The sequence below is a fragment of the Bartonella sp. AS69XJJH genome (assembly GCF_042195585.1).
In the GTDB taxonomy this organism is placed as follows: domain Bacteria; phylum Pseudomonadota; class Alphaproteobacteria; order Rhizobiales; family Rhizobiaceae; genus Bartonella.
On sequence record NZ_JBHIOO010000006.1, the window covers coordinates 57,672 to 115,342 of the forward strand.

Sequence of the window (57,671 nt, forward strand, 5' to 3'; positions counted from 1 at the left end):
AACGAATCGTGGCATTGGGAGCATAATGCGACTTTAACATCCCTGGAGCTTCAATCGCCGCCCTTTGATCTATCCGTTTTAAAGACTTCCCCACAACTTTTTCAATTTTATCAGCCGCCAGCCCCCCTGGACGTAAAAGATAAATATTTTTACCACAAATCTTAATAATTGTTGATTCAAGCCCTATTTTAGCAGGTCCTCCGTCCAATATCAAAGGAACAGATTCTCCCAAAGATGCAAAAACAGCCTCAGCTGAAGTCGGGCTAAGACGCCCCGATTGATTCGCACTAGGAGCAGCAAGTGGGCGGCCAAAATGTTGTACCACTTCTGCAAAACGACTGTCTGGAAAACGAACAGCCAAGGTATTCAAACCAGAGGTTGTTAAAGGATGGATATTATGCTGTTCCTTTAAAGGCAAAACCAATGTCAAAGGCCCTGGCCAAAATTCCTCCATTAATTGGCGTGAAAGAAAGTCAATTTTAACATAACGTTCCGCCATTTCGATGCCGCTGACATGTGCAATAAGAGGATTAATTTGCGGACGACCCTTTGTAGAATAAATAGAAGAAATTGCCCTCCCATTGGTTGCATCGCCCGCTAATCCATAAACAGTTTCCGTTGGTAACGCTACTAACTTCCCTTGTTTAAGAAGCACTATTGCCTCTCTTATTGAAGCACTATTGAGTGGTAGAATCGTCATGACACATCATTTCTATAACACTCTTTTAGTGGTGCAAAACTATAACGATGTAACCCTATAACTGGTCCATATTTATCAAGAGCTGTGCGATGCGCTAGCGTTGCATAACCTACATGCTTCTCTAAACCATACCCTTTATAAACTTGTCCTGCACATTCCATCATCCGGTCACGCGTTACTTTTGCAATAATAGATGCGGCTGCAATTGAAAGCGAACGCTGATCGCCCTTAATCAACGCCATTGCAGGACAGGACAACTCAGAAGGAATATCACGTCCATCAACAAGGACATAGTGGGCTGGAATGGCTAATCCTATAATACAGCGACGCATTGCTTCTAAAGTTGCTTTTCTAATATTAGATTGATCAATTGTACGAGCACAAAGACTAGCGACTGAAACCGCTAATGCACTTTGCAAAATTTCATGATAAAATCTATTTCGTTGGAGAAAAGAAAGTTTTTTTGAATCATTTAACCCATTAGGAATATGATCTTTGTCCAAGATAACTGCTGCCGTTACCACAGGTCCAGCGAGAGGTCCCCGTCCTACTTCATCAACACCTGCTATATGAACAAAACCCTGTTTTTGCAAATCCAATTCGCACGAAAAATTTGGCTGAAGCGGAAAATTAAACATCTTTGACAAATCACAAATACAACAAACATACATCTATTTCTGTTATTTCTGTAACCTGATCATTTTTTGCAAGCATTACAGTTTTAAATGGCTCTTTAAGCATGCTGCTAATTCTTGCACAAAAGATAAAAAAATACATTTCTTTGGTTACTCTCTTTCATTGTGTATAATAAAACCATGACGAAATAAAAGCTTTTATATTTATTTATCAAATGTTTCCTAAAGTCATGATAGGTTTTACAAACCAATTTGGGTGCATTGATTTGATAAAAAGAGCTGCTTGTTGCGCCGTTTGTTTATTTTTAAAAATACCAAAGCAAGTTGCTCCCGTTCCAGACATACGGGAAAAAAGAGCCCCAGATTCATCTAATATAGATAACACTTCAGCTAACTGAGGTGCTATTTTTAATGCAGCAGAAAAAAGATCATTACGCGTTTCTTGTAAAGCTTCAACCAATGAATCAACACTCTTTAAAGCGTCTGTATTAATTTTTAAAGAAGGATTATGACGCTTCTCTAACGCTTTAAAAACAGTTTGTGTTGAAATCTCTTGTCCATGATTAACCAATACTATTGCAAGAGAACAGGCTCCTTTTAGTTGTATCATCTCTTGACCAATTCCTTTGACCAAAAGCGGTTGCTGATATTCTAATGCACAAAGGCACATGGGAACATCAGCACCAAGAACTAAGCTCATTTTTGCTAATTTCTCAAAAGGGCAATCAAGATTCCACTGTTGACGCAACATGCTTATAACCCCAGCTGCATCACCTGAGCCACCACCAATGCCTGAAGCAACAGGTAATGTTTTTACAAGCCGAAAAAAAGCAGGTTGAGCACATTCCGGAAAAGTCTTATGCATAAAATCCCGTGCGCGAATAACCAAATTGTCTAAATGAGAAACAAGTCCTTTTGCAAACGGCCCCGTCAAAACAAACTGATTATTTTCACAAGGTGCATAGTGTAGACAATCGCCGTTAAGACTAAAATAAACCAAACTTTCTATTAAATGATACCCATCAGCACGTTGCCCCACAACATGTAGAGCTAAATTCAATTTAATAGGTGTAAATAAATAGGAATGTCTTTGGAACGAAGCTTGTACATTTGATATCATATGACGTAATATTCACCTGCATAGGGTTCTTTTACAAATTTCCCCCTTTTATCCATACGTTTAGCACAAGCTCTATAAACAGCTTGAGATATTCTTAATCGTTTTCTAAACAAAAATAAATATAAAGAGTTCTCATACAAAATAAACGACATGCTCTCATTCGTATCATTTCAAGCCCTTTTTTTCTAGCATCTGTTTTTAGATAAAAATCTCTCTGGCTTGAATGACCCTTTCCATCACAAACCATAACGCTGCCAAAGTGCTCGCTCTTCTGCTGCCATCAATGCACTATCAACGACTGTATAAATCGTCTGTGCCGTTACTCCTGAAGGCGTTTTAGGTCCTAAAAAACTTTTTGGAGGCATAATAAGCCGAAGTTTTGCATCATTACCAAAGCGCTCCTTAATAACAGAACGTACATCATTCAATCCATCAACCAGACCAAGCTCAACGCTTTGTTTTCCACTCCAAAACATTCCTGTAAAGAGATTCGAATCATCTGATAATTTTTCAGCACGCCGTTCTTTAACCAAATCGATAAAAGTTTGATGCACTTCAAGTTGGAGAGACTTCAAATGCTCAATATCCGCCTTTTTTTCTGGCTGAAATGGATCTAATGTAACTTTGTTCTTCCCTGCTGTGTATACACGCCGTTCGATACCAATTTTTTTCAAAAGTTCCGGAAAACCAAAGGAAGCTGAAACCACTCCAATGGAACCAACAATTGAAGAAGGATCTGCAAAAATTTCATCCCCCGCACAAGCAATCATATAACCACCAGATGCTGCAATATCTTCAATAAACACAAGCACCTTTTTATTTTTTTCTTCTGCCAAGTCACGAATACGCTTGAAGATAAAACGCGATTGTACAGGTGAACCACCAGGAGAATTAATAATAAGTGCAACAGCCGGTGACTTTTTGTGTGCGAAAGCTTTCTCTAAAAGATTTGCACACCTACTAAGGGAAAGGGTGCGAGATATAGATGCTGATGAATCCATAATTGCTCCTTGAAGGCGCACCACAGGAATTTCAAGTTTATCGGAAGAAAAACGGCGTAGAATAAAACTTTTAATAACATCCATCAAAACAAAATCTCCTTATAGATTTAAGAACAATTAAATAGGCAAGGACAACAAAAAGGAAGAACGCGATAATATCCAAAAGCGCCAATCAATCCCCACATTACAAGCAGAAATATAACTTCACCCAAGGTCAAACCTCCCTAATAACAAAGTTTGGACTTTAAATAATAAACTAAAAAATACAAGATATTATTAGAAAAGTTCCCACAAGCTTATATATCCATTATTAATTGCATCAACCCGTGGTGAAAAAGTATGGTCATTACCTTCGTGTATAACCAATGCCGGTAAAATAGATAAAGCTGCTCTGCTTCCTCGTTTTGCGTAAAATAAAAGACGTATTGCTGCTGTTTTCGCACGGGCATGCACAGGAATTATACAAATACCACCAAAACGCCCTTCTAAAGCACGCAAAATATCTGTCAGCGATTGTGGACGCGCAATGAGACCTAAGTATCCACCTGGCTTAACAATGGCTGCTGCACTCCGCAACCAATTATCGAACATCGCTTCAGACATAACATGTGCTTCAGATTTTTGCTTATCAGGTGTCTTGCGATCAGTAGGATTATTAAAAGGTGGATTCATAATCGCAAAATCAAAGCTATTATCTATCAAACCTGCTTTTATACGGGCATTCCCTTTAAAGGTAACATCTGCTTCTAGCAAACAAATTCGGCTAGCAAATTGTTTATTTTGTTTTAGCATAAGCGTTTTTTGAGCGTAAGATACCATAAAAGCTGAACGTTCAACTAAGGTAACATGAACTTTCAGACAACGCGAAGCAACAGCCAGCCCTGCAGCTCCAGCTCCTGCACCTAAATCAACAACCTTGCCCTTTAAATCACTTGGAACCAAACTAGCTAATAACATCGCATCCATTCCAGAACGATGACCATATTTATGAGGTTGAACCAAATAAAATTTTCCGCGGTGAAAACTGTCAATGGTTTCACCACTCTGATTCGCTGCTTTATCCATTTAAAAGCCTAATGTTTACCTTTATAAACTGCATTTTTGCCATTCAGCTGCTATTTTAAATTTTTTTATTATGTCATAATAACGAGATTACACTCGCTAAAGAACATTTCTTGCCAATAACATTCCAAGCTTACACTTCAAAGTGCCATCAAAAGCTTGAGTCAAAACCAAACCCCCTTTATGCTAATGAATAAAGTAATTTTTATATATGTCCATTGCAATACTCTAGGAGTAAACACATTGAGTGCAGCTATCAAACCAAAACAAATAAGAAATAATCAAATTTCTCTTCAATCTCTTGTCAATCTTACTCAAAAAGATATGGAGCGCGTAAATCAATTTATTCTCTCTATGGCAAAATCAGAGGTTGAGATGATTCCTGAAATTTCTAACCATCTTATTTCATCAGGTGGAAAGCGATTACGCCCAATGATTACGCTCGCTTCTGCTCATATGTTCGGTTATCAAAGTGACGGGCATATAAAACTCGCAACAGCTGTTGAATTTATGCATACAGCAACATTACTACACGATGATGTGATTGACGAAAGTAATTTACGACGTGGAAAATCTACAGCACGGATGATTTGGGGAAACCAAGCAAGTGTACTTGTTGGTGATTTCCTGTTGGGGCAAGCTTTTAAAATGATGGTTGATGTCGGTTCCATAGAAGCGCTCTCTGTCCTAGCGAATGCTGCTGCAATTATTGCTGAAGGAGAAGTTATGCAACTTTCTGCTGCAAAAAATATCAAAACCAGCCCTTCAGACTATCTCAAAATCATCAATGCAAAAACAGCCGCACTTTTTTCAGCGGCCGCTGAAGTAGGACCGATTGTTGCTGGCTATGGACATAAAGAGCGCTCTTCATTACGTGAATATGGGTCATCTTTAGGTTTAGCTTTCCAATTGATTGATGACGCACTTGACTATAGTGGTAGTGCTCAAAACTTAGGAAAAAATATAGGGGATGATTTTAGAGAAGGAAAAATAACAATGCCTGTTATTATCGCATATGAACGTGGGAATATGGTAGAAAAAAAATTCTGGAAACAAGCACTTGAAGATGGCAATAACAATAATGAAGCCTTCGCATACGCGCAACACTTAATAGAAAAATATGATAGTATCACAGATACAATAGAACAAGCACGCATCTATGGGAAACATGCAATTGATGCTCTTGTTTCCATGAACAAAAATCTTGCTTACAATGCTCTCGTTGAGACTGTTGAATTTTGTATTGCGCGCGTAAACTGAATTCTTTGCAAAAATCGCAGTATTTCTCAACAACGTAATGAGATATGATCTATAAACAACACCATCGATTGATTATCTTGAAAAGGATTAGCTCCATGTGCTCTGCAACGGTATCCCGACTTTTTACCCTCTTTATCGTGGGTATCATGCTGATGCCATTCCCCACCTACAGTAAAATAAGTGCAGCAATTCATACAAGCTCATTTACAGGTGCTTATTTAGCTGGAAGGGTTGCAAATCATGAAAATAAAACAGAACTTGCTATCAATTACTTTAAACAAGCGCTCGTTTATCAACCTGATAACATTGAAACACAAAAAGAGCTCCTTGAAGCTATGCTCTCGATCGGAAACTTTAAAGAAGCTGTCCAACAAGCCCAAAAACTCAAAGAGCAAGATGTTATAACTCCCTTTGTTTCCTTAACTTTGTCAGTAGAAAGTCTCATCAAAAAAGACTATAAGAATGCCAAGATTCTTCTGCAATTAAAAGAACTTCCTGCATCCAATAATCCAATACCTGAACTCATCGGTGCTTGGATTACATTTGGATCTGGACAAAAATCTCAGGCAATCGCTGATCTTAAAAAACTCAAAGGTCCTGTCTGGTATGACCTTTTTATATCTTATCATCTAGCACTTATGAGCGACCTTGCAGAACGGCCAAAGGATGCAAAAAAATATTTCATTAAAGCACTGAGTAACAAACAGGGAACTCTTATTGCTCCTAATACTTATGAACGTATTATCATAGCCTATGCCTCATTCCAATTGCGCCATAATATGCGCAACCAAGCTCTTCAAACAATTCAACATGGCGAACAAATGTTGTCAGATCGAGAAGTCTTTAAAAACTTTCGAGAAAAAATTGAAAAGAATACTTTCTTAGAGAGAGTTATTAAAACACCTCAACAAGGAGCAGCCGAAGTATTATATAATTTTGGAACAGCCCTCAACCACAAAAACTCAGGGCGAATTGCACGCATTTTTAAGCAATTATCTTTTGCCTTATACCCTCAAAATGACGCAACACTGTTTCAGCTCGCACACATTTCTGCTAAATTGAATGATCCTCATCAAGCAATTAAACTTTATCGCGCTTTATCCCCTAAATCTCCTTATTATAGAGATGGACAACTTCATCTTGCATTCCTTCTTGCCAATAACAACAATTACAAAGAAGCAATAAAATTACTCACATTGTTAAATAAAAAATTTCCTAATGATCGTAATATTTTGATAACGCTCGTTGCTTTTTATATGCAGGACAATAAATTTCTTGAGGCCATTAAAACTCTAGACACCGCTATCACAAAGATAAAAAACTTTCAGCAAGATGATTGGAAACTCTTTTATCAGCGTGGTATTGCTTTTGAACGTTTAAAGCAATGGCCAAAGGCAGAAACTGACTTGCGAAAATCACTTGAATTTTTCCCAAACCAACCGCAGGTTCTTAATTATCTAGCCTATTCCCTTGTGGAACGTGGTGAGAAGCTTGAAGAATCGCTCCGTATGCTGCAAAAAGCTTCTGCTTTGCAAGCTCACAGCAGTCATATTCTCGATTCTTTAGGGTGGGCTTATTATAAACTAAAAGAATATAATAAAGCAGTGCAAATATTAGAAAATGCTGTCAGATTACAACCTGAGGACCCAACACTGAATGATCATTTAGGGGATGCCTATTGGAAAGTTGGACGTAAACGTGAAGCAATCTTTCAATGGAACCACGCAATTGACGGAAAACCAGAAAATTCTGAACAAATTCAAGAAAAGTTGAAATTTGGTTTGCAATAAACAATGCTTAACCATAAACCACATAAAATAATAGATAGAGAAACTAAAATTACTTTGGTTTTTTTGTTTAGTCCAATATAAAGAGTATAAAGCGTGAAACTGCCTGAACATCTTAACCCTAAACGTTCTTTTCAGGGACTAATTTTAACTTTGCAAAATTATTGGGCACACTATGGATGTGCAATTTTGCAGCCTTACGATATGGAAGTCGGAGCTGGGACTTTTCATCCAGCAACAACATTACGCTCTCTAGGTCCACGTCCTTGGAAAGTTGCTTATGTCCAACCCTCTCGACGCCCAACAGATGGCCGCTATGGTAAGAATCCAAATCGTTTACAACACTATTATCAATTCCAAGTGCTTCTCAAACCCTCTCCGCTCAATCTACAAGAACTTTATATAAAGTCGCTACAAGCTATCGGGCTTGATACAAAACTGCATGATATTCGCTTTGTTGAAGATGATTGGGAAAGTCCCACTCTTGGTGCTTGGGGGCTTGGATGGGAATGCTGGTGTGATGGGATGGAAGTCTCTCAATTTACTTATTTTCAACAAGTTTGCGGCATTGAATGCGCTCCAGTTTCAGGGGAACTCACATACGGTCTTGAGCGTCTCGCGATGTATATCCAAGGGGTTGATAACGTCTATGACCTTAACTTTAATGGTTTGGAGGGAGAAAACAAAATAAGTTATAGAGATATTTTTTTACAGGCAGAACAAGAATACTCATATTACAACTTCGAATTTGCTGATACAAAACTGCTACATCAGCACTTTATCGATGCAGAACGCGAATGCAGCGCACTTCTTGATGCTGGAAAACCAAATAAAGAAAATATATTACATCGCTGTGTTTTTCCTGCCTATGATCAATGTATTAAAGCGAGCCATATCTTTAATCTTTTGCAAGCACGTGGCGTTATTTCTGTAACCGAACGACAAAATTACATTCTTCGCGTTCGTGATCTCGCGCGCCGTTGTGGGGAGGCCTTCTTACTCACAGAAGCTGGACAAATATACACTGGAGAAGCCTAATGTCTGATCTTCTTCTTGAACTTTTCAGTGAAGAAATCCCTGCACGTATGCAACGCAAAGCTGCTGCTGATCTTAAAAAATCTGTTACAGATCAACTTGTGAATGCTGGATTGATCTATGAAGCTGCTCGTGAATATTGGACACCTCGTCGGCTAACATTAGACGTACGCGGACTTTCTACACGCTCAAAAGATATCCATGAAGAACGCAAAGGTCCTAGTATAAAATCACCACAGCATGTAATTGATGGTTTTCTACGTGCAACAAGATTAAACGATATTTCTGAAGCACATATTGGACATGATGATAAAAAAGGTCATTTTTATATTGCTAAAATTGTAAAAAAAGGTCGAGCTGCAGAAGAAATTATTGCCGATATTTTACCGAATATTATCCGAAACTTTCCGTGGCCGAAATCTATGCGTTGGGGAAAAGATTCAGCACAAAATGGTGCTCTGAAGTGGATTCGACCTCTACAAAATATTCTTTGCATCTTCGGACCAGAAATTGGTGAAACACATGTTATTCCGTTTACAATTGGTTCTCTTAAAAGCAATAATTTAACTTATGGTCATCGTTTCTTAAGTGATGGAAAGCCATTTCGAGTGCGTCGCTTTGATGATTATGTTACTCAACTTGAAACCCATAAAGTCATTCTGGATGCCGAGAGACGAAAGAATATTATTTTAGCTGATGCCCAAAATCTCTGCTTTGCCAACGGGTTAGAACTGGTTCAAGACAATTCCCTCCTAGAAGAAGTTGCTGGTCTTGTTGAATGGCCTGTTATTCTGATGGGTGATTTTGACAAATCATTCCTTGATATTCCTCCAGAAATTATTCGCTTGACCATTCGAGCCAATCAAAAATGTTTTGTCACCCGTAAACAAGGAGAAAAAGTAAAACTTTCTCATCATTTTATTCTCGTTTCTAATATTCTTGCAAATGATGAAGGCAAAGAAATTTCAAAAGGAAATAGTAAGGTTGTCCGTGCCCGTCTTTCTGATGCACTTTATTTTTGGCAAACCGATCAGCGTGATTTGCCTGATCTTCAACAATTGGAATCTTCTATAAAAAAATTTGAACTTGATATAAAAAAACCTCTCGATCAAAGAATGGCGCGACTCGATCATTTGAATGTAACTTTTCATGCTAAATTAGGTACGCAAGGTGCAAGAGTAGAACGCATTGCTACACTCGCACAAGAAATTGCACCTTTGATACAAACAGATCCTCTTTTAGCAAAACGTGCAGCAATCCTTGCAAAAGCTGATTTGCAAACAGAAATTGTCGGAGAATTTCCTGAACTACAAGGTGTTATAGGGCAAAAATATGCCCTTCTTCAAGGAGAAGATCCTCGTGTAGCTATAGCAATCGAGGACCATTATAAACCTCAAGGACCAACAGATCGTCTTCCACAAGAACCGCTTGCTATAACTGTTATGCTCGCTGACAAAATTGACATGCTCGTTGGCTTTTGGCTCATCAATGAAAAACCAACGGGCTCAAAAGATCCCTATGCGTTAAGACGAGCAGCATTGGGAATTATTAGGCTTGTCCTTTCGCGAGATTGGAAAATCAATCTTATGCCACTGTTTCAGTTCGCAACGAATCTTTTCTTACAACAAAAAAATAAATATGAAATCTCTCAAAGAGAAAATTCGCAATTACAGAATCTACTTCCAGAAAAAACAGAATATATTTTATCAGACCTGTTATTCTTTTTTCATGATCGTTTGAAAATCTATCTAAAAGAGGAAGGTGCTCGTTACGATGCCCTTGAAGCTGTTTTGAATAAAGATTCTGATGATTTTTTATTGGTTGCACGTCGTGTCGAATCCCTTATCGCTTTTATCAATACCCATGATGGAGTGAACTTTGTAGCCTCTGTAAAACGTACTGCCAATATTCTTGAAAATGAATTTCAAAAAAGCACAACGATAGCCAATGAAATTAATCCTGAGCTCTTTGTCGAGAACGAAGAAAAGCAGCTCTATCATGCAATCTGTGAAGTAGAAAAAAAGGTTCTTACTCCCATCAATGCAACAAATTTATCATTTGCACTCAGTGTGCTAGCGCCACTTGGAAAATTGATTGATATATTCTTTGAAAAAGTATTGGTGAATGATAAAGAACCTGATGTTCGTGCTAACCGTCTTGCTCTTCTCAAACGTACTCACATTGTTACACAATTGGTTGCGGACTTCTCAAAACTTGTCATTTAAAATCAAAGCGCCCTATCAACTGGTAAAAACAATGAATATAAATTTTTCCTTTTTATGATTTTTATTAATTAATATTGAGAAAATTATGCAACCAAGGAGGCAGTTATTTACCTCTCAAATATCATTAATTAAGATATGTTTTCATTTTGACAAATGATTCTTTCTCAAGAGACTCTTTAATAAGCTCATCTGCCTTGTTAGAATCTAATTCCTTTGCAATAAGGATACGTGCTGTAGAAATTGCCAAATCAATAGCCGATGAAGAAACCATGCGTATTGCATCCGCTTCTGCTTGAGCTATTTTTTGCTCTGCCAATTTATTGCGGTTTTTTACATATTCTTCTGCTTTTGTACGAGCCTCAGCAATAATGGATTCAACTTCATGCTTTGCTGCTGCAATAATTTCTTGCGCATCTTTTTCTGCTTCTGCATGTTTGCGTTGATATTCAGCCAATATTTCCTGTGCCTCTTCACGAAGACGCAGAGCCTCATCCAACTCATCTTTAATACGCTTCGCGCGCGCATCAAGATGGTGTATAAGCTTCTGTGGAATTTGGAAATAGACTAAAAGAGCCAAAAAAAGAACTAACCCAACAAATGCCCAAAAAGTATCAGTCATCTTTGTCTTCCTCAATAATCCGCAGTTTTAACAACTGAACGGACAGCCTCTTTGCTGATATCAACGTCAATCAATTTTTTCACAATTTCAAGGGCTACTTCTTCAGCGATAGAACCAACATTTTGCATCGCTCTATCCCGAATTTTTGCTATCTGTTTTTCAGCATCTGCGAGTTTTTTTTCTAAACTCTCTTCAATTTCTTTCCGTTCAAGCTCTGCTTTTTCTTTTAATTCTTCACTAGCTACCTGCGCTATAGCCTGCGCTTTCAAACGCGCTTCTGCTAATTTCCGCTCATAAGTTTCAACAACAATGTCTGCTTCCTGCTTCATGCGCATTGCCTGATCTAAATCAGATGCGATTCGATCTCGTCGTGTTTCAATAACACCACCAATACGTGGTACAATTACACGAGAGATAAAAAGATAAAAAAGTCCGAAAGAAATTGCCAACCAGAAAAAATGCGAACCAAAATGTACAAAATCAAAAGGCGGAAACACACGATTTGCATGCTCTGCCACCTTTTTAATATGTTCTATCGACGTTTCAGTGTTCTGTGCATAAGCGCTTGAAACAAACATCTTCTTTCATCCTTTAAATAGCTTACTAAAGCCCTCTCTAACCGATGATAACTGACTGACATCTCTCTGATTAAGAGCTAAAAGGGTAAATCTTTCCTCATGCAAGAACAGATATACCCCTTTGATGATGATCAAACCCCAAAAAGAAGTAATAAAGCAATGAGCAACGAAAAAATTCCCAAAGCTTCTGTTACAGCAAAACCAAAGACGAGACGCCCAAACTGACTATCTGCTGCTGATGGATTTCGTAATGCACCAGAAAGATAGCTACCAAAAATATTACCAAGCCCTAAAGCTGTTCCAGCCATACCAAAGCAAGCAAGTCCAGCGCCAATATATTTTGCTGCAAGCACCATTTCCATATTATTCTCCTTTAAAGCGAAATTGCATTATTCGACGGAAAACCGCCAGTTCTATTAATGTCCTGGGTGAATTGCATCATTAAGATACATACAAGTTAACACCGTAAAGACGTAAGCCTGAAGAAATGCGACCAAAAACTCAAGAGCAGTAATTGCTACAGTCATAATAAGCGGTAAAACCGCACCACCCACACCTACGAGTCCCACCCCAATCATTGAAACAACAAACCCAGAAAATACTTTAAGCGTAATATGACCAGCAAGCATATTCGCAAAAAGACGAAGAGAAAGGCTAATTGGACGAGAGAGAAAAGAAATAACCTCAATCATTGTCACCAGAGGCAAAACCACAACAGGAACCCCACTGGGAACGAACAGTTTCAAAAAACTGACCCCATGCTTATAAAAGCCATAACCAATCACTGTCAAAATTACCACCATTGCTAACGAAAACGTGATCATGATCTGAGATGTAACCGTATAAAAATAAGGAAAAAGACCAATAAAGTTAGCAACCAAAATAAAAGTAAACAGAGAAAAAACTAAAGGAAAAAACTGCATTCCCTGTACACCAGATGATTCCCGCAGAGTCGATGCTACAAACTCATATGCCATTTCCGAAAGAGACTGCATCCGCGTTGGAACCAATCCACGACTTGATGATGAAATGAAGAGAAAAATAGAAGTTATAACAACCGTGAGAACTGTGAACAATGATACATTTGTAAACGATAAATCCATATTTCCTATGGAAATCTTAATCAGCCTTGAAACCTCAAACTGATGAATAGGATCTGGAGCGTGCGCTGTCACTTCAACCTCATTTATCGGACCTCTCATTGGGCCCTTTATCTTGTTTGTCTTGGCGCAATACGCCTTTTTTTCCTAATTGACTGGAGGGAACATACCCCACAGACCGAAGAATACTCACTATACCAGCAGCAAATCCAAAGAAGAGAAAAAATACCAATCCCCAAGGATACGAACCTGCTAACTTGTCAAACCCCAACCCCAAAACAACACCAACTATAACACTCGCCAGAAACTCACTGGAAAGCTTAATTGCATCTGCCATCCTTCCTTGTGATTTTTCCCGCTTATTCTTATTCTCTCGTTTCTTTAATGCCTGCTTGCGCACTAAAGCTACGCTTAAGTTCCTACTACGACATTCCAAATCCTCTGAATGAAGACAGTCTCCTTGCTTCTCCTCTTCAGCCTCCTTCCGGCTTATAACGGGTTTCTCGCCCATCGCCATCATTGGCTCCTTAATTAAAAAGAAAAGCAAGAATGCATTTCATAAAACCGTGTGCATCATATTGTTCTCAAATTTATTCGTCAAGATACTAAAAGAAATCTATAACAAATTATCATATAAATTTTATTGCAGAAATAACGTATTTTTCAATTTACATACTCTCTTAAAAAGATATTCTGAGAACCTAAACCGATTTCACGACAGCACCCGTGAATGTATAATGAAAAGTTTCCGTATAATATAAAACTTATAGAATAATCATTTTTACGCTTAACAAGAGGTGTAAACTGATACCATCTTATTTTCCAGCTCCCAATGCTATATCAATCCTAGCTTTGAAAGAGAACATAGAAAGCTAAAAAACAGTGTGAGAGCGTTGGTTTTCTTCTTTTATTCAAATAAACTTGCACTTTTTATTTTATGAAAATAATAATTAATGGTTTCTATATCCTGTTCGCAAAGTATCTTATATTATGCCATTACAGGCCCCATCACTCAATAAGCTTGAGGATATTAAGAGAGCTTTCTTTAAATATGAGATATTAATAAATCTAAAATTTCAAATAGATCAAGCCAATAGAACACAATAAAATTTAAATACGATCGCCATAACACTTTATACAATTTTAATCCACTTTTGTGAATTTCGCCCTTTACAATTGAATATCAGTAGATTCAGCAAATATTTTTGCTTTTTATTTAGACAAACTATTGTAAGCAAAAGCGCTTACATAACCTTTATTTTTATGAAACGATAATTTAATGCTTCTTTTCAAACGAGCATCATCATTATATTCCCCTACCCTCATATTGCATCTATTCTTGCATTTAAGTAACCCATTAAGAGGATTATGTACTCTTTCTTAAATACTCCCTATCAAACTCTTCTTATAACATGCAAATAAATGATCTTTATCAAAATGAGAGAGTTCTATTCAATAACGCTCATAGTAAATGATTATCAATAAAATTTAAAAAGTTATCATTTCTTCTTGGAACGTGTCGCAAAAGGATTATCAGAAGCTCGCAATGATATGCGAAGTGGTATACCAGACATATCAAATGTTTCACGTAACCCATTGACAAGATAGCGCAAATACGACTGTGGCATACTTTTGGGGCGCGAGCAAGAAATCATAAATCCAGGCGGACGTGTCTTAACCTGTGTGATGTATTTAACCTTAAGTCGACGGCCAGAAACCGCAGGAGGCGGATGATGTGCCACAACAGTTCCAAGCCATTGGTTCAATTTAGCCGTTGAAATGCGACGATTCCACACACGGTGCATCATCATGACATTTTCCATCAATTTATCAATTCCTTGACCATATTGTCCTGATAAAGGAACAGCTCTCAAACCACGAACTTGAGGAAGAAATCGCGCACATTTTTCATGCAAATCAATCAATGTGATCTGACTGTTTTCAATAAGGTCCCACTTATTGAAAGCAATAATGGGAACACGCCCTTCACGAATCACAAGATCAGCAATTTGTAAATCCTGCTTTTCAAAAGGTATCGTTGCATCAAAAACAATGACTACCACTTCTGCAAAACGAATAGCACGCAAAGTATCTGCAACAGATAGTTTTTCTAATTTTTCTTGAACTTTTGATTTTCGACGTAAACCTGCAGTATCAAAAAGTTTAATATGACGACCACGCCATTCCCAATCTACAGAAATAGAATCACGCGTGAGTCCTGCCTCTGGTCCTGTTAACAAGCGCTCTTGTTTCAACATACTATTGATAAGGGTGGATTTTCCTGTATTGGGACGCCCCGCAATTGCAATCCTAATGGGCTTACTTTCATCATAAATAAGCTCCTCTTCCGCCAAATCGTTTACATCATCACCAACAGATGCAGGCTGTATCGTAATATCTTCTTCTTTATTGTTGCCCAAAGCATGCTCTGACCCAACAGCATCTATAATTGCATCACGCAGATCACTAAGTCCCAAACCATGTTCAGCCGATATTGGGCAAGGCTCCCCCAAACCTAATGACCACGCCTCATACTCTCCTCCTGTTGCCGCTCTTGACTCAGATTTATTGGCAACAAGCACAATTGGCTTTCCTGATTTACGAACCAATGAAGCAAAATTTAAATCACTTGGTGTTATTCCGCTCTTTGCATCAAATACAAATAAAATAAGATCAGCTTCATCAATCGCAGCTTTTGTATGAGAACGCATACGCCCCTCAAGTGTATAATCACCTGCTTCTTCCAGCCCAGCCGTATCAATCACATCAAAACGTAGATCTTGAAGTTTTGCCGCATGAATACGCCGATCACGTGTTACACCAGGCTTATCATCAACCAAAGCCAATTTTTGCCCAACCAAACGATTAAATAATGTTGACTTCCCAACATTGGGACGACCAACGATAGCAATGGTAAGGCTCATCAATTTATTCCCTATTTGCCTTGCCCTCAGCTTGTATAAGCTCAAGCATCATTCGAGCCCGATCTGTTATTTTTGAACCCAAAGCACCTTCTTCAGAAATTTTCTTAAAATAATAAACCGCCTCATCCATTTTATCCGCCTTATAAGCAGCTAAACCTAAAGCCTCTCTTGCAGACATGCGCATAGGATCGGTATCACTTGTCATATCTTTGATGCGCTTTTCAACATCAGCTAATGTCCCTGTATCAACCAGAATATAAGCCGCCCGAATTTTTGCAACTTTCTGCAAAATCTGCGGTGCTTTCTTATCCGCTGCAACAGAATCAAAGATCTCCACTGACTTAATCATATCACCTTTCTCCATGAGTAAAGAAGCCTCACGTAAACGAGCAAGAAAAGGATATCCCCCAAAATGAGAGGTTTTAACAGTTTCTAATTGCTTTATCGCTTTATCAAAATGACGTGTATCCGCAAAATCAAGACTTTTTACAAATGCATCACCAATATAACCAGCTTTCTTTATTTGCTGATGATGGTAAATTTGATAAGCAATTATCATGAATATAAAAAGAATAACTGCTCCAATAATTGAGAAACCATACCGTCTCCAAAAAGCAAGCGCCTTTTCCTGACGAAATTCTGCATTCACTTCAGCAATAAAACTATCATACGACATATATCATACCTTGAAAAAAGTTACTTTATCTGTGCTTTTACGCATAAATGGACCAAGATGGTAGTCCTAATTAACTAAAAATCTTTAAATTTCTCGTTTATTTATTTTAAATCAACATGTAGCCAAATCAATCGGATTTTTGCAACAGTCTTAGTCGAAAATGATGTAAACGCCCTGTTTGTTCACATTACAGCTTTTACATATATTGTCTTGAGTCTTATAAAAATTCACTGTTTTAATATTTATCATGATTGCCTATCATCTCAAGCGGATTTTCTCCCCATTATATAGAGAGATAATCTTTTTAAATCTTCAACGCAATTTTTGGCTGTATTGGATGATAGAATTATAATTCTTGAAAAAACCTTGAACAAAAAGTAAATATCCCACGAATATCTACTAAAATCAAATAGATCAATTTTTATCTGTATCAAAAATACCGAAGCGCCATGATAAAGTAGGGTATAATTCCAAATCTTCAGTTAAAGCTCTTTATACAAAGTGTATCCCTTCAACTTATCTTCATACGATTAACAACCTTTTGTAATTGATCCTTAAAGTTTTTTTAAAATATCCTATTGTAAAGGCCAAACCCACATAAGCATTGGAACAGCAATAATAACAATCAACACCGCCAATGGAGCACCCAAACGTGGATAATCATTAAAACGATATCCTCCTGGCGCCATCACGAGCATATTACTTTGATGTCCAATAGGTGTAAGAAACTCACAGCCTGCACCAATTGCAACTGCCATCAAAAAAGCTTCGGGCTTATAATGAAGGGAATGAGCAAAACTTGACGCAATTGGTGCTACCATCATCACTGTTGCTGCATTATTCAAAAATGGCGTGACCAACATAGCTGTCACCAACATAAGCGCTAAGGCACCCGATGGCGGAAAAAATATTGCCAATTGGCTTAGCCATTGGCCAATGAGATCCGTACATCCTGTTTTCTCTAACGCTTCACTCACTGGAATAAGAGCCGCTAATAGTACTAATATTGGGCCATCTAATGCCTGATACAGATCACGCGCGGGCAAAACGCGAAAGATAACCATTGCAGCAGCAGCAGAAAAGAAAGAAAAAGCAACTGGAACAATATGAAAAGCTGTAAAAATAATTGCTATAAATAAAACAGCTAAAGAGATGAAACCATGTCGTAAATTTCCAAACACAATATTTCGTTTTGCTAGGGGCAAGCATTTCAATTCTCTTAATAAATTTGGAATAACTGCATCCTGTCCTTGCAAAACAATCACATCGCCAAGATGAAAAATAATATCATCAAGTCTTCCCCGTACCCTTTCATGTTGACGACTTAACGCAAGCAAATTTACATTATAGCGATCAAATAGAGAAAACTCTTTCGCACTAATACCGATAAGAGGTGAATTATGGGTAATGACTGCTTCAATAATATCAATGTCACTATCCTTATCACCTGCAGCAATAGTTCGCCCCTTAGAAAACTCTAAACGAGCAGAGTTCATCACGCTATCTAACCCTGTATGCGACCCTTCCAGTAAAATAATATCATTTTCAGACAAAACAAAATCTGGTAATGGTGAAATAGATACTTTATTTCGGATGATTTGAATCACCATAACGTCACCACTTGATGGCTTAACCAAATCAACAATATTTTTCCCTATAATCGGTGAATTTATTGGAATATGTACTTCTGCAACATAATTACGAATATCAATGGCATCATCAAATGATGCACCTGAACGCACACGCACAGGCAAAAGCCAATAAAAACAGACCAAATATACAACACCAGCCGTCGCAATAACCGCACCAACTGGTGTAAAATCAAACATAGTAAAAGGTGTTCCTGCTAAACGTTCTTGCATCGCTGAAATAACAACATTGGGAGATGTTCCTATCTGTGTCATAAGCCCCCCCAACAAAGAACCAAAGGCCATGGGCATCAAAAAGACAGAAGGAGAAACCTGAGAACGACGTGCAAACTGAAAAGCTATCGGAAGCATAATAGCCAAAGCACCAATGTTTTTAACAAACATTGATAATACGACAACAGAAAGAACTAAAAAAGCTAATTGAAGACGCACAGATTTCACATCTGGCCATATCCGTTGAATAATAAATTCCATTATGCCAGAGCGCGATACAGCCGTACTGACAACAAACACACTCCCCACGATAATAACAATATCATTACTAAAACCGCTAAAAGCTTCCTTCGGACTGACAAGACCAAGAGCACAAGCTATTAATAACGTACAAATAGCAACAAGATCATAACGAAATCGATCCCAAATAAAAACAGCCATCATGAGACCAATGATCAAAAACGCTATTATTTGATTTTCTGTCATAACACTCACCTCTCCCCATTAAACTATAATGTACAAAAACATATCTTTTATGTTTTAAATATTCCTATAAACAGCAGCAAGATAAAAACAGACATCGGAATATTTTAGGGTAATTTTAAAATGATAAAAAATTATGATGCGCATAAACTTTCCTCTCCTTATTATGCGTACTTTTCTATAAAGTGCTGAACTCAAAGAAAATTGATAAAAGTTGATAAAGCTATATTGCAAAAAAGATGAGAATAACTTTAATATAAGGAGTAGATAATTGTTGAAACTGGTACACGCTATATTTAAACCTTTGTCGTTAAAAGAATTTATCTTCACTCTCAATTCAAAGAGTGATAAAAATGAAAGAAGGAAGAATGGTTAATCTTAATAGTGGGTATCAAAGTAACCTCAGATATTGGCTCACTTGCATTATTGGATTTGTTGCTATCTTGGCAATTATAATTGTTGGTGGATTTTATATCGCGAAACCCTATCTTGACAGTTTTGTAAAACAAGAAATAGCCCGTCGTGGCATAAAAGCCGGAACATCTGAGGTGAGCATTCTAGGTAAAGTCAATTTGAAGAATGTGACATTACCCGTCCCAGCTGGTACATCACTTAAAATTGGAGCCATTTCTGCCCGTCCTCCTCTTTCCTTTATTCCCGGAACTTTTACATTTTATAATGTTGATTTAAAGCATAATAATATTCATGTGCAAATTCCTCAAATCTCTCTCCGGAGTGTATCCTTAAAAGAAAAAGATAGAACGATAACATCACGTCTTTTACAATCAATGATGCGCATTGAGTTTTCCTCAATTATTGCTCCCAATATACAACTTTCTATAAAAAATAAAAATAACCGAATAGAAACGCTTGAAGTCAAGAATTTCCAGCTTTCTGATTTTAAAAATGGACATATCCGTTCAGTTAGTATTAAAAATATGGATCTTAAAACAGTTGCAGTAAACAGTGCCAAACAGATGCAGCTTATGGCTAAAAGTGATACAATAAAAGCCCATGATATTGACATTAACTATGCCTATTCTATCATTTTTGGAAAAAACAACGCTCTCAACCAAGATAAAACCGTTACTGGCCCCATTTCTCTGAATAATGTAAGTATCGATGTGTTTGAAGAAGCAGGGAAAAGCAGTTCTTTCTTCCTCGGACAGTTTAAAACATCTGGTTTAAAAATGAAGCCACTTGAACAAACTCCTGAAAAATTAATCAAAGCTTATCTTAACGCAAGAAAAGAAAACAATAAAGTCTCTGAAAAAATAGCACAAAATGGTCTCCTTCTAAACATACTGCTCGCCATTACCTCAGCTGATGCCAAAGTTGATAATGTCACCGTTGATATACCACAGTTGAAAGCAACACTCGAATCATTCCAATTCAAACCAAGCTTGTGGAAACAACCTATTCCTAAAAAGCTTTTTCTTTCTCTCAATAACCTTTCCGTTTTACCTAAAAAAATGAATGAAAAAGACTTAGAGTTCTTCAAAAATCTGAACTTTGAGCGCTTTGACATTTCAGGAAAAATTGATATTTCTTACGATGAAAAGAAACATATGCTCTTTCTTGATACAATGTCTTTCAATATGAAAAACGTTGGATCTGGGAACATATCGGCTAAGGTTATTGATGTTGACGAAAAGCTTTTTTCTGGTCAGCAAAATGTAATGATTGCTGCGTCTCAAGACCTTGGCATCAATGAAATTGATATACAATATACGGATGCAGGTTTCATTGATAAGCTTTTTTCTTATCTTGCGCAAAATCTTAATGACAGCCAACATGATCTTAAAAAGGAACTCTATGACGATTTCTATCTAATGATGACGCAGACCCCAAAAATGCTGCTGAAAAATCATGACGAAGCAGAAAAAATTTCAAAATCCTTAGGGGAATTTGCTAAAAATCCACAAACATTGATCGTTAAAATTAAAGCAAAAGATAATAAAGGTCTCGCAATAGTTGATCTCGAATCTGCTCTACAAAATGATCTATCCAAGGCTTTAAGCAAAGTACATCTCACTATTAAAAATGAAGCATCGCCTTAAACATTTTGTGCTTTAAACATGATGATCTTGTCTATAAATTAAGAACTTTATTCCTCTTTTTTCTTTTATATGATACAGAAGGTATCATATAAAGTCATTTATACAGAGAATATAGAATCTAAAATTGTCGATGCTTGGAGTTGTTCATGTCTGATTTATCTTCAAATCGCCTGCCTAATCGCGCTTCTCGTGTCACCAATCAAGCGCTTTCTGCGATCGAGCGTTTTCTCCATATTGAAGCTCTTAGTGGTATTGTTCTTTTATTAGCTGCTGCTGCTGCACTTATTTTTGCTAATTCTAAATATGCTGCTTTTTATGAATCTTTTTGGCATACACCTCTTGGCTTTAATTTGGGTCATTTCACTCTTTCATGGGATTTACATTTCTGGGTTAATGATGCCCTTATGACTATTTTCTTTCTCGTCGCAGGAATGGAAATTCGACGCGAGATTCATGAAGGTGCTCTTGCCGATTTTAGACAAGCAATCTTACCAATTGTTGCCGCAATAGGGGGCGTTTGTGTTCCTGCAATTATTTACTTTATCTTCAATTTTAACGAGGGACATATACGTGGTTGGGCTGTGCCAACAGCAACAGATATTGCCTTTGCTCTAGGTATTCTTGCTCTTCTTGGAAAAAAAATTCCTTCTAATCTTCATATTATTCTTCTATCATTAGCGATTATTGACGATATTATCGCTGTTCTTATTATTGCTTTTTTCTATTCAACAAACATTGATCCTAGCGGTTTAATGATTGCAGGAGCAGGTATTACTTTGGTGCTATTTTTTCAGTGGATCGGGCTTGCATCAGCATGGCTTTACATTTTACCTGGTACAATCATCTGGTGGGGTTTAATGGTAACAGGTGTTCACCCATCACTTGCTGGTGTAATCTTAGGAATGATGACTCCCGTTCTTCCTACCCGTACTCTTGTAGCGCCACTCACCATGCTCAGTAACGCTATGCAAATTCTTCAAGAAAAAAATACAAAAACAGATCTGCATCATATTTCAACCGCATTGAAAAAAATGCGCAAAGGACAACGGGCCATGATTGCTCCAGTAACACGCGTTCAAAAAGCGTTGCATCCATGGGTTGCATACGGTATTATGCCGATCTTTGCCTTCGCAAATGCAGGAGTAAGTTTTGCAAACTTTGATCTTTCTTCTGACAAATCATTCTTGATTGTTTTGGGTATTGTCATTGGTCTTTTCGTTGGTAAGCCTCTTGGTATTATCACAGCTAGTTATATAGCCGTAAAATCAGGGCTATGCCGCCTACCCCCTCATATGACATGGACAGGCGTTTTACTCATTGGTTTTTTAGCTGGAATTGGTTTTACAATGTCTATCTTTGTTTCAATGCTTGCTTTTAAAGATATTGTTCTGCTTGATGCGGCAAAAATTGGGGTCCTTTGTGGCTCTGGTTTATCTGCTCTTATCGGTCTGGGATATGGATTTATTTATATTAAGCGCAATAAAGGAATTTCTCATAATTCCTAACAAACTAACTGAAAATATATTTTTATGCAGAACTTTTAAAAATAATTTTTCTTATTTGTTGGGTTCGGACAATATTTAATGTAAAATCCGTTGTCTCGCCTCATCTTTACACTTATGAAGGAGAAAACTAACATCATCATACTATTTATGAGCCTCTAATGTTGCACCAACCTTTGACACTTAAGAAGATTCATAAAAAATGTTTTTTTCCTTTCTTCAATAATCTTTTACTCATACACCTGCTCCACTTGTGATGTGCATAGGAATGACTTTAATTGTTTCAATATAAAAGGCTTCATAGTTTTAGAGAAGCTTCCTTTCGTTCAGATTATTATTTATTATAAAGAAAAATTAATTATTATAAATCAACATATTATGTTTAATTATAAGAAAAAGATACGAATAAGCGAAATTCAATAATCAGTTAAGTAACTCCATGGTTTATTTTTTCCCAATAAACCACTCTCCTCGTTACTGATTTTATTGCCGGTATTCTAAACAACTTTAATTTTTATCTTCTTAAAAGGCACATTATTTTTTGGTGAAAATATTTGATTTATAATGAGAATTTATCACTATAAATCTTGTATGGAGTCCAAATATCGTAAGATTTTCTCATTTCAAATCTGTACATGATGCATCAATCAAAACTATTCGCTTACACGTCACAAGCAGAGGAGGAGTATTGAGTAAAATTATTTGAAGAAAAAAATAAGAATGCTTCATCATATCCATACAAGAGCTGTTCAACACGAAGACTAAAAATTAAATGATGACGACCAACTGACACCTTTGATCTAAGTAAGGGAGATGGTCCCCAATAAATTTTACGTTACACCAACCACAGGCACTGTAATAGGCTTGGGGAGAGATATTTCTTCAAAACAAGCGCGTAAATTGGCAATATAATAGCGTTTTGTTTTACGTGAAAGGCATATACAATTTAAATAACGCAATATACAAAAACGTGAACCAATGTGTAATATCCATTATTTAAAAGATATTACTGTCAATACCTTTGAAAGTTGTAAAGCAGAATTAAAAGGAAGTTGTAAAATGGAAGCTGTTTTTCACTTTTATGGCTTCATATTCTTCCCCAATTAGGTTTTATCTCTATTTCAGAAATTATCCCAACAGGTATACGCAACATTCTTGTTCCTATCTGGCATACAAAAACAGAAGTTGCTCGTAGGAGCCTTATCCGTTTCAATATACATCGTCAAACATGCATCTGCGCTGACATTAGATATTGATACAGGTAACAAAAAACAATATTTCCGAGACTTTCGAATTATACAACACCACATTAAATACAATAAGAGTAAAATAATATTGTAATGAAAATTCTTATTTATATATAAATCACGTAGAGTTAACACACATTGTATAAAAATAAATTATAGAAAAAATTTAGTAAGTTACCTCATATTTAAAAATCTTATTCTATAAGCTGTAATCTTCAGTGGAATATTTGTTGCTGGTCGTGAACATAGTACCACACAGGTACAGATACAAAAAGTTGTAAAATCAAAGACGTATGCAGATCAAAAAAGCTCTTTGCAAATAAAAAAATCGTAAAATATCTAAAAACTATAGGCTATACTACTCAAGATGCTTTTTTCATTGCGCATAATTCTGGATTGTTCAAGAAGCAAATTAATAGTAGGCAATCTAATACAACCAGTGATGGCAGAGAACTTCTAAACGCCCCTTATCTACTGGGTGCTCAAGCGTATTATCTTATCCTTGGTGGGGAAGCGTATAATGAAATGGTATAGCTTATTTACATATTCAACATGAAATAATTAAGCGATAAAAAATAGACAAGAACAAACTAAAAACTACAAAAGACTATAGAAAATAATATTTATAAAAATATCTTTATTGGGAATAAGTGCATTAATTATCGCACTTTGATAACATATATTATATTCACATGGAACATTCCCATTCGAATGCATTATTCTATAAGAGAATACTTTCGCATTCATATACTGAATAAAAACAAATTGTGGGAAAAAATATTTAATGAAATTAGAATAATAAAAATGGCTATATTTCTTACAAGAAGAATTTACTTACAAAGGCCACCATTTGAAAAATATGTAAACATGATAAGAAACTAGCACGACATACTACACAAACGAAAGAAGTATCTCATGCGTCATTGGCAGTATGACACAGAAAATACTTGTAATAGAGTAGTTAAGGAAAGAAAGTTAACTTAAAGAACATATGGAGGCATCGAAAACTCTGAAAATCTTAATCATAATTCAAAAAAAGATAAATCGACATGAGAAAAAATTTAAGTGATGAAATCATAAGCAACACGCTATAACATTATCATTAATTTTGATCTATAATTACATGATTTTATGAAAAGTTCTTCTGAAGAGCTATAAGCCGTAAACGCATAAGATATAGTAATTCTATAACTTATAGCGCAACATCAATATTGTCTATAGAGATGTATTTTTATTGCCTCATAATCCAGAAAAAAATAAATTTACAAGATATACATAAAGCCATAAACGACCATTTGAGACAAGCTAAACATCTCTAGAAAATACATCATCAATTCTATTTTTGGTAATTCCATCACTAATTCAATGAGCTCCAATTTCTCTAAGATTTATAATATTAAATCTGTATTCACGAGGCTGCCCCCCATGTAACACATGCATCTTTTGAATAAACGCAGTGCGTTGCTCCTTATTCTATTAAGGCCTTATATCGTAAAGACTTCTCCATCCCTCTCTAAGGGCTCTAAAACGTTTGTAGACAGCATATTTTATATCCCTTCTTAAACAGTTTTTTACCCAAACATCTTTCTTCTTGTAATGTATAAGCGACCGTTTTTAAATTCATCATGAATACGTTAAAAATGAGAGAGTTTTGCTGTATTAAATATTCTATTTAAGTCAAAAATATAAATGTCCTTAACAAAAATTATTAATATATATTAAAGCTTTATGTTATTGAAACTTTGTTGACACTGAAAAATATTTATTCCTTATCAAGGGCATAAACAGCATGTAATGTTCTAACTGCAAGTTCAGTGTAAGCACTATCAATCAAAATAGAAATTTTAATTTCTGAGGTCGTAATTGCTTGAATGTTAATACCCTTTTCAGCCAAAGCCTTAAATGCTGTAGCAGCAACACCTGCGTGGCTACGCATTCCAATACCAATCACAGATACCTTGGCAAGATCGCCTTCAAATTGGAGAACATCAAATCCAATTTCTTTGCGATTCTTCTCAAGAAGTGTAACGGCTTTTTCCACATCTGATGATGGTACAGTAAACGTCATATCAGTTTTTGAGCCATCTTCAGAAATATTTTGCACAATCATATCAACATTAATGCGTTCTTCAGCCAAGGGACCAAAAATTGCTGCCGAAATCCCTGGACGATCGGCAAGCCGACGAAGGGAAATTTGCGCTTCATCCTTAGCGAAAGCAATACCAGTAACATTTTGTTGTTCCACGATTTCATCCTCATCGCAAATAAGTGTTCCAGAAGAATTCATTGGATCCTCCATGCCTAATGCATCAGGATCCTCAAAACTTGAACGCACAAAGGTACGAACCTTATGAACCATTGCCAATTCAACAGAACGAACCTGTAAAACCTTTGCACCAAGAGAAGCCATTTCTAGCATTTCTTCAAAAGCTACTTTTGGTAAACGACGCGCTTTCGGCTCTATACGTGGATCCGTTGTATAAACACCATCCACATCCGTATAAATATCACAGCGATCAGCTTGTACAGCAGCGGCTATAGCAACAGCACTTGTATCTGATCCCCCACGCCCTAAGGTAGAAATCCGGTTATCCGGAGCTATCCCCTGAAAACCAGCAATAACGGCAACCTGACCTTCCTGAAAACACTCGATTAAAAAAGATCCATCAATATTAATAATACGTGCACGGCCATGCGCATTATCTGTATGAATAGGAATTTGCCAACCAAGCCATGAACGTGCATTCACCCCCATTTTTTGAAGTGTCAAAGCCAACAAACCTGAAGTAACCTGTTCACCAGAAGCAACCACAACATCATATTCACGAGTATCTCTATGCATGGAGGAAGCATCACTTGTCCACTGAACAAGTTCATTTGTTTTACCAGCCATCGCAGATACGACAACGGCAACCTCATTACCTGCATCAACCTCTCTTTTGACATGCCGTGCAACATTATGAATACATTCAATGTTTGCTACAGATGTCCCACCAAATTTCATGACAATGCGCGCCATTAATAACACTCTTACCTTTACATCTCTTATCTCAAACGGTAATGAGAATTAGATGCTGTATCAACTAACCATTTTCTCGACATAGCGAATATCTATCATTTGTGCAAGTTTCATTATGATTATATTAATTTCTCTTGACTTTGTATAAAATCTACTTGACCTGATCATTTAAAATAGAAGGACGGCAACATGATCGATGAAACACAAACAACTATTGATCAAAGTGAAATTGATCATTTTTCACGTATTGCTACAGAATGGTGGAATCCACAAGGAAAATTTCGACCTCTTCACCAATTTAACCCAACGCGCCTTGCTTACATCAGAGAAAAAGTCTGTTTAGAGTTTAATCGTGATCCTTCTTCGCTTACGCCCTTTGACAATTTGAAAATTCTTGATATTGGCTGTGGAGGAGGCTTGTTATCTGAACCAATGGCACGTCTTGGCGCTATAGTCGTAGGCGTTGATGCTGCACAAACAAATATTGAAGTCGCAAAAACCCATGCAGCTCAAAATGACCTTTCCATTGACTACCGCACGACGACAGCAGAAGTACTTGCCAATGAAGGAGAAAAATTTGATATCATCCTTAATATGGAAGTTGTTGAACATGTCGCTGACGTTAATCTCTTCATAGCAGCTACAGCAAAAATGCTGAAACCACAAGGATTGATGTTTGTCTCAACACTCAACCGCACGTGGAAAGCATGGGGGCTTGCTATTGTAGGCGCTGAATATATTCTACGTTGGCTTCCTAAAGGAACCCATGATTATAAAAAATTCCTAAAACCTCTAGAACTTAAAAATTTCTTATCAAAAAACGCTCTGACTGTCATTGATGAGATAGGTATTACTTATAACCCATTAAACGACAGCTGGAATCGCTCAAAAGACATGGGTGTTAACTATCTCCTTCTCGCAAAACGGTCTTAAGGATATGTAATTTACAAATATTATATGCCTTGTAATATATTATATGCCTTGTAATAAAGAATTGAGCTTTCCCTCAGCCTCTAAAGCATAAAGATCATCACAACCGCCAACGTGATAATCACCTATGAAAATTTGCGGAAATGTATTACGTCCATTTGCGCGCTGTACCATTTCTTGGCGAAGGGATGTGGAAGCATCAATATCTGTATACTTTACGCCTTTTTTATCAAGCAAATCACGTGCTTTTGTGCAATAAGGACAGTTAGGGCGTGTATAAATTATTATCTCTTTCATAGTATTATCCTCTAATATTTTTAATAATGTTCACTTTAAATTCCTCTTAAGAAGAGGGAAAAATAGAATCCTCTTTGAGAACACGCGAAAATGTTAGCACATCAACCTGCCGTGCACCTGCATCTTTTAATGCAGCAGCTGCTGCTGTAACTGTTGCACCCGTTGTAAATACATCATCAATCAGCAAAACAGAACATCCTTTGAGATATTTTTTAACCTTATGCGAAACCTTAAAAGCATTTTTTACGTTAAGTTTTCTCTCTCTTGAAGAAAGACTAACCTGTGGACGGGTATGCCGACAACGAACAAGCCAACTTGGTTTTAAAAGCTTTTTTTGTGATGCTGCAATATAACGTGCAAGCTCAGCAGATTGATTATAACGCCTCTCCCAAAAACGACGAAAATGCAATGGAATGGGAATAATAACATCACAATCATCAATAAGCTCGCGTCCAGAAAACATCATCCAATTGGCCATAAATGATGCCAATTCTATATGATCACCATATTTTAAGCGCGTTACTAAAGTTCGTGCAAGCCCTTTATGAACAATGACTGAGCGAACACGTGAAAAAGGATGGGAATTACGAAGTGCTTCACCACTAAGAAAACCATCCCCCATATCACAAACAAAAGGAGTCCCCATAACAGGACAATAAGGTTTTGTGATAAATTGAAGGTCTTTCCAACATTCGGAGCAAATCGTACCATAAGTAGAAACATTTTGCTTACATCCAGGACAAATTGGTGGATAAAGCATCGTTTTCAAGCGTTCAACGAACTTACTTAGTATATCCCCACTATTTAACGCAGCTTCTCGAAAATATAACATTATAAATTTAGGCTTTTACAAGTTTCCCTCAGAACAAAAGTTCCTTTGTATTTCCTTAATTTATAATTTTAATTCCTTTAAAAACCCTTACCTTCTATAAATTTATTTTCTTTCATATTATAAACTTGACAGAACTTGTACAAATAATGAACCTTTCCAAAATATATTCTTTCATAGATCGAAAGTGTTCCATAATATGTCGCATCCTTTAATTTTTGATCATAACCACATTGAACAATTCCGAAAACGTGCCTTTCAAAAAGAAAAAAAAGGATGTGACTTTTTACTCTCTCACATGGCAGAAGATCTCTATAAACGCCTTAGCACTGTTGATCGCCTCTTTACATTAGCTCTCGATTTACACAGCCATACAGACCTTGCTGCACAAGCTTTAATGAAATCTGGAAAAGTTTGTTCCATAGAACGCATTGAAACCAATACGCTTTATCAAAGCCATGATAAAAAATTCCACTTACGTCATCGAGAGTTTCTTGATTTACCTCAAAGTTACTGTGACCTTATTGTTTCGCTTCTTTCATTACAATTGACCAATGATACCCCTGGTGTTCTAAGCCAGATAAAAAACACCCTTAAACCAGATGGCTTATTTCTTGCTGTTATGGCAGGAGCTGGTACATTAAGAGAATTGCGCGAAAGCCTGCTACAAGCTGAAAGTGAAATTTATGGTGGAGCAAGCCCTAGAATCTATCCTTTTGCCGACATTCGTGATGCAGGCGCTCTTTTACAGCGTGTTGGCTTTGCTCTGCCTGTAGCAGACGTTGAAGATATCACAATACGTTATAATACAATGTTTGACCTTATGCACGATCTTAGAGCTATGGGAATGCAAAATGCACTCATCAATCGTTCACGACGCCCTGTATCCAAACGTTTTTTTCTCCGCGCAGCTGAAATCTATGCACAACGATTTAGTGATCCTGATGGACGTATTCGTGCACATTTTTCTTTCATCTGGCTCTCTGGTTGGGCTCCTCATCCCAATCAACAAAAACCCTTACAACCTGGTTCAGCACAAATATCTCTTACAGATGTTTTAAAGACCCCAAAAAATATAACCTAAAATTATTTTTTAAAAATACTTTTATCTGTTGTTCGTAATATTTGACTGGTGACCGTTCCAGCTATCATTGAATCACTCACGTTTAAAGCAGTACGTCCCATATCAATTAGCGGTTCAATAGAGATAAGTACAGCAACCAAAGTAACAGGAAGCCCCATAATTGGTAACACAATCAATGCAGCGAAAATAGCACCTCCCCCCACACCAGCAACACCTATAGAACTCAACGTTACAACACCAACAAGCGTAGCAATCCAAGTAGGATCAAGAGGATTAATACCCATAGATGGTGCAATCATGGTCGCAAGCATCGCTGGATAAAGACCAGCACAACCATTTTGTCCAATTGTTGCCCCAAAAGAAGCTGCAAAACTCGCAATGGATTGTGGTACACCTATCCACTGTGTTTGCGCTTCAATATTCAAAGGAATACTTGCAGCACTTGAACGACTGCTAAAAGCAAATGTTAAAACCGGTAAAACCTTTTTGAAAAAACGAAAGGGATTAACCCCAGAAATACCAAGCAATACACCATGAATTCCAAAAATTAAAATAATACCGACATAAGAAGCAATGATAAAAACCAGTAAATTTAAAATATCTGCAATACGCGATATTGCTCCTACTTTCGTCATAAGTGCAAAAATACCATAAGGTGTCAAAGCAATCACAATACGGACTAACCGCATAATCCAAGCTTGTGCCACTTGAATAAATAAAAGCGCTTTTTCTCCTTTTTCTGGCTCATCTTTCTTTAAAAGGAGAACCGATGCACCTAAAAATGACGCAAAAATAACAACACTGATAATTGATGTCCGTTTAGCTCCACTCAACTCAGCAAATGGATTTTTAGGAATCATAGACAAAATCATCTTTGGTATATTCATATCTCCAAGTTTAGAAATATGACCTTCAAGAAGAGCAGAAACATTTTGCCCTTCGTGCACCAAACCATCAGTTGTTAATCCAAAAAAATTAACCACAAGCACACCAACCAATGCTGAAAGAGCCGTTGTAAAAAGCAATATTGAAATTGTTATTATACTCATCTTTCCAACAGCATAAACAGAATGTAAATGAGCAACTGCTGAAACAATAGAGATAAAAACCAGTGGCATAACAATCATTTGCAACAGTAAAATATAGCCCTCACCAACAATGTTAAACCATTCAACGGATTTCAATAAAGTGCTTTCACCCTCTCCATAAACAAACTGCAAAACACTTCCAAAAATCAAGCCAAGGATAAGCCATAGCATAACACGTAGTGAAAGACTCCATTGCATTTTCTTACTTTGAGAAACCAACAATAAAAAAATAACAAATAGAAATAAATTGACGAAAAAATTAAATGTCATTGTCTATGCTCACTTACTATTTTTATGATTGATGTCAATAATCTGCATAATTCAAAATCAATGCATGATATTTAAAATTAACATAAAGCTTACAAGGCTTTTACAAAATCATTATTTTTTTAATTTATAGCTTAAAAGAGAATTTTTTATCTACTAATAATTGTTTAAAGAAAATAAATAAAATTATCGTCCTATTCTTTAAATTTTCACTCTCATAAAATAGTTGAAAAAGAGAAATATAAACAATATTCATAGCATCTTAATACTGAGTAATTCCAGCATATCTTACCCTATAAATGTCCGTACCACTCTCTTTTGCTATTTGAACTGAAGCGAGCTTTCCAAGCAAGGATGAATTAACAACCGAACATTCGTGATTTTTCTAGAAAATACACCAACAAGCTAATTTTGCTAATTTTATGGACTACACTCTCAACAGCTTTGATCAGCACTTCAAATATAATTATTTTATTGAAAATACCTTTTATACATTCTTTCTTTGCTCTCAATAAAATCTTTTTTATTTATTAATATTTAATGATGTAATTAACACATTAATTCTATACATTGTAATCTCTATTTCTATCTATTTACATAAAATATTTCTTTTTTATATAAAAATAAATTTGATTTATACATACATAGATCTGTGGGTATTTTTTCTACTGTCTTTTTAGCTTACTGATCGTATTGATATTGTGATTTTTGTATTGTATCTTTTATGAGAAATGTTAAAAGCAAGGTAAGATATGCTCCCTAGAGCAAATGAGTAAATGAGCCACCACGGTGATATGCATTTTTAAAAAGCAGGAAGTATCTTTTCTTCAAATTTAATAGGCACATTCTAAAAATAAAGGTTCTACAGACTCATTCCAAATAGAATAGTAATGAGACAAAAATTTTTCAGCATCTGTTTGTTCGATTGCAACAACTTCTTCTAAAGGATTAAGAAAATTTGTTTCATCAAAACCATTCGTATCATACTGTTTGCGATTTTTTAAGCCTTTGCGTGCAATAGCAAGAGCTTGTCGCGCTAACTCTAAAAGAATAGTTTGACGAAAAGGAGTTCTTAACCCTTCTTTAGGAACGCGTTGGCGCAACTCTAAAACTTCTTCAAAACACCAATCTTTTGTCAAAGCCTCTGCCTCATTAAGTGCTTCCCTATCATAAAGAAGCCCAACCCAAAAAGCCGACAACGCACAAATGCGCTTCCAAGAACCGCAATCAGCTCCTCTCATTTCTAAAAATCTTTTTAAGCGGACTTCAGGAAATAACGTTGATAAGTGATTAATCCAATCTCCCATGTTTGGAATTGAATTTGCAACTTGTCCTTTTAATGCCCCATTCATAAACTGACGAAACGTTATATGTGTACAATTATAATAACGACCATCACGAACAACAAAATACATTGGAACATCAAGGGCCCATTCAACATAATCAGCAAAACCAAAACGCTCAGAAAATATAAAGGGAAGAACGCCTGTCCTCTGATTATCCGTATTACGCCAAATTTCAGAACGCCACGACAAAAAGCCATTTGGGCGCCCTTCTGTAAAAGGTGAACTTGCAAATAATGCTGTTGCAATGGACTGTAATTTCATGGATACTTGCATTTTTCGCCGCATATCACTTTCAGATGAAAAATCAAGATTAACCTGAACTGTTGATGTGCGATACATCATATTAAGACCATTATGCCCCACTTTAGGCATATAATCAGTCATAATCTGATAACGTGATTTAGGCATTCGCGGCGTTTCAGCTAAAGTCCACTTTGGACTAGCTCCAATACCTAAGAAACCAATACCCAATGGTTCTGCAATTTTTTTGAGAAGAGTTAAATGCTCCATCAACTCGTAATATGTATGGCCTACTGATTTTAATGGTGCACCAGATAGTTCAAATTGTCCCCCAGGTTCCAAAGAAATGGCTCCCTGATCAACTGATCCTACGAGCCCAATAATATTCTCTTCATCTAAAATAGGTTTCCATCCTAAGGCGCTTTGCATCCTCTCTAAAAGCGCTCGAATTCCCCTCTCTCCTTCATAAGGAACAGGGTGAAAACCATCTCTATAAAACGGAAATTTTTCATGTTCTGTACCAATACGCCAATCATCTTCTACTTTATACCCCTCTTGGAAATAGCTAACCAAGGAATCTAAGTTATAAATTTCACTTTCATCAGTTATATCAAGCGCCATAACTTATCGTATCCTATCATTGGTATCATCATCTTAAATGAATTGTTTAGAATGATTTTACAGATTTCTCAATCCATTACCCAATCCCCCACAGTAGCATTAAGCAGAGCCAAAGCAGCAACAGCGGCAGTGTCAGCGCGTAAAATACGCGGACCTAATGATATTGGAACCACAAAAGGATGTTTTTTTAAAAAGCTCCGCTCTTCTTCACTAAAGCCACCTTCCGGTCCAATAAGAATACCAGGTGTTGTAACGTCACGCTTTTTAAAAGAAGGTAATGGATTATGCAATTCGTGCGCTTCATCACAAAAGAATAAAGGCTGCGTCTCATCCCAACATGCCAAAAGCTCTGCTAATGATAGAGCAGACACGCATTCAGGCAGGGATAAAATGCCACACTGCTCAGAAGCTTCAATAACATTGGCTTCCATACGCGCCATATTGATACGCGTAACCTGCGTATGATGCGTTATAACAGGCTGCAAAATCGATACCCCCATTTCAACAGCTTTCTGCACCATATAATCCAACCGCGCGTTTTTGAGTGGAGCAAAGCAATAAATAAGATTGGAATGCTTCGTTTGTAATCTTTCTTGATGGATAAGCTGAACCACAACAAATTTTTTTTTAACAACAATAAGTTTAGCAAGCCACTCACCATCCTGTCCATTAAAAAGTAAAATTTCTGCTCCTTCTTTCATACGCAAAACATGCACAAGATAAGAAGCGTGTGCCCCCTCTATCTTTATTTCTTCATTCAAAGCCAATGTCTGTCGGATAAATAATCTTTTAAGTTTATAATTTATACGCATAAAAATTTTGCCAATGCTCGCTATCGTCATCGAGAAAATGAAAAATATATAGCAAAAAGAAAAAATTATATCTATAGAACTATAATATATTAAAGAATTATAGAGTTTTTTTAGCTTTATGAGATAATAATAGGAACTTATAGATCCTTAAGTGATTCTACTTTCATAAAAGTTTAAATAATGCACCATTCATCTTTGCATTCAGTCATTGATGCATCCGTGGAGGAAAAATATGTCTGCTAAAAAAGCTACAATTATTACGATTACAACCCTCTTAGCCTTTATTTTGATTACAGTGGGAATTGGTTCTGTTGGAGCAGACGGGAAGCATACAATTACCAAAGATGGCTATGGTATTTCTTCTGGGATTCAATAAGCACTAACCGACATCTCCATTAAAATTTTAATGTTTTTTAGCAACTTTTATAAGATTTGCATCAATATTATGAATCTCTTGTATTTGAAAGATTCCATAAGAGGGATTTTTATTCCTCTCTTCAGTCATTTATCTATACCAACCACACTTATAACGGAGAGGACGGTTTTTACTGCTTCATCACAAACGGATTTAAAATGAGAGAATCTTCCGATAATGAGAACTCTGATTTAAATTTAAAAGACAATTTTAAGTTGTAAAAATACGAATTACTATTATAGGATAGAATATTATATAGATGAAAAACAATACTCAATCTGCATCAATGTCTTTTGTGACCCAAAAATTACCATGATTCTGTCCTTTAGAGCTTAGAGAAAATGTAAAAGGCCATGCAAGGCTATTAGCAAGACATTGGACATCTTTACATAAAGTTTCTGATCTATAGTTTTTGCGTAGTTGTGCCTGTAATATCAATTCATTCTGCTTCTCTTGCGCAATAGCAGTTGCAGCGGTTCCTTGAATAGATAAGCTTAAGTCTGCTGTACGCATTAATGACTCTGTCACTTTCATCATACCTTCTGAAAAGCTTGTCTGAATATCCCAGTGATCAAATGTTGTTGAAAAAGTATCATTCTTCATCAAAAGAAATTGTTGTTTATTTAAAAGTCTTGTTTGTAATTCATTCAAATCATACCCTAAGAGCCGACCAGAAGACATCTTCAGTGTTAATTCACCCTGCATTTTCGTAAAAATTTCTCGCCAAGAATCAGCAAGTGTTTGTACCGTTGCAGTAAAATTCGTTTTGCTTTGTATAAATGGAATAAATCCCAAGGTTTCGAAAGTCTCCCGCATATCAATAGAAGCACCTGAAATATTTCCTCCAATACGCACTTTCTGTCCAGCTGACGTAAACTCAATATTACTTTGCACGGATCCACCAAAAATATTCGCATGTCCAAGATCAAAAATACCATGCCCATTTCTTATTTGTATTGCAGCAGCTAAATTTGTGAGTGAAATATTTCTTATTTTGGCTTGTGGCGCAGAAAGTCGTATATCCACGCCAATACGATCAAAAATTGTCATATCAAAGAAGGCATTTTTCTTTTTATCTGAAAAAAACATCGAACCCAAGAGGTTAAAGTCTAGGTTATCAAAGGCTAAAGAGCCCATGACATTTGGTACATAATCTTGAAAATCGAGTTTTAAAGCTCCTCGCGCGTTGGCTTTCCCCATCGTAAATGTAACATTGTTCATTTGGATATGCATTGGCTGCGCTAAAAAATGAGATTCCCATACAATGGGTATTTTTAATTTATGTCCCCAAAACTGATTTCCACCAACCCAAGACAATGTCTGATTCCATCCAGGAGAACGCATCGATACTTTTCCGTCAAAAATATAATATTCAGATAACCGAGCCTTCCCTGTAAAAGTTATTCCCCCACGTACAGAATTGAGACTTGCCCTAATATGACTTTTGCCTCCTGCAAGAAGCAACAATGCTTGAGAAGCATCAATTGATAACTTTGTAAATTCTCCGCGCCAACGCGCATCTGCACGTAACCGTACTTCCTCAGTCGATACCGGCCAATCTAAAGTCGCATTTAATCCAGTTATTTTTTCTGCCACTCCTGAAAAACTATCGTGATACACAAGAACACCATTTTTAATGACAATCCGCCCAAAAGGTTGTTTGAAAAGATGCTCTATCTCTGGGTGTTCAGGATTATGTTTTAATATTTCACGCGTATTGCGTATTGCCAACCCTAATGCACCTTGTGAGCGAGAAAACCGATCAAAAAAATCTGCTATTGTTTTAACAGGCTTTTCCATAACAAATTGAGGACGCATAATCCGCGTCTCTGAAAAAGAAATATGTCCCCAAAGAAGATCGACGACAGAAAGATCAACTTCTATTGATTCAGCTTCCATTAATGGCGCAACATCATCCATTTTTGATGTTAAAGTAACGCCAGAAAGAAATGCTTTAGGATAAGGAAAAAGATGTAACCGCGGTGGATCACGCAATTGCACATTGTAACCCGTCCATGCACTTAAATCCTGCGCTAAACGAATACGAATCGCATCTGTAGAAATAAGATAAGGTAAAACGAGAATCCCCACTCCAAATAAAAAGATAATTGTAATAAAAACTCCGCTCAAAAATTTTATTATTCTGATGCGCACAATATCCCTCTATACTTATCCCCATATAACAGATTAAAAATAAACTTAAATGATCATAAAAAGTTTTTATAACCCTATAATTCACTATATCCACTTTGTATCTTCATTATTTTTGTTCTTTATCCAAAATTTATTCAAACAGCAATGTTGCTGCTTCTTTATAAAGCAATTATTTAAAAGTCTTCAAAACTATAAATCCACAACATTATCAAACCATTCTTACTGTTCTCATATGAATATTGTTATAAAACTCTATCGTATTATTAGAAAATGCTTTACAAAAAAAACAAACAGCCTTACCGAAAGGATCTCTGAATGAATAATATTATCGACGGAAAAAAACTTGCTGAAGAGATTATTGTGAAAGTTAAGGCCGAAACAGCAAAGCTCCGCCATCACTATAATATACAACCTAGTATCGCTGTTATTATCGTTGGAGATGATCCAGCAAGTCAAGTATATGTCGCCTCAAAAAATAAAAAAGCCGAAGAATGTGGGTTTCTTTCAATCAAACATGTTGTTTCCAAAGAAACGCAAGAAAAAGAACTCCTTCAACTTATTGCAACATTAAATTCTGATCCCAAAATTCATGGTATTTTGGTACAGCTGCCTCTCCCTGCTCATATGAATACAAATCGCATAACACAAGCCGTTGCTTTCCAAAAAGATGTTGATGGTTTTCATTATATTAATGTAGGAAAACTCGCGGCAAATGCACTTGAAGATGCGATTATTCCCTGCACACCAGCTGGTGCCATGATGATGATTGAACAACACTGTGGGCAAGATTTATCTGGACTTGATGCTGTCGTTGTTGGACGCTCTAATATTGTTGGAAAACCTATGGCTTCCCTTTTAACAGCAGCCAATGCCACTGTGACCGTTGCCCATAGTCGTACCCGTGATCTTGATGATGTGTGTCGAAGCGCTGATATTCTAGTAGCAGCTGTAGGCCGCCCACAAATGATTAAAAAAGACTGGATAAAAAATGGTGCAATTGTTATTGATGTCGGTATTAACCGCGTTGCTGCACCAGAAAAAGGTATAGGAAAAACACGTCTTGTTGGTGATGTCGATTTTGAAAATGTAAAAGAAAAAGCTGCTGCGATCACCCCTGTTCCAGGAGGCGTTGGACCAATGACAATTGCCATGCTTATGGTTAATACACTCAAAGCCGCCGCGCGATCACACAATCTGCCTATACCAAAATTCTAAGAATTGTAACAATTCCTTGTATATAGTTTTATTGTACATGATTCAGCTTGTTTATTTTTGCATTTTTCATGCTATAAAAACAGATGCCCCTTGGTCTGCACGATTAACGGATTGACGAAAAACATGAAAAAGTTCGCGTCCAACACCATGTTCGTTTTTTGAAAGATCAGGAGGTATGATTTTTCGCGCGTTAAATTTTGCTAAATCCTCCAAAAGAGTTAATTTACCCTCAAGAGCATCAAGAAAAACAATATCACCATCCTGTAAACGTGCAATGGGACCATTATCCACTGCTTCTGGTGTCACATGGATGGCAGCAGGAATTTTTCCTGACGCCCCAGACATACGCCCATCGGTTATCAATGCTACCTTTTGACCGCGATCTTGTAAAACGCCTAAAATGGTCGTTAATTTATGAAGCTCTGGCATACCATTGGCTTTTGGTCCTTGATAGCGAATGACAGCGATAAAGTCTTTATCATGCAATACTCCAGATTTAAAAGATTTTTGTAGTTCCTCTTGATCATTAAAAACAAAGACTGGTGCTTTAATCTGCCAATACTCTGGTTTAACAGAGGAAACTTTTATAATAGCTGTTCCCAAATCTCCCGATAAAACACGAAGACCACCCTCAGGCTGAAATGGCTTTCTCCACCCTGCTAATACCTTATGATCACCACTTTCCTTGAGAGCCACTTCACGCACCACATGACCATCAGCAGAAAGCTTTGCTTCAATTGCATAAGCATTGAGATCTTTACCAAAAACCGTAGAAACATCTTCATGTACTAAACCTGCCTCGATAAGCTCGCGAATAATAAATCCCATCCCTCCAGCAGCATAAAAATGATTGATATCCGCTAAACCGTTAGGATAAATGCGTGCTAAAAGAGGCACATGGCATGAAATTTCTGCAATATCATGCCATGTCAATTTAATACCGCAAACAGCAGCCATAGCAATCAAATGAATCGTATGATTAGTAGAACCTCCTGTTGCATTTAATCCTACAATGGCATTTACAAAAGAACGCTCATCAATGATCAGACCAAGTGGACTATAATGATCACCAAGATCTGTCATTTCAAGTACACGTTTCGTGGCTTCTTTTGTTAAAGCATCACGCAACGGTGTATTCGCATTAACAAAAGAAGCTCCCGGCATATGAAGCCCCATCATCTCCAGTATCACCTGATTAGAGTTAGCGGTTCCATAAAATGTACATGTTCCTGGTCCATGATAAGAACGTGCTTCTGATGCTAGAAGTGTTTGACGGTCTATTTTATTTTCCGCGTAAAGTTGACGTATCTTCGCTTTTTCATCATTACCTTGTCCACTTGTCATGGGACCAGCTGCTATAAAAATTCCTGGTAAATGACCAAATGTTAGCGCACCAATCAATAAACCTGGTACAATTTTATCACACACCCCAAGATACAATGCTGCATCAAAGACATCGTGTGATAAGCTTATAGCTGTCGCCATTGCAATTACTTCACGCGAAAAAAGGGAAAGCTCCATCCCCGCATTTCCCTGCGTAACACCATCGCACATCGCGGGAACACCACCTGCAACCTGTGCAACACCACCAACCATACGGGCCGACTCTTTAATTAAGTGAGGAAATTTTTCAAAAGGTTGATGCGCTGAAAGTATATCGTTATATGCCGTGATAATGCCAATATTCCCAACGATATTTCCCTTCAAACGCTCTTTATCTATTGCACCACAAGCAGCAAAGCCATGAGCTTGATTGGCACATCCTAAAAAACTCCTTTTGGGGCGATGAACTTGTGCTTTCGCAATACGATCTAAGTAAATTTCCCGTGTTGATCGAGAACGTTCATAAATCCTTCGTGTAACTGCGGCAATTGTCTTGGAAAGTGCCATATTTCTCTCCCCCTTTCATTGTTTCTTCCCCTCATTCATTGAGAGAGATTACGTTTTTATTCAGTGTCGCATATTCTGATTCACCTATTTCATTTTCTGCAGGCGACCAATAAACTTGCACAAGATGAGGGGAATTACGCAAAATTGCCCGAATAGGCATTTCTATTTCAGATCCATCTTGACAAGCTTCTTCAAAACAGTCGCGTTTCTGAAAACCTTCAAAATGGAGGATAATACAACGAGATTGCATAATAACTGGCAAAGTTAGTGAGAGTCTTGGCTCAACAGCACTCTTAGCATGAAGGGGTAAAACAAGTGCTTGTGTTCGCAGATCAAGCGCTTGCTTTAAACGATCAGCATCAGGAAAAAAAGAAGCCGTATGTCCATCAACCCCCATTCCTAAAACAACAACATCAAAGGGTTTAGGCAAAGTATTAACACGACTCGCCGCTGAAAAAGCAGCAAGTTCAGCAGTAATTGCTTTATGATAAAGTCCTACAAAACGCGCTTTTTCGGCAAAATTTTGTAACAAGTGACACCGTACCATATGTTCATTTGAACGTTCATCGTGTGTAGGGACAAAACGTTCATCAACCAAAGTGATAATAATATTTTGCCAATCAATATCCGCTTTTGACAAATAATGAAAAAACAATTCTGGTGTTTTACCACCAGACACCGCTAAAACTGCTCTCTTGCGCTCAAGAACAGATACACTAAGCTCTGCGGCTACTCGATCTGCTAGTGCCAAGGCTAAAGTCTGAGGGGTTTCAAAATCTAAACGGTCAATATTCATTCTATACATACTTATTGCTCTAAACTAAATTGTTCCATATACGCCCATCACGTTCCATGAGAATCGTCGAAGCAGATGGCCCCCATGAACCAGCGTTATAACTGTGAACAGGCTGTTTTATTGCTTCCCATCCCTCAATGATTGGATCAATCCAACGCCAAGCAGCCTCAACTTCATCACGACGCATAAACAGTGTTTGATCTCCACGAATAACATCCATTAATAAACGTTCATAAGCATCAGGATTACGTTCAGAAAATGCGGAAGCAAAACTCATGTCTAATGGAATGTGACGAAACCGCATACCGCCATAACTTGGATCCTTAATCATCAACCATTGTTTTACACCTTCATCAGGTTGGAGACGAATCACAAGCCGATTAGAAACAATTTCATCTAAATCCACATTAAAAATATTATGAGGGATAGGTTTAAAAACCACAACAATTTCAGACATTCGCGTAAACATGCGCTTACCTGTTCGTAAATAAAAAGGCGTATTAGCCCAACGCCAGTTATCAATTTTAACCTTAAGCGCTACAAATGTTTCACTCTTACTCACTCTTCCCAGATCATCGAAATAAGACTCTACAGATATACCATTTGATAGACCAGAAAGATACTGCCCACGTACAGTATGCTGCCCTACATTATGGACATCAAGCGGTGTTAAAGAATGTAAAATTTTAAGTTTTTCATCGCGCACAGCATTAGCACTGTTGGTAAATGGTATTTCCATCGCAACCAAACAAAGTAATTGTAGCATATGGTTTTGAACCATATCGCGTAGAGCACCAGTGCTTTCATAATATTCTGTACGTCCCTCTAATCCTAAAGATTCAGCAACGGTTATTTGAACATGATCAATATAATTGGAGTTCCATAGCGGTTCATAAAGTGTATTAACAAACCGCAATGCCATTAAATTTTGAACAGTTTCCTTCCCAAGATAATGATCAATACGAAAGATCTGCTCTTCATTAAAGGCGCTTGCAAATACATCATTGAGTGAAACAGCTGTTTTTACATCGCAACCAATTGGTTTTTCAATGATAATCCGTGTTTGTGGTGTCACCAAATCATTTTTTCCCAACTTCATCACAATGTCAGCAAAAAGTGACGAACCAACAGCCAAATAAAAAGCTCGAATATCTGCTGAATCTTGTAACAGAAGAAGGGCTAAATCCTCCCACCCTCGATTTGAGGAAACATCAACAGAAACGTAAGTTAAACGTGCAAGAAAATGATTGAGTTCTGTTGAATTCAGATCTTTTGGATGAATATGTTTTTCTAAAGAAATGCGAACAAAATTTTGATATTCTTCATGACTTAAGGAAGTGCGCGAAACCCCAATAATACGTGTTGGCTCACTGAATTGCCCAGCACACTGACAATGATACAAAGCCGGTAAAAGCTTGCGCAACGCCAGATCACCATTGCCACCAAAAACAATACAATCAAAGGAAGAAACTGGAATAATTTTACGCGCCATGAACTTGTTTATTTTTCCATCCGATTATGAAATCCCATATCACTTATAAAAGCTTTCATCATTAAAGCAAACAGAACCTAAATAAGCCATTAATTTTCTTCATTTCAAGTAATGTTTCTATTAAAAACGATCCATTAAAGAAAACCACCGCATTGCTAAAAATATAAGCGGATAACGCAAAACTCTTCCCCCCGGAAAAGATGAAATCTTTAAGTCCTGAAAATGGGCAAAACGTTCATATTTTCCAGTCAACCATTCTGCATATAATTTTCCCATGAAAGGAGCCAGCATAACGCCGTGCCCTGAGTAACCGCCACAATAAGTCATCCTTGAGAAAAGTTGGCGAACATAGGGCATGCGCTCAACTGTGATGGCAACCGTTGCTCCCCAACGATGGCTTAAATTGATAGAGTGTAATTGAGGATAAATTTCAACAATTTGCCGTTTTATACGTTCATCTAAATTTACAGGATGTTTATTATCATAACTTTCTACGCCACCAAATAAGAGACGATTATCAATGCTTTTTCGAAAATAGCGAACCATAAAACGGGAATCATCAACCGATTCACCGCCTGCGAGAATTGAACTATGCTTTGGTAATGGGTCCGTTGCTCCAATATAAGAGCGAATAGAAACAATATTCTTTTCAACAAAACGCTCCAGACCAAGTTTATACCCATTTGTTGCAAGTAAAACATGCTCTGCTGTTACACTGCCTTTTTCTGTTATCACTTTCCAATAGGCTCCCTTGCGCCTTACGGTCGTTACTTGTGACTTCTCATAAAGCTTAGCTCCAGCTTCTTTAGCTTTTTTTGCCAACCCAATAATCAATTTTAAGGGATTTATATGGCCGGTATCCGCATCATAAATACCACCACAATAAAAAGACGATCCAAGTCGTCTAGATGTTTCAGCCTTATTCATAAAAGTAAGCGCGTGATAGCCATAACGCTGCATCACCTCAATATGCCGTTGATAAGAGAGAAGCTCACGCCTTTTATGTGTCACAGAAAGCTGCCCTCTTATCAAATCACATTGACAATTAGGCATCGCGCTTAAAGATAAAATATCTCTTTTAGCTTCTTCTGCTAAATCAAACAGAACCTTACTTCGCTCAAAACCATACTTTTTTTCTAATATTTCTACCCATTGCCGTTGCCCTGTTCCCAGCTGTCCACCATTGCGCCCTGAAGCACCATCACCAAAACGTGATGCTTCAAATAAAACAACATCTACTCCAGATTTGACTAAATGATAAGCAGCCGAAAGCCCCGTAAATCCGCCTCCAATAATGACCACATCACACTGTCTGTTTTCACAAAAAGAAGGATAAGAGGGACGTTCTTTTAAAGTATCTTCATACCAAGAAATTCCTGGAGAAATTGAATGATAATCAATCATCTTCATGAAATTCAAACATTCAGCAGGAGATATTCACGCTCCCACGGACTAATTACTTCCATAAAAGTTTCAAACTCTTGTCGTTTGATTGCAGCATAAGTACTGACAAACACATCCCCTAAAATAGCCCGTATCGCTGTATCTTGTTCAAACAAATTGACTGCCTCAATGAGCCCACGCGGTAACTCAATATTATCAGCGTTTACATTATTTGTCGCTGGCTCATCCGGCTCAATTTTTTGTTGTAAACCAATAAGACCACACGCTAAAGACGCTGCAAGGGCTAAATAAGGATTCGAATCTGATGAAGGAAGTCTATTCTCAACACGCCGCGCTTGAGGAACAGAACGGGGAACACGAAAAGCTGTCGTACGATTATCATATCCCCATCGCAAATTAACAGGAGCCGAATTATCAGGGACAAGACGTCGATAAGAATTCACATAAGGTGCAAGCATCACAAGTACCCCTGGCATATGTTTTTGCAATCCACCAATAAAATGGCGAAAACAGATACTTTCTTCACCATTTTCCTGTGTAAAAATATTCATACCGGTTTTCTTATCGACAACTGATTGGTGAATATGCATAGCAGAACCTGGCTGCCCTTGAATGGGTTTTGCCATAAAAGTTGCATACATATTATGTTTTAGAGCTGCTTCACGAATTGTTCGTTTAAACATAAAAACTTGATCCGCTAACTCAATAGGATCACCATGACGTAAATTAATTTCAAACTGACCTGCTCCTTCTTCATGAATAAGGGTATCAATTTCCAATCCCTGTGCCTCTGAAAATTGATAAATATCATCAATCAAATCATCGAATTCATTAACACCAGCAATGGAATACCCCTGTCCACCACCAATTGAACGCCCAGAACGACCAACCGGTGGAACTAACGGATAATCAGGATCGGGATTTTTTTGTACCAAATAAAACTCAATTTCTGGTGAAACAACAGGGCTTAAACCCATTTTTGTATAAAAATGAACCACCGTTCGTAAAACATTGCGTGGTGTATAATCCACAACCTGACCATTTTGATACACAAGATCACAAATCACCTGTGCCGTAGGAGCATCTTCCCATGGAACAATGCTTAACGTAGAAAGATCAGGCTCAAGGCGTAAATCACCATCTGCTTTAGGATATTCAAAACCATGACCATCTTCCGGATAATCCCCTGAAATTGTTGCCATAAAAACTGCTGAAGGCAATGCCAATGATGTTTCCGATGTGAATTTTTTAGAAAGCATCATCTTGCCCCGTGGTACTCCTGCTTGATCAGGCGTAATACATTCAATATCCTCTACCTTACGGAAAGCAAGCCATTGTGAAACTTGTTCCCAATTGTGCACACCACGTAAACTTTTGAGAAAACGAGAGACAGGTTTAAAATTTTCACTTTTCGTTTGTTTACCATTTTTTACAGCCATAACATACCAACTTTACAAACAATCAAGCTCTATCCTTATTGTATCAGCCCATGCATAAACGACACGAAAAAAATTTATCAACTGATATTTTTAAAGAATACTACAAGATTCATCAAGGTAAAAGAACTTTACGCTCAACAAGCTATCTATCAAACATAGAGAAAAATTGATATTGCACACGATACATCGGTGCGAACCTTCTCCTTATATAAAACAGTGAAAAATACCCATAGTAGACGTAACTTAATCCTGACTCAAATAATCGCTACATAAGCAAACATTGGCAAGCATCATAAAGACGAGATATTTAATTTTCTTTTGGCCGTAGAAATGCTTAACTAAAGGAAAATGAACTTTTCTTTCAATATGAAGCAAGTTTTGTAACCTCTATTGTTATTCACATAGAAGAAAACAGCCTAGGATAGTGAATAGCTATGCCTTTACAACTAATGCTTACAAACACTCACCAAGCCGTAATATGCGTAAATGTATGTTCAGGATTAAGACATACGCTCAGCATTTCCGACATTAAACTTAACTATCCCCTGTATAATAGAGCTATCAACCTTTTTCTGAGCGGATATCTATAGACTCTGCACTTATATCAATTCCCACCACTTGACATTGCACTTCGCACACAATATTTAGAGCTGAAAATACAGTAGAGCATACTAAATCCAATAGATAGGATTTTTTGCTAATTGCGCCATGCGTGATCCAATATTTGATAGTCTCCAGCCCCCTAGGAGGTGTGTTATTTATATCTAAAAAGCCAAAAAATCAGGATATGAGAACACAATGATATCAATTTTCTTTGAACTAACGTCCTTCATCGTCGATCTTCTATCGTTGTAAAATCTTTTTTGTATCAGTGACTTTCACATACTTTGACTTATGATCTAGTGATACTGTGCAGATTGAGTACACATCCCCAGAGCCCAGATTGTAATTAAGTTCGTACCATTCTGCTTTTTTATAGAGCTAATATTTGAAAATAAATAACTATAATCTTCAGATATAATACGCCTAGGTTCAATAATTACCGTAAGCTTATGTAAATCACAACCCAATTGTGATAATGCCTCATAAATTTTACGAGGGTATTTGTCATTGACCGTCACGGCATCGCAGAACGCTGTGGAAGTCGGATATCCTCCGCCTAGACTGATAAAACTTTTTTGATCCTTCAATGCGTAAATATCCTTTCCAGCCTTAGTTAAGGTGGATACTATTAACTCAGTCGAATTCAAATTAGAGCCCACATGCAAAGGCACCCCATTAAGCCTAATCCTATTGGATTCTAGCAAAGATAATGCGGCACGTAACTCCGCAGCAGCCATACCAAAACGCGATCTATCCCCGTTTGCCAGTACATGGCACAATCTCAATGAGATTTTAGGCAATATATCAAAATGGCGGGCAAGAACGATGATGTCATGTAATTCGATAATATTATCACACTGGACATTTATATGTTTTCTAATAGATAATTCTATCTCTTCTCGAAGTTTTACAGAGATATTTAAAAATATATATCTACCTTTAAAATCATCTTTTTGCGCTAATGATATTTCATAACCAGACGCAAATTCCAAATCCCAGCAACATAACAATAATGCCCCGCACGTCCATTAAAATACCCTGCTTTTTCTCACCCTAGGCATTCATAGCCCGAACGTAAAACAGGATACCAATTACAATATTAGACCATAAGGCTGCAAGAGAAAGTTCTTTTATATTTTTATCTTTATATTGCCTCTTAAACAAGCTAGCCTGTTCATATAAGAAGTTATATGTATAATACATATAACTTCTACAAAAGGAGGATTCATTATGTTCCGTGAAAATCTTTGGTAATACACTCGGGTGATTGGGTCACCAGTCGCTCGTCAATAATATAGTGCAAGTTAAGAAATTGGGGGGTAAGCTATGCAACTCGTGGATCATCCTTTTGTAAAATTCGATCAACTCAAGCCGATTTACAACTTCACATATCCGTTATTTCGCACTATTTCAAATGAATTTTACGATTACCTAGACTTTAATAAACTAGCGCAAAGTAAGCAGATTCCACAAGCGCGTACCATTTCTCTTTATTTGCATATTCCCTTTTGCGAAACCATCTGTTCCTTCTGTCCCTTTCAGAAAGGAGCCTACAAGCACGTTAAGCAAATCGAATCTTATATGTCAGCGCTTACCACAGAGATCAGAACCAAAGGAAATTTCATTCGCTCGCTTAGAGGGCCCATCCGCAGCATCTATATAGGGGGCGGCACACCGTCGCTTTTGTCCGCAGATAATATCCGACACATCGGAAAAGTATTGCATGCCGAATTTGAGCTCTCTTCCTTAACCGAGTTTACACTGGAAAGCGAACCGAAGAGCGTCACACGTGATAAACTTTATGCTGCCCGTGAGATCGGCGTTAACCGGATCAGCTTCGGTATACAGAGTTTCATTGAGCGTTTCCGATCATTGTTTAACCTCACCTCAACACGTGAACAAATCAACAATACCGTGGCTTGGTCACAAAAGATCATTGGACATGTCGGTTTCGACCTACTATATGGCATGCACAGCCAGCAAGCTGAAGAACTATTATACGATTTGAAGCAAGCCAGCGAGCTTCATCCTGAAACCATCAACCTCTATGCAATCAACAATCTGGCTATCACGTCGCAACTGCATAAGTCTTACGCACAAAAAGGGCTAAAGCCATCCAACCTACAGCATCGACAGATGCTTCGCTTATTTAGCGACATCGTTATGCGCAGCTGCGGCTATGCGCCGTGTAATGGACATTCCTATATCAAAATTGCCAATAACACTCCTCTAACGCTCGCTAAAACGAGTTCAGCTAATTATTTCCGCTATCACAAATATTTGCATGGTTATCATGACGATTATGTGGTTGGCTTCGGGGCGTCAGCAATGTCGATTCTCGGCTCACTCGTCACACGAGCCAATCCTAGTCGAAGCGGATACATTACCGACATACAACTTAAAGGCAAATCCAAAGTATACTACAATTGGGTATCAGCGAAGCAACAAGCCTCCAAGGCTTTGTGTATGCGGCTACCTTATAACGGCTATGCCAAAAAAGAAAGAATTGACTGGACCGCACTTCCCTCTTTTGTATACAATAACCTACAACAACTCATAGGTGCAGGTCTCATCGCAGAAAGTGATAACGATCTCCAGCTAACTCAGCGTGGTTGGCAATGGTATTCCAACCTTATGTATTTTCTTCTATCTCAGGCAGATAGGAGTATCTTGGACGGCTATGTCGCAAACATGCTGAATACAACCGCCGTACTTGATGGACCAGCAGAAACCTGTGTGGCATCTTAAGGAGAAAAGAATGTTCACGCTTTTTGCCAATAAGAACATACGCTATTTTTGCCTAACTGTTAGTCTGCTCGCCTTACTCAGCGGTGCTTTGCGCACTGCCATCCCGCTATTAGCAAGACAATCTGGATATGGTGTAGTCGGAGTAAGTTGGGCGCAAGGTCTCTTCTCATTAGCGTGGCCAATTTTCGGCATCCTTGCAGGCGCTTTACTTGATCACTGCGACAAAATAAAACTTGCCACCTCGGCTCTCCTCATCTTCATGCTAGTGCATATTGTACTGTTCGTACTGCTCATGATACAGATTGCTCCAGCCGAACAAATTTTCTTCTATGCAACCATTGCTGGATTCATCGTCGTTTCTGCCGAAGCTTATATAATGACGATTCCACCACTTATCATGGAGGGAGAGCGATTGATGACCTTTTACTCAATTGTCTTGTTTTTAGATTTCGGGGTCTCCTATTTTCTTGCCCCTGTCATAACAAGCAGCATTTTAGCGCATAGCACACTGCTATTTCTTGGCCTGTTAATCGTGCTTTTTATCACATTGATTTTTACCGCTCGCCATGCTGTTCCGACATCGCCAACACATGATAAAGAAAACATCACTTTACGTTATATCATTGCCGGCTTTCGTTTCATTTTTTCAAATCGGCATCTTACCTCCCTTACATTACTCACATTCTTTCTATCGGTGGTATTTGGAGCATTCCTAACCTCGTTCATCTTCTTCGTTACCGACAGTCGGTATCTGGGCCTACATAGCAGCCAATATGGCGTGATGTTTGCAGCCTACGCGCTTGGTACAATGGCAGGTGCCCTATTTGCGCCGCGTATACGCTATGCACCGGTGCGCCTAGCTGTTCTCATTGACGGTTTAGGAACGGTTGTCTTGCTGCTAATTCCAGCCTTTTCAAAAAGTGCTGTCGTCGTATGGGGCATCACCTTTACTGCTGGTGTTGGAGCAAGCTTATGGTTTATTGGTGTTACTGCCTTCAGGCAGCGCCTCACACCAAAGCAACTTCTCGGGCGAGCTAATTCTGCTTTTCGGGTGATCGGCTATGCTGGAATACCGGTCGGAAGCTTTTTAGTCGGCGTCCTTGGTTCTTTTATATCATTGCAGTTTGCTGCCGCCTTTATCGCTGGACTACTATTGGTGGCTATCGCGATAACGCTTCCATTTCTTTGGCAAGCTGATCATATAGACACCCCCAACCCTGCCACAAGGTAACAGCTGCCTTTAAAAAAAGACACGGTCAAAAAAGGCACACATACCCTATTACGCAATCGATTGATCTGTTCTTTGGACAAGAAAATTATAACCGTAATGGCTGATAGAGCCAGCGGCACTAATGGAAGCAGCCGCGTTAAAGGCAAAATAGCCCCTTTACGTTGCATTGGGCGCTGATCTCAACGCCTATATGAAGGATGCAGAGAGCTTATAGCGTACGGAGCGCAATTCTTAACTAAAAACTCCGCCCTAGCAATGCCCACTTATACTCCAGTTAATCCGTCACCCGCTGGACATCTAAATGCCTCACCCCTTTACTGCTCCTCAAAATACATTTTGCTGCACTTACGCGCCGTATTCTTCCTTTGTAATTAAAAGAGAAGCCATCCTTTCCTAATTTAGGATCTCTGCCTACACAACGCAGCAACAGATGCGAACATATATGCAATCACGCCTTAGAACCTGCATAACAGAAAGCTGAGTTCGAGAGATTCATAAAGCCTATATCCCAATAAATGTGCCACCCAATCTACCTTTTAAAAGAGCGGCTTTATATAAACCGTTAGTGCAAACTATGAAATCCTTCGGTGTATTAGAAATAATTGGCGGTTTTTACCTCAGACCAATGTTGATTGACTTCTACTCGTGCATATACGCAAGCGGTGCTCCTCTTTTCTCAGATAAAAAGGACATAATCGTTACCATCTGACCTATTATTGTTTGAAAATAAAGAAAAATTATCAGTGTGACTGATGATATTGAAGAGCTATCTCATTATGTGACTGTACTTAATTACGGCATTGGGAAGCTAGACACGCAATCACCCATTTCTGCGCGCCTTCTGCATGATATTCATAAGATTTTATTACGCGGTAAACGTGGTACGTCCAAAAGCCTTGGCGAATTTCGCAAAGCACAAAATTAGCTTGGCGGTACGCAACTAAAGACAGCGTCATTCGAGCCACCCACTCCTACCACAGCCCTCCACTTTCTCTACCACCATCCTCGGCTTAGAATCGCGCCAACTCATCACCGGTGCCTCGTTAAACACCACACCAGTCTCAAGGGCGGTAAAATGCGCCTTGCCGCATTTAATCTTCAGCATTTCTTTAAGGCGCAAATCAAACTCGCTATTCGTTCCTTTTGTTTCCTGTACAAAATAAAGCTTTTGCGCGCCATCTCACTCTAAAACACCTCCAAATCCGGCGTGTAAGAGCCTATGAGCGTCACGATTTTAAAGCTCCTTGGCAATTTAAAAAATAATTTCACTTCGGAGGCATTATCATTAATTTTGCGCAAATTCTTTCTCAATATTACTCTTATAAACCACATGATCATATACACTCTTCTCACTCACCAGAGCTGTACGCTCTAAATTAGCCAAAATTTAGCTAATAGTCTTGGTCAGCTAAGTTTGAATATTTAATACCAGCAATAGTAAGGTTGACATACGCTTTATCGAGGATTTCCTCCGCGCACTCTAAAAAAGCTTGCGTTTTTTTTTGCAAAATCTAATACGCGCCCACTATTTAGCAAAACATCAATATCATAAGCCCCTTGATATGCTCGTTCGCGATATTTCTGGCTAATAGCAGTACAATCATTTGGCGCATTCAAATCGATAAGCATCTCTACTAAAAACGATGGACAGCTATTAATTTCGACTAAATCCATATAAGATGACCCACACACTATTTTTTTCCTGTGTCTTTCATGTAAGTCATAGGCAAGGCCCTGTTCAACTGTATCTTCATTCTCAGACCTCTTCGTTTTTTATTAACTTTTTATCAGTATAAAGCCAAGCCAAATTAAGCGGGATCATTAAACATATACAAACCAAGGCGAAACAAAAAGCTGCTTCTATACAAACATTATTCGCCAACCAACCAATCAGCACAAGCGCTAAAATACCAAAAATACGCGCAAGAAAACTAACAATGGATAAAACCGTATTTGCATTCTTTTGTTGAATATGTTTAAAAAATTCTGCTTCAAACTGCGTCATAGGGACAGAAAAAAAACTGTGAAATACAGTGAATAAAATAATGGGGGCCCAACTATTTGCAACGAGAAGCAGAGCAAGCATAACAACAGCACTCAGGACGAGTGAGCACAAAGTTATCGCCATAGGAGCGTATTTTTGCATAAGATATTTAATTACAAAGCGATTAAATAAGTATTTTACGAGAGTATAAGACACAAAGCACAGGCCAAGAATAAGAATTTTAGTCTTTCCTGTTGCATTGTCTAATACTCCTGTTTGTCCCAAAATAAAAGGTTGCCAAAAATGAAATATTGGCTGCAATGCAGCAACAATAAAACCACATATCAATATATAATATAACCCGATTTTTGAGGTAACTAAATAAGCAAAAGCTTCTGTTGCATGCAACAAAGAACCCGATTTTATTGGCTGACTACCCGAAACGGATGCAATAGCTATCCCCGTCACCCGACTAAACAAGAATACAAGCACGAGAAACCCGAAAGAACAAAAATAATATGCCGACTGATAATTATCCATACACAAAACAATAAGAACACCTAGCGCACCAGCAACCGTATTCATGAATGCCGTTAGTTCCCGCTTATAGGCGTTTACTTGGTGGTAGATCAAACTACCCTTGTAACCACCGCCGTCGATTAAGCCTTTAATCCATGTGCTATCAGCGCCAGAACATAAAGCAAAGCCTAAAGCATAAATAATTTCTGCCGGAATTAAGACAAAAAGATTAGGCGCGTAGATACATAAAAAGAAAAAGAGCGAAAAAAAGAAACATGATAAGATAACATTTTGTTTAACGCCGATTTTATCTCCTAAAATCCCACAAGGTACTTCAAAAATACAAATAGCTACGCTAAACACAATTTGCAATAAAGCTAACTGTGTTATACTAACGCCCATAGACAAGAAAAAGAAAGCATGGAAAGAACCTGTAATCAGCCGAACCCCGCTCATTGCCGCACAGCCATAGAGCAATTTTTTAACTTCATAATCTATCGTCATTAATATATCCAAAAGCTATAAAGCTAGCAGCTTTTTTTGCTGCCAGCTTTATATATTTTAAACCTCAATTCAGAAGGGAGCGTCGAGCAGTCATTTTCTGCTCATTTGTTTGGGCTTTAAACGAAGTAACAACACCCCGCTTAATTTGTTTTTTTCAGTGGTTTATACATATTTTTAGTTTTCATAACTTTACCTCCTGTATTAAATGAAAATAATTAAATTTCACATGAAGTACACATTATAGCTACTTTTTAGCTAGCTTTTGTTGATTTATTATTTTGATATAAAAAGCTTTGCTCTCCTCCTAGCGCCTAGGTTTAAGTATTTCATGCACTAATCATTCTGCAACAACCACCGCAGCACTTGGAAACTCATGCGCCGCTTCAGACAAAGTACGCTTATATTCACGCCAATTTGTCACCGGCTATGCACCACACTTGAACCCCATCTCAAGCGCCGCAAAATGCGCAAAATAAATTTTGTTCGCTCTCACGCTCTAATACCGCCCAATCTGGTGTAAGAGCCAATTAGCGTTGCAATTTTAAAACTCCTTGGCAATTAAAAAATAATCTTATATCAGGATCATTATCGAGATTTTGCGCAAACTCTTTCTCAATACGGCTCTCACAAATCACATGATCATAAACATTTTTCTTGTTGACCACCGCCAGCCATTGGTTGCCTTTTACGACCTAATTTTACAGATGCGGAATCAATCTTATTACGATGCGCACATCCAGAGATTATTTTATCCTCTGCATTAGAGCCAACAACACAAACACCCCACGGTAGTTTCGGTAATAAATCCAACCGCTCACTCAACCTACACGAAAATGCATGTGCAGGCGAATGCCCCCATAATATGCAATATTTCAAGCACGTCCATAGTGGTACCCATTTTAAAAATTGTGCCTATGGCTTATAATAATCTCCAAAATACACATTTAGCTCTCGTCTGAAATAACTCAATTTTGGATTGATGAGAACGAAAGCGCGCTGCGATAATCACATCGTCCAGCCCTAATGACCAACACATTTCATCAGCAAGATATGTGCAGCGAGCTTATGCATCTTCGCTGCTAAGTCTCCATGTATGGACTTCATCCTCAAAATCATCTTTAGCCGAAGCAACTTGACATTGCTGTGCTTTTATAACACTCACTCCGCCCCAAACATAGGGTTGCGTTTTATTAAATAACCGACACGCATATAATTAAAGATAGAAACGATTAAACTTGCAGCAATCATGCCAAGCCAATAACCCATAAAACCATATTCAAAAAAATGTGCCATGAACGCGCCCCCAAATAAGCCTACCCCCCAATAGCTTATTATTACAACAATAGTTGGCCAAAATGTATCAAGCAAGCCAACAAGTATGCCATTGAGCATAGCTCCTAACGTGCCAAAAGTAAAAGACAATAAGACGAATGGTAGCAACTCCCAAGAAAAAACAACAACGCGGTCTGAAGAAATATCAAAGATGGTCGTAAGAATGAATTCATAAGAAAAATAAACAACCCCTGATAAAAACAAAACATAAGCGACAGCAAAAACTGTGACACTCATACGCAGCTGTTTTAGAGCCATATGATTCCCATCTGCTCTATACCACGCTGCTATTGTTGCGGCTGCGCTGGAAATCCCTAACGCCACCACAGAAATAAGCATATCGAGACGCATACCTATCGTATGAGCAGCCAAAGCTTGGACCCCATAAGCCGTAATTATGAAGGCAATGACAAAAGGAAAGCCCTCCGCAATAAGAATACGTATACCAATGGGGAACCCTACGCGCAGCAATTTTATTATTCGTGAAATCTCTAACTTTGGTCTCAAATAATTCAAGTGAAAGGAATGAAAAGCAGAATTGCGAGATAGAATTATTGCTACTGCCATAACAATCAAAATACGGATCAAACTGCTCGCAATTCCAGCACCAAAGACACCGAAGCCGCTTGCAGGACCTATACCAAAAATAAGCAGCCAAGAGATGAGAAAATTTACAGGAATAGCGGCAAGCATAATCCAAGTTAAGGGCTTTGGATGACCAATTGCTGACAGTAATCCACGGCTATTCACATAAAGATAAAAAAACACCACTCCTATCGCAGCGCCCCTGTTATATTCCTGCGCTATATGAGCAATTGCCTCATTTTGGCCGAGAAGACATAAAATATTCCTCGTATTGAGTAAAATGATTGCACTTATTATTCCAATCAAAAGGGAAAGCCATATTCCTTGATCAAACCATGCCTTCAATGCATCTCTATCTTGTTTGCGAAAACTTTCCGCAAGTTTTGGTGCAACTGCGGTAATAATCCCTAGTCCCAACAACATAACAAAACTAAATATACTCAGAGCTAACATTGTACCACTCAAGGCTTGGATGCCTAAATGCGCTACAAGCGCTGCATCTATAAAGGAAATCATCATCTGAGAGATAAACCCAACAGCCAGTGGCATGCCAAGAAGGAGTAATTGCTTCATCACAACAAACATTGAGAAATCCCCTTCCCTATTGAAGGGCGTATTAAGCTCGGATCTTTTAAACAAAACACATTGATTTTTTCCGTAAAGTTTTTCCATCGCAAGTCTTGCGTAAAGGATGCATAATGAAAACTCATTAAGCTAAGAGGAGATGCCCAGTTCTTAAAGGAGAAGCGCAATGCGCCTTTATTGGTTTTTTGGACTTCATGCCATGCATTTTTGTACAACATTATGCTCCCAAGCACCGCATCATAAATATCATGCCAAGTCTCAACCAGAAGGGGGCTGATTTCTGACGCGTCAGACAACAAAGCTTAGGTAATTGCAACTTCCATAAACACTCTCCACGAATATTAATCTATCTTATTGTTGCTTTAAAAATAGATCCTATTAAGTCCTTCACACTTTTAAATTCGTAAAATTTATTTCAAAAAAATATAACGCATTAGCCACAGACCACTTATTCTCCCCACTTCATTCCGCGGCAACGAGTTCAGTACTTTTGGCGCCCCTGCCACCCCCGTCCGTCGCCGACACCCCACGCTTATATTCACGCCAACTTGTCACCGGCTGGTCATTAAACTCAACGCCGGTTTGTAGCGCATCAAAATGCGCTTTTCCGCATTTAATCTTCATCATTTCTTTAAGACGTAGATTAAACTCACTATTTGATCCTTTTGTTTCCAGCACGAAGTAAAGCTTTTGTTCGCCCTCACGCTCTAAAAAGACCGCCCAATCAGGTGTATAAGAACCAATGGGAGTAGCTATTTTAAAACTTCTTGGCAATTTAAAAAACAACCTGACTTCAGGATCATTGTCGAGACTTTGCGCAAACTCTTTCTCCACACTACTTTCATAAACCACATGGTCATACACACTCTTCTCACTCACCACAGCTGTGCGCTCTAAATTCGCCACAAGTTCTTCGCTGGTAAAAAACTCTTGTACACTATATTCTCGCCCTACCAACTTTAAATATTTAATGCCATCAACTATAAGATTAACGTGGGTTTTATTGAGTATTTCTTCTATGCGCTCTAAAAAAGCTTGTGGATTTTTCACAAACTCATGCTCACGACCACTCTTTGTCAAAATACCAATAATTGTCTTTGCGGTTAATTTCAGCTTTAAGGTCAAATAATGTACAATGTTCGGCAGTGTACACGAGATATAATTAAGTGCACTCTGCTTTAATAACTGCTCTTCATAGGCCACACCGGTGCTATCCAGTTCTATTTCTGCTGTCTGATAAACCAAATGCGCAGGTGCAACTGGCGCCATTTTTTTTACTGCATCCACTGCTTTGGCGACAAACTCTGTGCGATCAAGCTTTGCACGATAAGTGGTCTTTTTATTGATCTTCTCCCATAAGGACAAAAACTCGGGCGAAGCCACTGTTTGCTTTTTAAGCTTAACCCGCACCTCGCGCGCAGCATTACGAATAATCGGCATGGCTTGGATCGCCTCTAGCGCCTGCATCACAGCCCGCTTTTGCCCTTTACTAAAACGTTCACTTAAATCCAATGTCCCCGCTGCCCATTGCGCTTTTAATGTATCTGTAATTTTTCCTTCTGATGTAAGCAAGGCTTTTTCACGCAACTCAGCCAATACATCAGCAGCCTCTTGCGAAGACATAAACTTTCTTTCCGTCACAGCTGTCACATACGTCAGATCTTGCAGCGTCTCAACATTAATAAGTACGCCCGCATCAATTTTTTTCACAATTTCTTGACGCAATTCGTGTGGCATTTCCTCCGCCCCGATAACTTCAAATTCATTCGCTACCAAATCTTGATTTGCTTTAACCATACCCGCCTCGTCAATCAAATCTTTTGCAACAAGCGTTTTAATAATTTTTTGTGCTTGTGACACTTCCACTTTAGCGGCTACATATTTTACATCTTCATAAACACAGCCAACCAACTTCTCCATCTGCAATGTACCAAATTTATAACCAATATCCGCCTCTAATTCTTTTTGCAATGTACTCACAAACTCAGCAAAGCTTTCATTCACCATAACATGCAGCACATTTATATCTTTATCTTCTACGCGCGCTCCTTGTTGATTGACGCAAAGGCGCAAACCGCGACCAATCTTTTGCCGTGCAGTAAAATTCGATTTTTGCTCGATCAACATACACACTTGAAACACATTCGGATTATCCCAGCCTTCTCTTAATGCCGAATGCGAAAAGATAAAACGCAAGGGGCATGCAAAAGATAATAACCACTCCTTATCACGCATAATCGTGTTATAAGTGTCATCATCGGCTTGACTGTCACCCTTTGTATTCTTATAGACACCCTTCTTGTCTTGCGAGAAATAACCGCCATGCACGTTTCGAACATTTTGCGCAAACTTAGTCCGCAAGGGTG

Annotated in this window: 47 protein-coding genes (2 of these 47 cut by a window edge); 13 read left to right on the forward strand and 34 right to left on the reverse strand. The window is 37.8% G+C overall.

Features of this window, described 5'->3' with window-relative positions; genetic code table 11:
* The 5 genes from ACFIK6_RS04410 to ACFIK6_RS04430 form a co-directional block, all read right to left on the reverse strand.
* A protein-coding gene (locus ACFIK6_RS04410; protein WP_375677411.1) for an L-threonylcarbamoyladenylate synthase crosses the window boundary here: on the reverse strand, positions 1-700 show its 5' portion. It extends 263 nt beyond the left edge of the window; 700 of the gene's 963 nt are visible here — the first part of the coding sequence; its start codon is at positions 698-700; its stop codon lies off the left edge, out of view.
* Positions 697-1,371 carry a ribonuclease HII gene (locus tag ACFIK6_RS04415; RefSeq protein ID WP_375677412.1) on the reverse strand — a complete coding sequence of 225 codons (675 nt, stop codon included), beginning with the start codon at positions 1,369-1,371 and terminating at the stop codon, positions 697-699. The genes ACFIK6_RS04410 and ACFIK6_RS04415 overlap by 4 nt, the downstream gene beginning before the upstream one ends.
* A gap of 175 nt (positions 1,372-1,546) precedes the next feature.
* Positions 1,547-2,455 (reverse strand): 4-(cytidine 5'-diphospho)-2-C-methyl-D-erythritol kinase, encoded by a 909-nt coding sequence (locus tag ACFIK6_RS04420; RefSeq protein ID WP_375677413.1) that lies wholly within the window; start codon positions 2,453-2,455, stop codon positions 1,547-1,549.
* 236 nt (positions 2,456-2,691) lie between these two features.
* On the reverse strand, positions 2,692-3,540 hold the full coding sequence (locus tag ACFIK6_RS04425; RefSeq protein WP_375641941.1) for a S49 family peptidase: 849 nt from the start codon (positions 3,538-3,540) through the stop codon (positions 2,692-2,694).
* A 192-nt stretch (positions 3,541-3,732) separates the two neighbouring features.
* Positions 3,733-4,521, reverse strand: coding sequence for a tRNA1(Val) (adenine(37)-N6)-methyltransferase (locus ACFIK6_RS04430; RefSeq protein ID WP_375618455.1), 789 nt, complete (start codon positions 4,519-4,521; stop codon positions 3,733-3,735).
* Between the two features lie 180 nt (positions 4,522-4,701).
* Between ACFIK6_RS04430 and ACFIK6_RS04435 the strand changes: the two genes are divergently transcribed.
* The 4 genes from ACFIK6_RS04435 (at position 4,702) to glyS (ending at position 10,825) form a co-directional block, all read left to right on the forward strand.
* Complete coding sequence (locus ACFIK6_RS04435) at positions 4,702-5,778, forward strand: polyprenyl synthetase family protein (protein WP_375641984.1); 1,077 nt, start codon at positions 4,702-4,704, stop codon at positions 5,776-5,778.
* Positions 5,779-5,873: 95 nt separating this feature from the next.
* A complete protein-coding gene (locus tag ACFIK6_RS04440; protein WP_375641940.1) occupies positions 5,874-7,568 on the forward strand; it encodes a tetratricopeptide repeat protein in 1,695 nt (564 codons plus the stop codon).
* A 93-nt stretch (positions 7,569-7,661) separates the two neighbouring features.
* Positions 7,662-8,603: a glycine--tRNA ligase subunit alpha gene (locus ACFIK6_RS04445; protein ID WP_273787892.1), complete on the forward strand. Its 942-nt coding sequence runs from the start codon at positions 7,662-7,664 to the stop codon at positions 8,601-8,603.
* Positions 8,603-10,825, forward strand: a complete 2,223-nt coding sequence (gene glyS, locus ACFIK6_RS04450) for a glycine--tRNA ligase subunit beta (RefSeq protein WP_375641939.1) — start codon at positions 8,603-8,605, stop codon at positions 10,823-10,825. The genes ACFIK6_RS04445 and glyS overlap by 1 nt, the downstream gene beginning before the upstream one ends.
* Before the next feature lie 124 nt (positions 10,826-10,949).
* Here glyS and ACFIK6_RS04455 read toward each other — a convergent pair whose 3' ends face one another.
* From ACFIK6_RS04455 to ACFIK6_RS04490, 8 genes are all read right to left on the reverse strand, one after another.
* Complete coding sequence (locus ACFIK6_RS04455) at positions 10,950-11,444, reverse strand: F0F1 ATP synthase subunit B (protein ID WP_375641938.1); 495 nt, start codon at positions 11,442-11,444, stop codon at positions 10,950-10,952.
* Positions 11,445-11,455: 11 nt separating this feature from the next.
* Positions 11,456-12,022 (reverse strand): F0F1 ATP synthase subunit B, encoded by a 567-nt coding sequence (locus ACFIK6_RS04460; RefSeq protein ID WP_273723016.1) that lies wholly within the window; start codon positions 12,020-12,022, stop codon positions 11,456-11,458.
* A gap of 131 nt (positions 12,023-12,153) precedes the next feature.
* Positions 12,154-12,384: a F0F1 ATP synthase subunit C gene (locus ACFIK6_RS04465; RefSeq protein ID WP_005773968.1), complete on the reverse strand. Its 231-nt coding sequence runs from the start codon at positions 12,382-12,384 to the stop codon at positions 12,154-12,156.
* Positions 12,385-12,438: 54 nt separating this feature from the next.
* Positions 12,439-13,197, reverse strand: a complete 759-nt coding sequence (locus tag ACFIK6_RS04470; protein ID WP_375641983.1) for a F0F1 ATP synthase subunit A — start codon at positions 13,195-13,197, stop codon at positions 12,439-12,441.
* A 7-nt stretch (positions 13,198-13,204) separates the two neighbouring features.
* Positions 13,205-13,639: an AtpZ/AtpI family protein gene (locus tag ACFIK6_RS04475; RefSeq protein ID WP_273723017.1), complete on the reverse strand. Its 435-nt coding sequence runs from the start codon at positions 13,637-13,639 to the stop codon at positions 13,205-13,207.
* Between the two features lie 982 nt (positions 13,640-14,621).
* Positions 14,622-16,046, reverse strand: a complete 1,425-nt coding sequence (gene der, locus ACFIK6_RS04480) for a ribosome biogenesis GTPase Der (protein ID WP_375641937.1) — start codon at positions 16,044-16,046, stop codon at positions 14,622-14,624.
* 4 nt (positions 16,047-16,050) lie between these two features.
* Positions 16,051-16,722 carry a tetratricopeptide repeat protein gene (locus ACFIK6_RS04485; RefSeq protein ID WP_375641936.1) on the reverse strand — a complete coding sequence of 224 codons (672 nt, stop codon included), beginning with the start codon at positions 16,720-16,722 and terminating at the stop codon, positions 16,051-16,053.
* A gap of 575 nt (positions 16,723-17,297) precedes the next feature.
* On the reverse strand, positions 17,298-19,070 hold the full coding sequence (locus tag ACFIK6_RS04490; RefSeq protein WP_375641935.1) for an SLC13 family permease: 1,773 nt from the start codon (positions 19,068-19,070) through the stop codon (positions 17,298-17,300).
* 350 nt (positions 19,071-19,420) lie between these two features.
* Between ACFIK6_RS04490 and ACFIK6_RS04495 the strand changes: the two genes are divergently transcribed.
* Complete coding sequence (locus tag ACFIK6_RS04495; RefSeq protein ID WP_375641934.1) at positions 19,421-21,127, forward strand: hypothetical protein; 1,707 nt, start codon at positions 19,421-19,423, stop codon at positions 21,125-21,127.
* Positions 21,128-21,273: 146 nt separating this feature from the next.
* On the forward strand, positions 21,274-22,632 hold the full coding sequence (gene nhaA / locus ACFIK6_RS04500) for a Na+/H+ antiporter NhaA (RefSeq protein WP_375677414.1): 1,359 nt from the start codon (positions 21,274-21,276) through the stop codon (positions 22,630-22,632).
* A gap of 3,006 nt (positions 22,633-25,638) precedes the next feature.
* Here nhaA and ACFIK6_RS04505 read toward each other — a convergent pair.
* Positions 25,639-26,895, reverse strand: coding sequence for an aspartate kinase (locus tag ACFIK6_RS04505; protein ID WP_375641932.1), 1,257 nt, complete (start codon positions 26,893-26,895; stop codon positions 25,639-25,641).
* Positions 26,896-27,084: 189 nt separating this feature from the next.
* Here ACFIK6_RS04505 and ubiG point away from each other — a divergent pair, with 189 nt between their 5' ends.
* Positions 27,085-27,828: a bifunctional 2-polyprenyl-6-hydroxyphenol methylase/3-demethylubiquinol 3-O-methyltransferase UbiG gene (gene ubiG, locus ACFIK6_RS04510; RefSeq protein ID WP_375641931.1), complete on the forward strand. Its 744-nt coding sequence runs from the start codon at positions 27,085-27,087 to the stop codon at positions 27,826-27,828.
* Positions 27,829-27,867: 39 nt separating this feature from the next.
* Here the strand turns inward: ubiG and grxC are convergent, their stop codons facing one another.
* Positions 27,868-28,122, reverse strand: coding sequence for a glutaredoxin 3 (gene grxC / locus ACFIK6_RS04515; RefSeq protein WP_254473023.1), 255 nt, complete (start codon positions 28,120-28,122; stop codon positions 27,868-27,870).
* A 46-nt stretch (positions 28,123-28,168) separates the two neighbouring features.
* A complete protein-coding gene (locus ACFIK6_RS04520; protein WP_375641930.1) occupies positions 28,169-28,954 on the reverse strand; it encodes a ComF family protein in 786 nt (261 codons plus the stop codon).
* Between the two features lie 196 nt (positions 28,955-29,150).
* Here ACFIK6_RS04520 and ACFIK6_RS04525 point away from each other — a divergent pair, with 196 nt between their 5' ends.
* Positions 29,151-30,035: a methyltransferase gene (locus ACFIK6_RS04525; protein ID WP_375641929.1), complete on the forward strand. Its 885-nt coding sequence runs from the start codon at positions 29,151-29,153 to the stop codon at positions 30,033-30,035.
* A gap of 2 nt (positions 30,036-30,037) precedes the next feature.
* Here ACFIK6_RS04525 and ACFIK6_RS04530 read toward each other — a convergent pair whose 3' ends face one another.
* The 3 genes from ACFIK6_RS04530 to ACFIK6_RS04540 form a co-directional block, all read right to left on the reverse strand.
* Positions 30,038-31,393 carry an L-cystine transporter gene (locus tag ACFIK6_RS04530; protein WP_375641928.1) on the reverse strand — a complete coding sequence of 452 codons (1,356 nt, stop codon included), beginning with the start codon at positions 31,391-31,393 and terminating at the stop codon, positions 30,038-30,040.
* A gap of 830 nt (positions 31,394-32,223) precedes the next feature.
* Complete coding sequence (locus ACFIK6_RS04535; protein WP_375641927.1) at positions 32,224-33,597, reverse strand: glutamate--cysteine ligase; 1,374 nt, start codon at positions 33,595-33,597, stop codon at positions 32,224-32,226.
* Positions 33,598-33,665: 68 nt separating this feature from the next.
* Positions 33,666-34,409 (reverse strand): 16S rRNA (uracil(1498)-N(3))-methyltransferase, encoded by a 744-nt coding sequence (locus ACFIK6_RS04540; protein ID WP_375641926.1) that lies wholly within the window; start codon positions 34,407-34,409, stop codon positions 33,666-33,668.
* Positions 34,410-34,641: 232 nt separating this feature from the next.
* Between ACFIK6_RS04540 and ACFIK6_RS04545 the strand changes: the two genes are divergently transcribed.
* Positions 34,642-34,785, forward strand: a complete 144-nt coding sequence (locus ACFIK6_RS04545) for a hypothetical protein (RefSeq protein WP_012754785.1) — start codon at positions 34,642-34,644, stop codon at positions 34,783-34,785.
* Between the two features lie 312 nt (positions 34,786-35,097).
* Here the strand turns inward: ACFIK6_RS04545 and ACFIK6_RS04550 are convergent, their stop codons facing one another.
* The gene (locus tag ACFIK6_RS04550) at positions 35,098-36,978 is read right to left on the reverse strand and encodes an AsmA family protein (RefSeq protein WP_375656537.1); all 1,881 of its coding nucleotides are present in this window, start codon (positions 36,976-36,978) and stop codon (positions 35,098-35,100) included.
* A 315-nt stretch (positions 36,979-37,293) separates the two neighbouring features.
* Between ACFIK6_RS04550 and folD the strand changes: the two genes are divergently transcribed.
* Positions 37,294-38,193 carry a bifunctional methylenetetrahydrofolate dehydrogenase/methenyltetrahydrofolate cyclohydrolase FolD gene (folD, locus tag ACFIK6_RS04555; RefSeq protein ID WP_375641924.1) on the forward strand — a complete coding sequence of 300 codons (900 nt, stop codon included), beginning with the start codon at positions 37,294-37,296 and terminating at the stop codon, positions 38,191-38,193.
* Positions 38,194-38,259: 66 nt separating this feature from the next.
* Here the strand turns inward: folD and edd are convergent, their stop codons facing one another.
* The 6 genes from edd to ACFIK6_RS04585 form a co-directional block, all read right to left on the reverse strand.
* Entirely contained in the window at positions 38,260-40,083 is a 1,824-nt protein-coding gene (gene edd, locus ACFIK6_RS04560; protein WP_375641923.1) for a phosphogluconate dehydratase, read from the reverse strand.
* Positions 40,084-40,114: 31 nt separating this feature from the next.
* Positions 40,115-40,888: a 6-phosphogluconolactonase gene (pgl, locus tag ACFIK6_RS04565; RefSeq protein WP_375641922.1), complete on the reverse strand. Its 774-nt coding sequence runs from the start codon at positions 40,886-40,888 to the stop codon at positions 40,115-40,117.
* Between the two features lie 10 nt (positions 40,889-40,898).
* Positions 40,899-42,371: a glucose-6-phosphate dehydrogenase gene (gene zwf / locus ACFIK6_RS04570; protein ID WP_375641921.1), complete on the reverse strand. Its 1,473-nt coding sequence runs from the start codon at positions 42,369-42,371 to the stop codon at positions 40,899-40,901.
* Positions 42,372-42,491: 120 nt separating this feature from the next.
* The gene (locus ACFIK6_RS04575) at positions 42,492-43,775 is read right to left on the reverse strand and encodes an NAD(P)/FAD-dependent oxidoreductase (RefSeq protein WP_375641982.1); all 1,284 of its coding nucleotides are present in this window, start codon (positions 43,773-43,775) and stop codon (positions 42,492-42,494) included.
* A gap of 11 nt (positions 43,776-43,786) precedes the next feature.
* The gene (locus ACFIK6_RS04580) at positions 43,787-45,214 is read right to left on the reverse strand and encodes a glutamine synthetase family protein (RefSeq protein WP_375641920.1); all 1,428 of its coding nucleotides are present in this window, start codon (positions 45,212-45,214) and stop codon (positions 43,787-43,789) included.
* A gap of 899 nt (positions 45,215-46,113) precedes the next feature.
* Positions 46,114-46,809, reverse strand: coding sequence for a hypothetical protein (locus tag ACFIK6_RS04585; RefSeq protein ID WP_375641919.1), 696 nt, complete (start codon positions 46,807-46,809; stop codon positions 46,114-46,116).
* A 334-nt stretch (positions 46,810-47,143) separates the two neighbouring features.
* Here ACFIK6_RS04585 and ACFIK6_RS04590 point away from each other — a divergent pair, with 334 nt between their 5' ends.
* The 3 genes from ACFIK6_RS04590 to ACFIK6_RS04600 all read left to right on the forward strand — a co-directional run bounded on the left by ACFIK6_RS04590 (position 47,144) and on the right by ACFIK6_RS04600 (position 50,721).
* Entirely contained in the window at positions 47,144-48,565 is a 1,422-nt protein-coding gene (locus tag ACFIK6_RS04590; protein WP_375641918.1) for a coproporphyrinogen-III oxidase family protein, read from the forward strand.
* 10 nt (positions 48,566-48,575) lie between these two features.
* On the forward strand, positions 48,576-49,796 hold the full coding sequence (locus tag ACFIK6_RS04595) for an MFS transporter (protein WP_375641917.1): 1,221 nt from the start codon (positions 48,576-48,578) through the stop codon (positions 49,794-49,796).
* Positions 49,797-50,541: 745 nt separating this feature from the next.
* Positions 50,542-50,721 (forward strand): hypothetical protein, encoded by a 180-nt coding sequence (locus ACFIK6_RS04600; protein WP_375641916.1) that lies wholly within the window; start codon positions 50,542-50,544, stop codon positions 50,719-50,721.
* A gap of 27 nt (positions 50,722-50,748) precedes the next feature.
* Here the strand turns inward: ACFIK6_RS04600 and ACFIK6_RS04605 are convergent, their stop codons facing one another.
* From ACFIK6_RS04605 to ACFIK6_RS04640, 8 genes are all read right to left on the reverse strand, one after another.
* Positions 50,749-50,916, reverse strand: a complete 168-nt coding sequence (locus ACFIK6_RS04605) for a hypothetical protein (RefSeq protein ID WP_375677415.1) — start codon at positions 50,914-50,916, stop codon at positions 50,749-50,751.
* Positions 50,917-50,981: 65 nt separating this feature from the next.
* Positions 50,982-51,134, reverse strand: coding sequence for a hypothetical protein (locus ACFIK6_RS04610; RefSeq protein WP_375677416.1), 153 nt, complete (start codon positions 51,132-51,134; stop codon positions 50,982-50,984).
* 117 nt (positions 51,135-51,251) lie between these two features.
* Positions 51,252-51,470 carry a hypothetical protein gene (locus ACFIK6_RS04615; protein ID WP_375677417.1) on the reverse strand — a complete coding sequence of 73 codons (219 nt, stop codon included), beginning with the start codon at positions 51,468-51,470 and terminating at the stop codon, positions 51,252-51,254.
* An 82-nt stretch (positions 51,471-51,552) separates the two neighbouring features.
* On the reverse strand, positions 51,553-52,803 hold the full coding sequence (locus ACFIK6_RS04620; protein WP_375641914.1) for an MFS transporter: 1,251 nt from the start codon (positions 52,801-52,803) through the stop codon (positions 51,553-51,555).
* 527 nt (positions 52,804-53,330) lie between these two features.
* Positions 53,331-53,468, reverse strand: coding sequence for a hypothetical protein (locus ACFIK6_RS04625; protein WP_375677418.1), 138 nt, complete (start codon positions 53,466-53,468; stop codon positions 53,331-53,333).
* Entirely contained in the window at positions 53,443-53,613 is a 171-nt protein-coding gene (locus ACFIK6_RS04630; RefSeq protein ID WP_375641913.1) for a hypothetical protein, read from the reverse strand. The genes ACFIK6_RS04625 and ACFIK6_RS04630 overlap by 26 nt, the downstream gene beginning before the upstream one ends.
* A gap of 348 nt (positions 53,614-53,961) precedes the next feature.
* Entirely contained in the window at positions 53,962-55,305 is a 1,344-nt protein-coding gene (locus ACFIK6_RS04635) for an MATE family efflux transporter (RefSeq protein WP_375641912.1), read from the reverse strand.
* A 462-nt stretch (positions 55,306-55,767) separates the two neighbouring features.
* Positions 55,768-57,671, reverse strand: the 3' portion of a protein-coding gene (locus ACFIK6_RS04640) for a DEAD/DEAH box helicase family protein (protein ID WP_375641911.1). The gene runs 1,303 nt beyond the window's last position; the window shows 1,904 of its 3,207 coding nt (coding positions 1,304-3,207); the start codon falls outside the window, past its right edge — the gene reads right to left on this strand; its stop codon occupies positions 55,768-55,770.

Coding starts and splice junctions, on each gene's coding strand:
- ACFIK6_RS04415 (WP_375677412.1), bottom strand. CDS start 1,371: ATGTATGTTTGTTGTATTTGTGATTTGTCAAAGATGTTTAATTTTCCG.
- ACFIK6_RS04420 (WP_375677413.1), bottom strand. CDS start 2,455: ATGATATCAAATGTACAAGCTTCGTTCCAAAGACATTCCTATTTATTT.
- ACFIK6_RS04425 (WP_375641941.1), bottom strand. CDS start 3,540: ATGGATGTTATTAAAAGTTTTATTCTACGCCGTTTTTCTTCCGATAAA.
- ACFIK6_RS04430 (WP_375618455.1), bottom strand. CDS start 4,521: ATGGATAAAGCAGCGAATCAGAGTGGTGAAACCATTGACAGTTTTCAC.
- ACFIK6_RS04435 (WP_375641984.1), top strand. CDS start 4,702: ATGCTAATGAATAAAGTAATTTTTATATATGTCCATTGCAATACTCTA.
- ACFIK6_RS04440 (WP_375641940.1), top strand. CDS start 5,874: ATGTGCTCTGCAACGGTATCCCGACTTTTTACCCTCTTTATCGTGGGT.
- glyS (WP_375641939.1), top strand. CDS start 8,603: ATGTCTGATCTTCTTCTTGAACTTTTCAGTGAAGAAATCCCTGCACGT.
- ACFIK6_RS04455 (WP_375641938.1), bottom strand. CDS start 11,444: ATGACTGATACTTTTTGGGCATTTGTTGGGTTAGTTCTTTTTTTGGCT.
- ACFIK6_RS04460 (WP_273723016.1), bottom strand. CDS start 12,022: ATGTTTGTTTCAAGCGCTTATGCACAGAACACTGAAACGTCGATAGAA.
- ACFIK6_RS04465 (WP_005773968.1), bottom strand. CDS start 12,384: ATGGAAATGGTGCTTGCAGCAAAATATATTGGCGCTGGACTTGCTTGC.
- ACFIK6_RS04475 (WP_273723017.1), bottom strand. CDS start 13,639: ATGGCGATGGGCGAGAAACCCGTTATAAGCCGGAAGGAGGCTGAAGAG.
- der (WP_375641937.1), bottom strand. CDS start 16,046: ATGAGCCTTACCATTGCTATCGTTGGTCGTCCCAATGTTGGGAAGTCA.
- ACFIK6_RS04485 (WP_375641936.1), bottom strand. CDS start 16,722: ATGTCGTATGATAGTTTTATTGCTGAAGTGAATGCAGAATTTCGTCAG.
- ACFIK6_RS04490 (WP_375641935.1), bottom strand. CDS start 19,070: ATGACAGAAAATCAAATAATAGCGTTTTTGATCATTGGTCTCATGATG.
- ACFIK6_RS04495 (WP_375641934.1), top strand. CDS start 19,421: ATGAAAGAAGGAAGAATGGTTAATCTTAATAGTGGGTATCAAAGTAAC.
- nhaA (WP_375677414.1), top strand. CDS start 21,274: ATGTCTGATTTATCTTCAAATCGCCTGCCTAATCGCGCTTCTCGTGTC.
- ACFIK6_RS04505 (WP_375641932.1), bottom strand. CDS start 26,895: ATGGCGCGCATTGTCATGAAATTTGGTGGGACATCTGTAGCAAACATT.
- ubiG (WP_375641931.1), top strand. CDS start 27,085: ATGATCGATGAAACACAAACAACTATTGATCAAAGTGAAATTGATCAT.
- grxC (WP_254473023.1), bottom strand. CDS start 28,122: ATGAAAGAGATAATAATTTATACACGCCCTAACTGTCCTTATTGCACA.
- ACFIK6_RS04520 (WP_375641930.1), bottom strand. CDS start 28,954: ATGTTATATTTTCGAGAAGCTGCGTTAAATAGTGGGGATATACTAAGT.
- ACFIK6_RS04525 (WP_375641929.1), top strand. CDS start 29,151: ATGTCGCATCCTTTAATTTTTGATCATAACCACATTGAACAATTCCGA.
- ACFIK6_RS04530 (WP_375641928.1), bottom strand. CDS start 31,393: ATGACATTTAATTTTTTCGTCAATTTATTTCTATTTGTTATTTTTTTA.
- ACFIK6_RS04535 (WP_375641927.1), bottom strand. CDS start 33,597: ATGGCGCTTGATATAACTGATGAAAGTGAAATTTATAACTTAGATTCC.
- ACFIK6_RS04540 (WP_375641926.1), bottom strand. CDS start 34,409: ATGCGTATAAATTATAAACTTAAAAGATTATTTATCCGACAGACATTG.
- ACFIK6_RS04545 (WP_012754785.1), top strand. CDS start 34,642: ATGTCTGCTAAAAAAGCTACAATTATTACGATTACAACCCTCTTAGCC.
- folD (WP_375641924.1), top strand. CDS start 37,294: ATGAATAATATTATCGACGGAAAAAAACTTGCTGAAGAGATTATTGTG.
- edd (WP_375641923.1), bottom strand. CDS start 40,083: ATGGCACTTTCCAAGACAATTGCCGCAGTTACACGAAGGATTTATGAA.
- pgl (WP_375641922.1), bottom strand. CDS start 40,888: ATGTATAGAATGAATATTGACCGTTTAGATTTTGAAACCCCTCAGACT.
- zwf (WP_375641921.1), bottom strand. CDS start 42,371: ATGGCGCGTAAAATTATTCCAGTTTCTTCCTTTGATTGTATTGTTTTT.
- ACFIK6_RS04575 (WP_375641982.1), bottom strand. CDS start 43,775: ATGATTGATTATCATTCAATTTCTCCAGGAATTTCTTGGTATGAAGAT.
- ACFIK6_RS04580 (WP_375641920.1), bottom strand. CDS start 45,214: ATGGCTGTAAAAAATGGTAAACAAACGAAAAGTGAAAATTTTAAACCT.
- ACFIK6_RS04590 (WP_375641918.1), top strand. CDS start 47,144: ATGCAACTCGTGGATCATCCTTTTGTAAAATTCGATCAACTCAAGCCG.
- ACFIK6_RS04595 (WP_375641917.1), top strand. CDS start 48,576: ATGTTCACGCTTTTTGCCAATAAGAACATACGCTATTTTTGCCTAACT.
- ACFIK6_RS04610 (WP_375677416.1), bottom strand. CDS start 51,134: ATGATCATGTGGTTTATAAGAGTAATATTGAGAAAGAATTTGCGCAAA.
- ACFIK6_RS04615 (WP_375677417.1), bottom strand. CDS start 51,470: ATGGATTTAGTCGAAATTAATAGCTGTCCATCGTTTTTAGTAGAGATG.
- ACFIK6_RS04620 (WP_375641914.1), bottom strand. CDS start 52,803: ATGACGATAGATTATGAAGTTAAAAAATTGCTCTATGGCTGTGCGGCA.
- ACFIK6_RS04635 (WP_375641912.1), bottom strand. CDS start 55,305: ATGTTTGTTGTGATGAAGCAATTACTCCTTCTTGGCATGCCACTGGCT.